This is a genomic window from Ideonella sp., from assembly GCF_036277275.1.
In the GTDB taxonomy this organism is placed as follows: Bacteria; Pseudomonadota; Gammaproteobacteria; order Burkholderiales; family Burkholderiaceae_C; genus Ideonella.
Genome location: NZ_DASUNH010000059.1, coordinates 54,770 through 95,551 on the forward strand (window position 1 = coordinate 54,770; position 40,782 = coordinate 95,551).

A 40,782-nucleotide genomic window follows, 5' to 3' on the forward strand; every position below is an offset into this window, starting at 1 on the left:
GCGCGTTCTACGACGAGGCCTACAACGGCGCCGGCCTGAAGATCGCCGAGGTGATCGAGGGCGGCCCGCTGGTCAACGCCAAGGTCGGGCTGAAGGCCGGCATGGTGATCGAGAAGATCGACGGCGTGGCGATCGCGGCTGGCGCCGAGTTCGACTCGCTGCTGAACCGCAAGGCCGGCAAGCGCATCGAGCTGTCGGTGTTCGATCCGGCAAAGAACCGGCGCTTCGATACGGTGGTCAAGCCGATCCCGATGGGCGAGCAGAACGAGCTGCTCTACCGCCGCTGGGTCAAGACCGAGCGCGAGATGGTCGAGAAGCTGTCGAACGGCCGCGTGGGCTACGTGCACGTGCGAGGCATGGACGACGAGAGCTACCGCGACGTGTTCTCCGAGGTGCTGGGCCGCCACAGCGGCAAGGAGGCGCTGATCGTCGACACCCGCTTCAACGGCGGCGGCAATCTGCACGATGAGCTGGCGACCTTCCTGTCCGGCAAGCAGTACCTCGAGTTCCTTCCGCGCGGCCAGTCGCTCGGCTGGGAGCCGACCGGCAAGTGGGTCAAGCCGTCGATCGTGCTGATGAGCGAGAGCAACTACTCCGATGCCCACCTGTTCCCGTGGACTTATCGCAAGCTGGGCATCGGCAAGCTGCTGGGCATGCCGGTGGCAGGCACCGGCACGGCGGTCTGGTGGGAAACGCTGCAGGACAGCACGCTGTACTTCGGCATCCCCGAGGTCGGCTTCCGCGATGCCAAGGGCGAGTTCATGGAGAAAGCGCTGGTCGAGCCCGACATCAAGGTCGCGCATGACCCGGCCCTGCTGGCCGCCGGCCGCGACCTGCAGACCGAAGCCGCGGTCAACGAGTTGCTGAAGAAGCGCTGAGGCGCCTCACCGCGAAACAAAGGGCGCCCTCGCGGGCGCCCTTTTTCGTTCGCCGGGGGGCGACTCAGGCGGCGAGCTTGAACACCGCCACGATCTCGGTCAACCGGCCCGCCTGGTGCTTCAGGCTCTCGGCAGCCGCGGCGCTTTCTTCCACCAGCGCGGCGTTCTGCTGCGTCACCTGATCGAGCTCGGTCACTGCCAGGCCGATCTGGCTGATGCCGCCGCTTTGCTCCAGGCTGGAGTGGCTGATCTCGCCGATCAGATCACTCACATGCTTGACCTGGCTGACGAGGTTGTCCATGGTCTGGCCGGCGTCGGCCACCAGGCGGGTGCCGTTCTGAACCTTTTCGACGCTTTCGTTGATCAGGCTCTTGATTTCCTTGGCGGCGCTCGCGCTGCGCTGCGCCAGCGATCGCACCTCACCCGCCACCACCGCGAAGCCGCGGCCCTGTTCACCCGCGCGAGCCGCCTCGACCGCTGCATTCAGCGCCAGGATGTTGGTCTGGAATGCGATGCCGTCGATCACGCCGATGATGTCGGAGATCTTCTTGGAGCTGGTGCTGATGTCGTCCATCGTCTGCACCACGTGGTCGACCATCGTCCCGCCTTCGAGCGCCACCGCCGAGGCACTGGCGGCCAGCTGGGTGGCCTGGCGCGCGGTGTCGGCGTTGTGCTTGACGGTCGCCGTCAACTCTTCCATCGACGCCGCCGTCTGCTGCAGGTTGCTGGCCTGCTCTTCGGTGCGCTGGCTCAGGTTGGCGTTGCCGTGAGCGATTTCGCTCGAACCTGTGGCGATCGAGTCGCTCGCATTGCGCACCTGGCTGACGATGTCGACCAGGTTGCCGTTCATGCGCTGCAGCGCCGCCAGCAGGCGGCCGGGCTCGTCGCGGTAGCGTGCCTCGATGCTCGAGCTCAGGTTGCCGGCCGCGACAGTCTCGGCGGCCTTGACCGCCTGGTCCAGCGGGCGGGTGATGGTGCGAGTGACCAGCCAGCAACTGAGCGCCGCGAGCAGCATGCCCACCGCCGCCAGCCCGATCTGGATGCTCGCGCTGCGGGCGCGCACCGAGTCGACGCGGGCGACGACCGAAGCGGCGCGCTGCATCGCGCGTTCATTGATTGCGTCGACGGTCTTCTCCATGCCGTGCACCGATTCCTTGAACTTGCCGATGGCGGCATTGGCCTCCTGCGTCGAAGCGAGTTGGCCGCCCTCGATGGCCGCCATCGTGCTGGCAAAGCCGTCGGCATAAGCCTTGTAGCTGGCGCCGATCTGCGTCAGGTCGGCCTTGTCCTGCTCGGGCAGGCTCAGCGCCTTGGCCTTGTCGAGCGTGGCCTGCAACCTGGCGCCGGCGTCCTGCCACTTCTTCACGTAGCCGTTGCGCTTGTCGGCATCGGCCAGGTTGATGAACGCGTCTTTTTCGAAGCGGCGCTCCTGCAGCACCAGGATCTGCAGGTCGGCCGCATGCTGGGCCAGCGCAACGTCCTGCTCCATCGCATCGCGGGTCATGCCGTGAAGTGCGTTCAGCCCCCAGATCCCCGTGCCGACCAGCGCGGCCATCATCAGCAGCACGCCGCCGACCATCAGGCCCAGCCGCATGCCGATTCTCATATTCAGAAACGTACTCACCACTGCCTCCGTGAAGCTTCAAGTGCAGACAGGGCGGCGCCCCGGGAGAACCCGCACTGTCGGATTTATCGGCGATCGGCGTTGGCCTTGAGAGGCGAAAAAGCGTGCGCAATCACACGCAATCTCCATCGAAGCCCGGCTGGCTCGCCGCCGCTGGCGATGGTTTCATGCACCAGTCGACAGCGGCAGCGATCGCTGCGGCCGGAGGTGTCAGGCCGGGGTGCGCAGGGCCTCGTCGAGCCATGTCAGTGCCAGCGCGAGGTCCTGCGGGCTGGCGTTCAGCGCCGGCATCAGGCGCAGGCGTTCGGGCCGCACCGCGTTCAGCAGCAGGCCCTGGCCGGGCCGTTCGCGCAGCGTGTCGGCCAACTGCTGCGCGCGGCCGGGCTGGGGTAACTCCAGCGCCAGCAACAGGCCCTGGCCGCTGCAGGGCGGGCCACCTTCGCGCAGTGCCAGTGCATCCAACCCATCGCGGAACTGCGCTGCACGCTCGTTCATCGCCGGCAGGAAACCCGGCGCCGTGACCACCCGCAGCACCGCCAGCGCGGCCGCGCAGACCAGCGGGTTGCCGGTGTAGGTGCCGCCCTGGTCGCCGGGCTCGAAGCAACTGACCTCGTCCTTGGCCAGCAGCGCCGCAATCGGCACGCCGCCGCCCAGGCCTTTGCCGAGCGTCATCACGTCGGGTGTGATGCCGGCGCGCTGGTGCGCGAACAGCGTGCCCGTGCGGCCGATGCCGGTCTGTACCTCGTCGACGATCAGCAGCAGACCCAGTTCGCTGCACAAGCGCCGCAGGTCGCGCAGGAAGCCGGACGTTGCCTCGATCACGCCAGCCTCGCCCTGGATCGGCTCCAGCATCACTGCCACCGTGCCAGGGCCGATCAACGCACTGACCGAGCCGATGTCGTTCAGCGTCGCTTTCGGGAAGCCCGGCACCTGCGGCGCGAACATCGTGTCGAAACCGGGCTTGCCGCTGGCGCTCATCGTTGCCAGCGTGCGGCCATGGAAGGCATTGCGGAAGGTGATGATCTCGTGCGCACCGCCGCGCCTCTTGCGGCCGAACTTGCGCGCCAGCTTGATCGCGCCTTCGTTGGCCTCGGCCCCGCTGCTGGCGAGAAAGCAGCGTTCGAGCCCGCTCAGTGCGGTCAGCCGATCGGCCAGCTCGATCGCCGGCGCGTTGTGCAAGCCGGGGCCGACATGCAGCAGGCGGCCGGCCTGGTCGGCGAGCGTACGGGCGATCTCGGGTGGCGCGTGACCCAGCGTGTTGACGGCCCAGCCTTGCACCAGATCGAGGTAGCGGCGGCCTTGCGAGTCCTGCAGCCAACTGCCGAGCCCTTCGGTGAAGACCACCGGCGGGCGCTGCGTGAAGGGCATCAGCGCTTGCACCGGGAAGTCGGCGAAGGCTTGGTACGGGGCGTGCGGCATGTTGTTAGCGGCGAGTGTGGACGGTTGCGACATGGGGGTGTTTTGGGGTTCTTGGCGGAGTGGCATGGTCATGCGTGCCCCTGTTGTTCGTGGCACAGCAGTGCGATGCCCATCGATGCGAACGTGACGCCGCTGAGGCGGTTGGCCAGACGCTGGGCAGGGGCCGAGCGCAGCCGCGACAGGCTTTCGCGCAGACGCAGCACGCCCAGCATCAAGGCCAGGTCCCAGGTCAGCTGCAGCGCGACAAAGCTGACGCCGAGAACCAGAAGCTGGCGCTGGGTGTCGCCGAGTTGCCGGTCGACGAACTGCGGCATCAGCGACGCATAGAAGAGGATCGCTTTCGGATTGGCTGTCTCGACCAGAAAGCCTTGCAGCCAGGCGCCACCTGCGCCGACCGTCCGAACCGGTGGCTCGGCGGCGCGAAGGTCGCGCACGGGCGCAAAGAAGGTCCGGATTCCCAGCCCGATCAGGTAGATGCAACCCAGAACACGCAGCGCCGCGTCGGCGAGCGGGGACGCGGCCAGCAGTTCGCCGGCGCCAAAGGCCAGTGCCCCCGCGATCACCAAGCCGCCTGCAGCCATGCCCAACGCGTTGAGCAAGATCGCGCGGCGCGACGCCCGCGCGCCCACTGCAACCGCATAGGCGAACGAAGGGCCGGGCAGGGCCAGGATGACGAGGCTGGCTGCTACGAACGACCCATAGAGCGTCGTGTTCATGGCGCCACCCCCGCGAGGGCCGCTATTCGGCCCCGGGTTGGCCGCGTGGCGGGAAGAGGTCCGGTGGCAGGACGGGCCGGCCACCGCAGAGTGCTTGGCATGGTTGGGTGTTCCTTCATGGCGAGAGGCTGAGGGAACCACCAGACACCTGCGTAGCCGCCGCAACCGGCCCGGGCGATGCACTGCATCGAGGGCCGGAAACGACAAAGGCCACGAGGGGTCTCGTGGCCTTGGGGGTGAACGCCGGTCTGCTAAAGGGCGACGTTCAGGCTGGACGAGTCCGCTCGACGATCAGTCGTCGGGCGTTTCGTCGCAGCGAGAGCGGGCTGTGCAGGCGCGTGTTCACGGGATCAAGCATAACAGCGTCGCGGCACGTCATGCCGAGGGCTGTGGCACCGGCTCGTCGAGATGGCGCGACAGCAGTGCGATGGCAGCCGCCAGCAGCGCGAGCAACAACAGCGCGCTGCGCAGACTCGTCATATGAGCCACCCAGCCGATGACCGGCGGGCCCAACAGAAAGCCACCGTAGCCGAGCGTGGCCATTGCCGCGATGCCGTGGCCGGGGCTGTGGCGCGAGCGCCGGGCCGCCGCGCCGAAGACCAGCGGTGCGACCACCGCGACGCCCAGCCCGACCAGCACGAAGGCGACCATCGTCAGCACCGGATGCTGGGTGGCGATGGCCAGCGCCAGCACCACTGCAGCGGCCGCATTGCCCGCACGCAGCAGGTGGGCAGCACGCCAGCGGGCGACGAGGTGGTCGCCCGCCAGGCGCAGCCCCATCATCGCGAACGAGAACGCGGCGTAGCCGAGCGCGGCCTTGGCGGCGGTGGTGCCGAGCGTGTCTTTCAGGTAGATCGCGCTCCAGTCGGCCATAGCCCCTTCGATCAGGAACGCGCAGCAGACGATGGCGCCGAGCCCCAGCATCTCGCGTTCGGGCAGTGCGAAGCGCGGGCTCTCCTCGGGCGGCTTGGCCGGCAACTCGGGCAACCATTGGCGCGCCACCAGCAGTGCGGCGGCCAGTGCAACGGCCACGCCGATGATGTGGGCCTGCGGGGTGACGCCGTGCTGCGCCATCAACCCGCCCAGGCTTGCGCCGCACAGGCCGCCGGCGCTCCACAGCCCGTGCAGGCCCGACATGATGGGCTTTTGCTGCCGCGCCTCGACCTCGACCGCCAGCGCGTTCATCGCCACGTCCATCGCGCCGCTGGCGGCGCCCACGAGGAACAGCGTCAGCGCCAGCACCGGCAACGACCCCACCATCACCGGGTGCGGCAGCGCATAGCAGTAGAAAAAGCCGGTGGCCAGCGTCAGTGTTCGCGCACTCATGTAGCCCAGGCCGCGGCCGGCGAGCTGGAACGAACACAGGGCACCGACGCCCATCGCCAGCAGCGCCATGCCGAGCTGGCCCTCGCTGAGCTGCAAGGTGTCGCGCACGGCCGGGATGCGCGAGACCCAGCTCGCAAAGCCGAAGCCGTTGATGAAGAAGACGACCGCGGTGGCCCAGTGTTCGGCGCGGCGGGCGGGGGAAGGCGATGCGGTCAAACGCGGCTCCTGCTCATCAGTGATCGAGCAAATGTATTCAAATTCGAGCATATTAGAGCATGCGAGTTCGCCGCCGCCAACTACAATCACCGAATGACCCGACAGCCGAAGTTGCCTCCCCGGTTCAGCGAAGAGCGCCACGCCCGCATCCTGAAGCAGTTGCAGGACAAAGGACGCGTGGAAGTGCTCGGTCTTGCTCGAATGTTTGGCGTTTCCGAGCACACGATCCGCCGCGACCTGCTCGATCTGCAGGCCCAGGGCGCGTTGCACAAGACACATGGTGGTGCGGTATCGCTGGACACGGCCCGGCTGAACTTTGCCGAGCGCTCGAGCGTGTTGGCCGATGTCAAGCGCGCGATCGGCCGCGCCGGCGCCGCGCTGTTCGAGCCCGGACAAACGGTGATCATCGACGCAGGGTCGACGTCACTGGGCCTGGCGCGTGCGTTGGCGGTGCGGCCGGTGACGGTGATCACCAACTCGCTCGACGTCGCGGCGCTGTTCGACCAGGACCCTGGCGTTCAACTGGTACTGACCGGCGGCACCTGGCACGCGCAATCGCGTGCGCTGTGGGGGCCGGCCGCGCGCGAGATGCTGCTGAACTGTCGCGCCGACTGGGCGGTGCCCGGTGCCTGCTCGGTCGACCTGGCGATGGGCGTGACGGTCACCGACGAGGCGGACGCCGCCACCAAGCGCGCGATGATCGCCGCCGCGTCACGCACGCTGGTGCTGGCCGATCACTCGAAGCAGAACAACGTGTCGCCGTTCGGCGTGGCGCGCTGGTCGGATGTGCACACGCTCGTCAGCGACAGGCCGTGGCCCGAGGTCGAGGCGCTGGGGGTCAAAGTGGTGGTCGCATCGGATTGAGCGCGTTGCGGCGAGACCCCGATGCTGCGTTCGGCTGATCAGCGTTGCGAAGGCTCTGGAGGCAGGCGAAGACGTGGAGCGTCAGTCAGGCGCTCTTGACGGGTTGCCGAAGAATCGTCTTCAGCCTTGCCGGTGCGGTTCTGCGAGGATCGCTGAGGTAGATTTCATGATGAGGGCCGCCGAAGGTGAGCCCCTGCGCGGGCATCACCTCCGCATGGAGCTTGGCGAGGACCGGCCCTTCATCGTCGTAGCTACCGACATGAAGCGTCTGCAAGCTGCGCCCCTCGTCGAGCGCTTCAAACCGGAGTGATCGAGGAGGTTGGTCCATTTTCTGGCACACCTTTGCAAGAGCAACCTCGTACGAAGGCCTGTCGATGACGTCAGGCACCATGATCATCATGGTCCAGTGCCATCGGTCTTTGCGACGGTCGATGAAGTCGCTCGGGTTGTCGGCCCACCACAACCCCTCCAGCGGCGGCACCACATAGTCTTTCCCCTCCCGCGCCTTGTGGCCGAACTTCAAGGCATAGCTCAGCGAAAAGAGCCACTCGACCGCCTGCTGATAGCTCGGCTCGATGTTCGGATCGCCGTAACCATCGACCTTGAGAAACTGCAAGACAGGCACATCGACGATCGCGAAAACGCCAAGCTTCGCGCCATAGAGCGAAGAAAGCTTCTTCTTGTAGTCGATCTTCGTCATCGTCTTCTTGAGAGAGTCTTCGGGTTCCAGCCCGTGGATCGTGGGCCTACGACGCGGCTTGCGAGTGCCGCCGCGGCAGCGGCAACACGTCGCACCAGCCGAGGAGATTGTGCTGCCTGACAGTCAAGACGTGCGCGTGTTCGCCGGACACGATGCTGCCATGCGTCGCAGCTCGTGGCCGGATCGCCCTATTGCGGCTTACTGGTCGGTGGTGAGTGCCCCATGCAGGATGGCGTTCTGCGGCCAGTGCTCGAGCCAACGTGGCTTGCAGTGCTCTCGCTGCCAATAGAAGTTGCTGCACTTGCGGCAGAGCAAGCGGCAACGGCCCCGCCACAACGGTAGCGGGTAGAGCGCCAGGCGGGGCAGTTCTCTGGCGTGGGGGGCTGCAGTATCCGACGCCGGGGAAGCTGACAGTCAACGCGAAAGCTTAGTGGGCAGTCGCATGTGGCGGCGGTTCCATTGAAGCGCAACGTAGAGCACATTCCTACGTCTCAATGCGTGATTGGCTCGTTCTACTACTTCATGTTGGCAAGGCTGGCAAGGAGCAGGTGGCGCGCTCCCCGCCGCAGGCTTGCCACCCGGCCTGCCGGGCGAATTCCCATTGAGACAGCTCAATTCACGGTCCGAACGTCCGGCGCAAGGTACCGGTGACCGTGTCGTGCGGTGGCTTGCGGCCTCCCGTTCCGGCCGGTCCGACGCACGGGGTACGCCGCCGGGGAGGACTCGCCCGTTCGTCGTGCCCAACATCCTGCCAATCAACGAGAAAAGGATCCAACATGACTTGCATCGCTCGCACCCTGCTCGTCGCAGCGTTCGCCACTGGCGCGCTGTGCAACACCTTCGACGCCTCGGCAGCACTGCCGCTCAGGTCCGTCGGTGTCACCGCACGCGTCCCCAACACCGAGACTGCTCGCGTCGGAGGGGTCTTCTACACGGCTCGGTTCCGGATTGGCTACTACGGCGGCCCGCTGCTGCTCAGCAACTCCGAGGACGGCAGCGGCCCGACCATCGTCGACGATTTCGTGACGATCTCGGTCACGCATCCCGATGGCGGCGTCGCCGTGTTCACGCACGACTACAGCAACGGCTGCACCTTCATGGCCCCGCTGCCATCCCAGGACATCTCGAGCTACTTCCAGCCGGGCACCAATCGCGTCGTAGTGACCTTGAGCGACGCGTGCGGGGGTTGGATCGGCTCAGACGCAATCTGGCTCGTCACATCCAACTGAGGCGTCGCGGCGATGCGCCATCTTCGAGAACCGTGATCGGAGTGATCGGCGTCGGGCCAAGTCTAGGCTTTGCCACGGCTTGGGGGGATCGAAACTCGAGACTTGGCCCCGGCCTGATGATCTCCGCACCAAGCTTCGTGTTGACATGGGGTCGGCCAGATAGATCAGGATCGCGGCGCTGTCGGTCATGATCTCGCGTCCATTTTCGACGCTTCTGTTGGCGGCCCGTCAGCTTCAGCTATGGGCACATTGCCGCCCCACGAATGCAGGGTCCGAGCGAATGCACCCAGTCTTAGGCCGCCGCAGCTGGACGACATAGCCTCGCATCTGTTCAACGTGGCTGCGAACGACCCTGCGGGGCGCTTGCCACGTACTTCAGTCACAAGCAGCGTCGGGATGTCGAATGACAGGTTCGTGCGGCCGCTGTACCTCTCTCACTGGCTCCTGAAGGCTATGCCGGTCAAACGCTGGCTGTCCGGTCACCCCAGCAGTTCCTGAGGGCGATGGGCACTACGAGAACGCGTTGGTATCACCGTCCTGATAGTGCCAAAGACGAATTTCAGCAGCAGTCGAAGACATGGGTTCTTAGGGGTCCGCACTCGCGTGCGACGTCAATAGCATGCGGCCCTTGCAAACAATCGTTGGAGACCCCTTTCATGAAGCACATGACTTCCCAGATCGCCAAGACCGCGCACTGGGCCGCCTTCCTGAGCTTGGCGCTTTCGTGCGCCCACGCCCACGCAAGCGGCACCGCCCGCTACACCCTCGAGACCGTTGGGCCTGCAGGGAAATGGGTCAAGCCCGAGGGCATCAGTCCCGGTGGACGAATCACGGGCTCTTACGACAACCAGAAGACACTGGAAGATTCGGCGTTTACCTATGTCAACGGTCGGTATCGAAGATTCCCTTCCGTCGAGCCGGCCTCGGGCGTGGCCATCAACGATGCTGGCGTCATCGTCGGCTGGTCGCCGGGCCCGGAAAGCCGCAGCGATTTCTACGAGGACGAGACCGGCCGCCACACGATCAAGGCAGGCGGATTCACCGCAGAAGACGTCAACGACTCTGGCCTGGTCGTCGGCGCCCACTACGACGTAAGTGGGCGCCGTACGGGGGCCGTGTATTCGATTGCGACCGCCACCTTCGAGTTCATTCCAGGCGTGGGCAGAAACCACTCCCGCCCCAAAGCCATCAACAATGCCGGCACGGTGGCGGGCTATATCCATGAGGGGCCTTGCTTCACCTACAAGGACAAGGTCATGACGGACATCGGCACGCTCGGTGGATCGACGTGCTACGCCAACGACATCAACGAGCACGGCGAGGTCGTGGGCGAGTCGAAGAACTCGAGGGGCCGTCCGCGCGCCTTCCTGTGGAAGAACGGTCTGATGATCGACCTGGTGCCGACCCAGGGCACCAGTTGGGCCACCGGCATCAACAACCAACACCAGATTGTCGGAGCGTGGAGCGCTTCCGATGGCTCTGACTTCTTCCTTTGGGAGAACGGAAGCGCCGTGGACGTGATGAGCCTGCTTGGTCCCGCAGACAAGGAACGCCTCCAAGACATCTATCGCCTGACCGGAATCAACGATTCCGGCGAGATCATCGGGTGGGGCACGATCGAAGGCGAAATGCGAACCTTCATCATGAAGCCCATTGCGCCGTGATGCGTTGGTCCATGGCGGGCAAGGGGTCGACCTTCGGCAACAACGTAGAAGGGCTTCGTCTTGTCGGAGACTCGACGCAGCCTGATCATTGACTTGGCCGATGCGTCTTCGCGGTTCATGGCTTCGGAATTCGCCAGGGCGGCCGGGCTCCGACCTCTTGAAGCGCGGGCGTGTCGGCGTGCTTTTGAGCATGCCGGCCCGCCCCCTTTGCCTTCTCAGTGCAGCAAGGCCTGGGAGCGACCTGAAGAACCCTCTTCAAGGGAGGTCTGAACAACTCACGATCCAGCGCGTGGCTGTGTCGGCGGTGAGTCCAGAGCAACGATCCGTTCGGGCGTCCGCAGGTGGTGGTATCCGATGCTCGAAGTTCGAGCGCTCAACTTCCGCACCCAGTCTTCAAGAGACGATCGCCGGGCAACGGTGTAGGACCGCACTTGGCCGGGACTTCCAGTTCGCGGGAGTTGATGAAACCGGCCGCTGACCCGGCACCGCGATCACGACACTTCAGCTGTCAGGCCGAGCTTCAAATTCACAGTCCCGGCCACAAGCAGCCGCTGGCGAGAGTCGGCTGTGGGCCCTGGGATGAGGATCACTGGGATCTAACGAATCCAGTGCGATTCACAGGTGAACGAACAGCAGAAGACATGGCAGGTGCAAAGGGGGCACCTATGAACGCTGGATGCGTTCGGCCACGGTGTTCCCGTGGCCCACTGTCGACCACGCAGCGCGCGAGCCCACGACATACAGCGTCTGCTTGGCCCTTGAGACCATGACGTTGAAAATATTGGGCGTCGACGCTGCCCAGCGCCTAGCTCCCTGCTGCGCGGCCATAGGCGCGCCAAGCACCGCGATGACAGCCTCGGCCTCTTTTCCTTGGAAAGTGTGTATCGTCCCGACCCGATTGCGCAGCCAGTCGTCCGAGTTGACTCCCAGGCGATCAAGCAGGCCTTGCTCAGCCTGGATCCGACGCCGAAGCTCCTGGGCGACGATGCGGAACGGCGTGATGACATAGACATCCGGCTGCTTGACCCCGGCCGCAGCGAGGGTGGAAAGCAGTTGCACGACCGCATCCCCTTCAGCGGGGCACCACTTGCTCTCCGCCGCTGCGTTGACGTCGATCCACCGAGAACCTCCGAGCGCTTTAGCCACGGGACCCGGCTGAAAATTGCCTGCTGCGTGCACCATCTGGCCGTCATAGGCAATGCAGTTCGAAATGCTGAACATCGGCTCCTGACATCGGCGGTGAACCAGCAGCGGAATTCCCACCTCTCGGACGCCTACATCCGCACGGAATTCGGCCTTCAGCTTTGAAGCCCGGTCAGCCAGCGTCTGAACTGACGCTTCGGGGGCCAACCACTCGGCAGGGCTGACACCAAAGAACTTCGCGACTTCGATGATGAGCCGATCGGGAAGCGACACGACTGGCGGAATCTGGAGGGGGTCTCCAACGACGATGGCCTTCTTCGCCCGCATCAACAGGCCGACGGCGGACTGCGGTGTGGCTTGCCCGGCCTCATCCACGAGTACCCAACCAAAGCTTGACGGCGGCAGGTCACCCAACATTCGGTCTACCGAAGCAAATGTCGTCGACACGACCGGGCAAACCAGAAACAGCGTGGACCACAAGTCGCCGAGCAGTGCCTTCTTGGCTTCCTCCTGAAAAGCTCCGGCGTGCATGGCCTGCATCAGGACGCCTAGATTGTGAGACACCTTCTGGGCGGCCACGTCGATGAAGGCCCGGTGTACCTCCAATGCCACCGCGAACAGGTCCTCCCTCTTCCGGTGCAACGCGTCGGGCAACCATGGCGTGGCCAGATTCCACCGTTCATGCCCCTGCCTGAAGAACCCTTCATCGACCAGCCGGGAGCCCAAACGGGGCCGATGGGTCTCCACGGCACGCTCTATCGCCGAAAGTGCCGCCTGCGCTTCCGCCAGCTTCGCCTCAGCGCCTCGTACCGCAGATGCCGCCGCCCGTAGCAATCGATCGGCTTCCTCATGGCTGACAACGGCCGCCTCTGCACAGTGCTCGGCCTCGGACCGTCCAAGAGCAAACGGCCCGTAGATGGCACGCCACTTTTTCATCCGCTGGCTGTTGAGTAGTCGATGAAGCCACCAAGGTCGCTCGGCAAGTGCCTGCTGCTCTAGCTTCGCGGCCTCCTCCAAGGCAGCCGCTGAAGCATGCCGAACACGCGCCACCTCCACGATGGCCGCTTTCCGACCCTCCAAGATCCCCGACGCGTCAACAAGGATGGCGTTTGCCGCTTCGACAGCCGCCCGTGCAGGCGGTAGCCTCAGGCAGGTCTGGCGAATAGATTCCAGGGCACGGAGTTCGGCCTCCACTTCGTCTTGGAGCTTGGAGTACCGCGCACGTACCTTCTGCCAGTTCAACCGGGCCCCCTCGGGAGTTGGCGGCCCCTCCGCCTCAATGATGGCGGGAACCACCCGGTCGATGATGTTCCCTTCACCATCCTTGATCTCGCGAACAGCCGAGTCCCCCTTGGCGGCCTTCAGATACAGCCTAAGACTCCGGTCATCGTCCCACCAGAGCGCCTGCTGAAAAGCTCCCCGGTTCATGGCGTTTCCCAGCACCGCAGCGATCAGGCCCCAGGTAGGCTCGCCATCAGCCAGTTCCCCATCCTCGCCCCGCTTGGCCAGCAATCTGTCCGACACAGTCTTGAAATAGGTCAACTGGCGACCGACCGCCTTGAGCGCGGGTAACTCCTTGCTGACGTTCTCGACCGCCTTGTTATTGCTGGACGCGACCAGCACCTCATGGCCTTTCAGAGCCTCGTCCAGGCTGTACAGGTGGAGGAAAGCACGATCCCCTGCCGCCACCTTTTGCCCGGTCGTCCTGAAGGCTGCTGTCGGATCGTCGAAGCGTGCCAGGGCCGTCGCACGGTCGAGCACACAGCCTGCAACGACATCGCGCAGCAGCGTTGTCTTGCCTGTACCGGGGGGGCCGTTCACCGCCACGATGCCCGCGCCATCACCGCTGAGTTCGGCTCTAGCTGCATTGACCGCCGCCTGCTGCAGCGTCACAAGCGGATGACCGCCTGGGGCTGGCCATCGAGTCGCCGACGTCCTTGCCGGTGCGAGCAGCGCCTCGATTGCTGAGGTGTCCTTCAGAAGGTTCGAGCTCTGTGCGACCTTTTCTGCCCCGAGATACCTGGCCAATACCCGACCTTGTTGTCCGCGACTCACAAGCCGCGATGCGCGCGCTAGATCAGCCAAGTAGAAGGAATTGAGCAGCGCGACTTCCGGTGGGTTCTTTGACCTGAAGTAGTGGAAGACGCGGAGTACGAAGCTCGGTTCCTCATACAGCTCCGCAGGCAGCTTCAACGCAGCGACGAGCCATCGGAAAGCCTTTCGGAGAACCGCGGCATCAAGCGGAAGCCTGTTCCCCTCTCTGTCCGTGCTGACAAGCTGCTTGGTGAGCCCCTCGACAAGGCCCAGCTCTGCCGAAGTCCACGCGCTGAGGCCCGAAAGGTCGCCAGACAGCGCAACGGGAAGTGCCCAGCCAAAGCTCGAAATCCCGACTGAGTTCTCCTCTAGAAGAATGCCGTTGCGGTCCACCAGCACTGCGGCAAGCGCTGCCTTCTCGCGCTCCTTCCGCCCACGCTCCTCATCTTCGCCAAAGGCCTTGATGAGCTCATCTGTCGCGTGGTCTACACGAACGCATCCCAGGATCACTTGATAGTACAGCTGATAGTTGCGGCGAGATTGCTCCTTCCGAAACCACGGCAAATCATTGCCCTCGAAGGGCACCACGCATCTGTCGTCGCCGTTGACCAGGTCTGCAGGTCGGCGATAGGTCTGCGGTGACAGCGCCTCCAAGGCAGTCCAAGCAGAAAGGATGGCAGCGGGCTTGTTTGTGACGGCCGGCGGTTCCGCCAGCCGTGGCTTGGTCCGCTCGGTGACGATTTCGCTGTTAGAGGAGACGGCGCTCGCTTCAGCCTGATTCAGCGCGGCCTGAATGCGCGCCAGCAACGCTGCTGACCGATCGGTGTTCCGGTGCCGCAATTCGTCGACGACTGCCTGACAGATCGCGGCATCTGAACTGGCCTCTTCAAAAATCGATTCCAGGTCGGCAATGCCGAGCTTGAAGTACGGGCGGACAACAGCCATGGTATTGCGCGCTCCTCCCTGAGATGCTGATGGCTTTCAGCAGCCCAATTCTCACCGAGAGCTAGACCCCGCCTGACCAATCGTGCACATGCAGCGGTGACCTACCGGACGCAAGGCTCGCACTTGAGTGTTGTGTGTCTGGGCGCATGGAAGGGGGTCGCCGTCGCACCAGCCTCACCTCGAGTGGTCAGCGACTGCTTTCCGACAGCTACTTCTGCATTGCTCAAGTCCGCAACGGGTCGGGTGCCGACGACCAGTGCCGTCGGATGGAGACACTCGCTCGCCATCCGCTGGCCACAACGGTCGAGTGACCGGTGACGTAGGTGCAGTTGCCATTCGCGGCGCCGGTCGGCGAACGTCAGGTGACCAACCCGGCTGACATTCAGGCCGCCGACAGCGAATGACCGTGGCCAGTCTGAAGCGCCCGCCCAAGATTCCAAGGAATGTTCTTGGCGGAGGCCGCTGGCTGGTTGCCGGTCTCGCTGCTGCGTCGGATCCCTCCCTGCTCGCTAGGGGCCACCGGTGCCCGGCCAACAGCCCTGCCCTTGAAGTCTTCTTGACATCACCCCCCTACGCTGGCGACCTCGCTCGTTAGAGCCTACCCCCGGAGTTGCCAAGATGCCCTCGACGACATGGATCACCGCGGCCTTGCTGTGCCTGGCCGCCAGCGCCCACGCCGCACCCCCCGAACCCAAGGTGCTGCTGGTCGTCAGCAGCGAAGGGCGAGATGCCGGCAAGACGCGCCCCGGCTTCGAGATGGAAGAGTTCGCCAACGCCTACCTCGTGTTGCGCGCCAACGGGCTGCAGGTCGAGGTGGCCAGCCCGGCAGGAGGAGCCGTCGAGGCCGACAAGTTCGAGCCCGACGACGACCTGATCCGCGCGGTGATGGCTGATTCGGCCGCTGCGTCGCTGCTGAAGGCGACGCGCCGCACGCAAGACGTGAAGCCCGGCGAACACCAGGCCATCTTCGTGATCGGCGGCAAGGGGGCGATGTTCGATCTGCCGAAGGATGGTGCCTTGCAGCGCCTGCTCGGTGCGCACTACGAGCGGGGCGGCGTGCTGGCCGCCGTCTGCCATGGCCCCGCGGCGCTCGTCGACGTGAAGCTTGCCGACGGCCGGCTGTTGATCGCCGGTCGCCGCGTCACGGGCTTCACCGACGAAGAGGAAAAGGTCTTCGGCAAGCGCTGGGCGAAGGAGTACCCGTTCTGGCTGGAGACCCGGTCGCGCGAGCAGGGCGCACGATGGGAAGAGGCGGCCCTGATGATGCCCAACTGGGTGGTCGACGGCCGCCTGATCACCGGGCAGAACCCGTTCTCGACCACCCAGGCGGCCGAGGCCGTCGTGCGGGCACTCGGCCGCACGCCGGTGGAGCGGACGGTGTTCAAGGAAGAGGCGAGCATGCGCCTGGTGCAGCGCTGGCTGGCGGGCGAGCAGGGTGAGGTACGCGCGCAGTTGCAGGCCTATGCCGCGCGCTACAAGGTCGATCTGATCGGGATGCTCGGCTACTATCAGTTCGAGTCGGCCCCCGACGATGCCACGCGCCGCCAGGCGCTCTCGATCATGGAACTCGCAGCGCCGCACATGCCGCATCCCCAGCTCAAGCTCGGCATCGCCCGCGCGCATGCCGCGCTGGGCAACCCGAAGCGGGCGCGTGAGGTGCTGACGGCGTTGCTGGCCGAAAAACCGGACCACGCCGAGGCCCGCAAGGCGCTGGACGCGCTGCCGAGCTGAGCCGCGATCGGCGATGACAGGCCCGGGCTTGCACGTGCTGCTGGTGGAAGACCACGCGCCGCTGCGCGAGCAGATCGCCGCACTGCTGCAGCGTCACGGCCACCGGGTCGAAGAAGCGTCCGATGGGCGGCAGGCGCTGCAGATGGCGCTGGACGCGCCGCCGGACGTGCTGCTGCTCGACATCGGCCTGCCGGGCCTGGACGGGGTGCAGCTGTGCAGGCGGCTGCGGGCCCGGTCGGCACGCCACGTGCCGGTGCTGATGCTCACCGCACGCGACGCGCTGACCGACAAGTTGAGCGGCTTCGACGCGGGCACCGACGACTATCTTGTCAAGCCCTTCGCCAACGAGGAGCTGCTGGCCCGGGTGCTGGCGCTGGGGCGGCGCGGCGGTGCAGGGCAGGACTACCTGCTGTCGATCGGCTCGTTGAGCATCGACCGCCGCTCGCGTGAGGCCTGGCGTCGCGGCCAGCGCCTGGCGCTGCCGCCGACGGCGTTCGGCATCCTGCAGTTGCTGGCCGAGGCCTGGCCGCGCGCGCTGACACGCAGCGAGCTGATTCGCCGCCTGTGGGACGACGACCCGCCGGAGTCCGACCCGCTGCGCACGCATCTCTACCAACTGCGGCAGCACCTGGACAAACCGTTCGACATGCCGATGCTGCGCACCGTGCACGGCGTCGGGTTCCGCCTCGAGAGCGACGCGGCCGATTCGGCAGGCGCGGCCGGATGAGATACCGCCTGCACCGGCGCCTGATGCTGGCGCTGGCGACCTTCACGCTCGCAGTGAGCGCGTTGTTTGGCCTGTTCGCGATGGCCTTCGTCTACACCGTCGAAGACCGCTTCTTCGAGCGCCTGCTGGCGAACGAAGCTGCACGGCAGCAGGCTCATTTCGCGGCGCATGGCCGGTGGGCCGATACCGGCTCCGAGTTCATCACGCTGCACACCGGACACGCGTCGTTGCCAGCCGATCTGGCACCGCTGCTGGGGCGCGAGCCGCGGCGGCGCGAAGCCGCCGGCGCGGCGGGCCGCCACTACCACATGCTGCCGCTGCAGCAGGCCGGCCGCCCACCCTGGCTGGTGGCCGAGGTCAGCCAGCAGCTCATCGTGCGGCCGATGCGTCAAGACCTGCTGCAATGGCTGATCGGCTGGGGCCTGGCGATGGTGGCGCTCGCGCTGGGCCTGGCCTGGTGGCTGGCGCGCCGCATCAGCGCACCCCTGGAGCAACTGGCCGATCGCGTGACCGACGCGGTGCCGGAGCATCTGCCGCAGCGCCTGGCGCAAGGCGCCCGCGACGACGAGGTGGGTGCGGTGGCGCGCGGCTTCGACGCGCTGCTGGACCGCGTGCGCGCCTTCATCGCCCGCGAGCAGGCGTTCACCCGCGACGTGAGCCACGAGCTGCGCACGCCGCTGGCGGTGCTGCGCATGGCGATCGAGCGGCTGCAGGCCGACCCGCACGTGCCGCCCGCGGCCAGGCAACACCTCGCGACCATGCAGGCCGCCACGCTGCTGATGGAGCAGACGGTGACCACGCTGCTGCTGCTGGCGCGCGAAGGCGAGGCGGCGCCGGGGCAGCCGGCCGAGCCGGTTGCGTTGCTGCCGTTGGTCGAGCAGTGGGTGGTCGCGCACGCCCAGTGGCTGGACCACCAGCCGCTGACGCTCGATCTTCAGCTGCAGCGGGGCGATGCGCTCGCCTTGCCGGCCCCGGTGCTGCAGCTGGCGATTGCCAGCTTGCTGGGCAACGCGTTTGCGCATGGCGAGGCGGGCGGTCACGTCAGCATGCGGCTCGAAGGTGGTGCCTTGCGCATCAGCAACCCGAGTGCGCAGATGCCGCCGCAAGCCGGTGAGGCCTTCGTGAAAGGGCCGGTCAGCGAAGGCTTCGGTCTCGGCCTGTCCATCGTGCGCCGGTTGCTCGAACAGCACGGCGGGCGGCTGGAGATCGAACACCACGACGGCCGGACCTGCGTGACGGTGGGTTGACGCGCTCGCCGTTCGCCGGGCGCGAACCGGCGTCAGCGCCAACGGATCCAGCGTTTCATGACCACCGCGGCGATCTCGTTGATCCTCGTGCGATCGATGCTCACCCAGCCCAGCCGGCGATAGAGCGACTCGTGATGCGGCGTGAAGAGGTACAGCTCCGGGAAGCCGAGCCGCGCGCACTCGCCCGCCGCCCGCTCGGCCAGCGCCGAGGCCACCCCGAGGCCTCGATGGCCCGGTTCGACATACACGGCCGACAGCCAGGGCCCGAGTTCGGGATGCGTGAGCGTACGGAGGACGAGGCTGGCACAGCCGAGCGCTGTCCCGTCGGCCGCGTGCGCGACCAGGCCGAGCGGCAACGCGTCACGCTGCATCGAGGTCGTCAACGTGTGCACGCGATCCGTCAAGGTCTTGCTCGGGTCGAGATGGCCGAAGGCCGCGTGGTGCCAGGCGGCCACCGTCGCCATTTGATTCGGATGGTCGACCAGGTAGTCGATGCGCATTCACGCCTCCGCAGCGGCAGCGTGGGCCCGCAGCCCGAGGCGGCTGAACAGCCGCTGGTCGTGTCCGGCCTCCGGATTGCCGGCCGTCAGCAGGCGGCTGCCGCAGAAGACCGAGTTCGCGCCGGCCATGAAGCACAGGGCCTGCACTGCATCGTCCATGTTCTCGCGGCCGGCCGACAGCCGTACGCGGGACGTAGGCATCGTGATCCTCGCGACGCCGATGGTGCGAACGAGTTCGAACGGATCGAGCGGTTCGGCCGCTTCGAGCGGTGTGCCCTGAATGGGAATCAGCAGGTTGATCGGCACCGATTCGGGTGCCGGGTCGAGCGAGGCGAGTTGCTCGATCAGCGCCACGCGCTGTGCGCGCGTCTCGCCCATGCCGAGGATGCCGCCACAGCAGACGCGGATGCCGGCGCGACGGACCCGCGCGAGGGTCTCCAGCCGATCCTCGTGGCGATGCGTGCTGACGATGCGCGGGTAGAAGTCCGCCGATGTGTCGAGGTTGTGGTTGTAGAAATCCAGGCCGGCCTGCTGCAGCGCCTGGGCCTGTGCCTCGCTCAGCATGCCCAGCGTGATGCACGTCTCCATGCCCAGTGCGCGCACCTCGCGCACCATCTCGGCCAGCCGCGGCATGTCGCGGTCCTTCGGGCTGCGCCACGCGGCGCCCATGCAGAAGCGCGTGGCGCCGCGGGCCTTTGCAGACTGCGCCGCTTCGATGACCTCGGCGACCGCCATCAGCTTGGTCGCCTTGATGGGGGTGGCGTGGTGGGCGGACTGGGAGCAGTAGCCGCAATCCTCGGCGCAGCCACCGGTCTTGATCGACAGCAGCGCGGCGACCTGGATGTCGTTCGCGTCGAAATGCCGGCGATGCACCTGCTGCGCCTGGTACAGCAGATCCATCAACGGCAGCTCGTACAGCGCGCCGATCCGGGCGGCGCTCCATCGGTCGGGGGCGGCAGCGCGCGGCGCCGGGCGGTTCGTGGGCATCGAGTCGATCTCCTGAAGTTCGCCGTGCCGCCTTCCGAAGGATGCGGCAAAACTATAGATAACTCAGCGCGCCCTGTGGCGACGCTGACGGTGCGATCGAGTCTATGCTCCTGATCAATGAAGTTAGACGTTCGATCGAACGAGATAATCTACAAATGAGTGCCGTGAGGATGCCGCGGGCCAGCACCGCCGAACACATCGCGCGGGTCCTGCGAGACCGGATCATTTGCGGCGAGATCCCGGCCGACCGCGCCTTGCGGCAGGACCAGGTCGCCCAGGAGTTCGACTCCAGCCACGTGCCGGTGCGCGAGGCCTTTCAGCGGCTGCAGTCCCAGGGCCTGGTCGTGACGTTGCCTCGGCGCGGTGTGCGGGTGGCGCCGCTCGACCTCGCCTCGATTCGCGAGGCCGTGGAGATCCGCGCGGCCCTCGAGGGCCTGGCGCTGCGAAGCGCCGCGCCGCAGATGACCGAGCGCGACGTCGCGGCACTGGAGGCCGCACAACGCCAGTGCAACAGCGCCGAATCGCTCGAGGCCTGGGATGCGGCCAACCGCGCGTTCCACTTCGCGCTCGTGGCGCCATGCGGCATGCCGCGCCTGCTGTCGATGCTCGACAGCCTGCAGCTCGCGAACTCGCGCGTCGTCTTCGCGGCCGGCCGGACGACCGGCTGGAGGCCGCGCTCGAACCACGATCACCAGTTGATCATCGATGCACTGAAGGCCGGCGATACCGTACGGGCCACCAGCCTGCTGAACCGCCACATCGGCACGATGGAGCGGGTCGGCTTCCCGACGGTCGAGAAACTCGGTGACGCCGCCGCGCGGCCGTGAACAGCGTCAGCCGACGCGCGCGCGCACCGCAGCGTCGACGACGTCGACATCGTGGCCCGGCTTGCCGGGCCCGGTGAAGCGGGCGAACTGGGCGATGGCGCGGACCTCAGTCATCGTTCTGTCACGCGACCGCCGCTACAGTTCGGCTCAGATGAAGAACAACAACGAGAACATCAGCGAGGGAGGGCCGAAGGGGTGAGCGGCCAGGGATCGCGCCAAGGCAGTGCCGTTGGACGATCCCTTGAAGCAACTTTCTCACCCCAGCGCCAAGGCCTCGCCGAGCAACTGGATCCGGTTGCCGCAATGGCGTGGCGCACGACACCGCGAGAGCCCGGGAGGGCCACCCGCAGTGACCGCGAAGTTCCGCACCCGCCTACTGCCCGTCTCGCCGCCGCTGCCCCGCGCATCGCGCGGGTGATCTGGGCATCGTCAAAGCGAAGCGCCACCGCCGCCAGCCCAGCCCCACGCAAGGGCCTGGCCGGCACCGCCACCAAGCAGCCGGATATCGGCCCCGTGAAGAGGGCCGCCGTCCGCGTTGTCGCGACCTGCACCGACGCGACGAACGTGCTGACCGAGGTGCGTACGACTTTTCAACAACACATCTTCGGAGGAGAACCAAAGTGATGAATCACGAGGGAAAGAACACCCACCCGGCAGCGCAGCTCCTGGAGCCTGCCACTCGCGCGATGGGCGTGCGGATCGCAGCGGCGGTCGCCGCCGTCCTCGCGCTCGGACTGCTGGGCAACATCATCTGGAGCGCTGCGGTGGCCGGCGCCGGGCTGCTGGGGCTGGGAGGCATCTGCATCGTCGGCATCGGCTTGCTGCAGGCGCTGCCCCTGCTCGGGCAGAAGTGGGAGAACAAGCTGCTGGCGCTGCGCAAGCAGGAGGCGCGACTCAACCCGATCGAACAACTGCAGAACTTCATGGCGCAGAAGGCGCAAAGGGTCCAGCAGTTCAGGGCCTCCGTGATTGCGACCGGCACGCAGATCAAGTCGCTCGAGCAGATGGTCGCAGACCGCAAGAAGCAACGGCGCGACTACGACGCCGCGAAGCAGGAACGGCAGATCGAGGCGATGAAGGTGGCGCACACGCGCCTGATCGACAAGCTGCAACGGGCTGAGATCGCGCTGCAACTGCTCGCAGAGAAGGTCGAGGACAAGAAGTTCGAGTGGAAGTTCAGCCAGGCAGGCCAGGCCGCGCTGAAGAGCCTGAACACCTCGGGCGGGCAGGAGCTGGTCGAGGAGATGCTGGCCGACGAGGCCTTCGACAGCGTCCGCGACAACTTCAATCAGGTCTTCGCCGAGCTGGAGCTCGAGTCGGCCCACCTGAGCCTCGGCACGCCGATCGATCAACTGGACGGCGAAGCCTGGGAGCTGCCGGCGGTCAGGCTCCCGGCGCAGCAGCAACTGGTGCCGCGCCGGCAAAACGTGATCAAGAGCTGAGAAAGGAGGGGAGAGATGTTCTGGACCACATTGAAATGGGGCGCCACCGCGGTGCTGCTGGTCGTCTTCGGCCTCGCGATGTTGCGGGCCGCGGCTTCAGGCAGCGAGACGCCCGACGGCGGACCGGCCACCAGCGCCAACCCGCCCGCACCGCAGGACGACCCGCCACCCAAGAAGTTCAACTTCTGAACAAACCCGACACAGATCAATCAGGAGATTCAAAACACATGAACCAACAACGCATCCAACACATCACGGGCCTGGTGGCCCCCATGCTGATCCTCTACGGCACGACCAGCGGCGCGCTGGCCGCGCGCGACCCCGACGCCCCCACGGCAGCCTGTACGGGCCTGAAGGTGGCCACCGGCGCACCGGGCAAGGGCTACTCCAAGCTGTTCGCCGACATGAGGGCGGTCTGCGGTGCGGCCGTGCCGCTGTGCGAGGTCAACACCGAAGGCGGCTTGGACAACCTCAACGCGCTGTCGACCAAGGAGGCCGATATCGGGATGGCGCAGGTGGACACGTGGGCGACGATGAAGCTGGGTGACGAGAACATCAACGGCCTGCAAGGCGTGCTCGCCCTGAACTTCAACTACCTCCATGTCGTGACGGCGTCTCGCGGATTCCGCATCACGGGGGCGGCGAAGTGGGGCGGCCTGTCGAAGGAGGACGACCAGGTCGTCACGATCCAGCGCTTCTCGGAGCTGCGCGGCCGCCGGGTCGCCCTGGTCGGCTCGGCCCAGTTGCTGGGTCGCCAGCTGGACCGGGCGCTGCAATACAAGATGGAGATGGTCGACGTCGAGACCGACGGCAAGGCCTTCGACATGGTCCGCAACGGCAGCGTGGCGGCGGCCTTCTCGGTGAGTGGCTGGCCGAGCGGCACGCTCAGGAATCTCAAGCAGGACTCGGGGCTGAGCCTGGTGCCCTTCGACGTGCAGACGCCGAGCCCGCAGATGAACGTCCGCACGCTCAACTACCGAGGCCTGGGTGTGTACAACAACAACGCCCTGGCCATCCCGAACGTGCTCTTCACGCGGCCTTTCAAGGGCGACAAGGCGGGCGAGGTCGCGAAGTTGAAGGCCTGCCTGGTGGGCAAGCTGGGTGAACTCCAGGAGGGCTCGTTCGAACCGGGGTGGAACGAGATCAAGGACACCAACAACACCTACGACGTCCCGCGGTACGAGACGGCATCGCCGCAGCGGCCGGTGGCCGAAGGCAGCGGGGCGAAGAAGAAGAGCTGACGGGCGGGCCGGCCGGCTGCCGGGCCCTGGAGGGCGGCGAGGACGGTGCGGACGGTCGGCCGACAGGCCGGTCCGCCCGTACTCGACCAGGGAAATCGCGCGATTGGCGGCGCTCACCCTGACAGCCGTTTGCGCCGACGCCGGGTTTGCCCTCACTCGCCATTGTCGAATCCGCACGGGCCGGATCGTTGTGATCCCGAGGAACGTCCTCGGCAACCCAGTGGAGCAACCCATGCCTGCACTCAAGCGACTTCAGTGGTCGGTGGACATCGCCGCACCGGCATCCGTGGTCTATGACACGTTGATCGGCCCCGAGAGCTACAAGCAGTGGACGTCGGCCTTCGGAGACGGTTTGTATTTCGAAGGCTCATGGCAGCGGGGCCGGCGGATTCGCTTCCTGACGCCGGGCGGGGAGGGCGTGGTCTCGGAGATCGCCGAGAACAGGCCCCCCGAGTTCCTCTCGATCCGGCATCTCGGCTACATCGTCGACGGCGTGGACGACACGAGCAGCGAAGCCATCCGTGCCTGGGCGCCGGCCTACGAGAACTACACCTTCACCCCCACGCCGCAGGGCACCAAGCTCACGGTAGAGCAGGACATGACGGACGAGTTCGAGGGCATGGTGAAAACGTGGCCGAAGGCGCTGTCCCTGTTGAAGGCGCTGTGCGAGCGCCCGGCTCGGTGACAAGGGACACGGCCATGCGGAAACTGGTGTCTCACCCGTTCTGCAAAGCCTGCGCGAGCCGTTCGAGGCACGCCTGCCGGAGCGTTGGGCCCGCCTGGACGCGGAACTGGCCGATGAACCGGATCCACGGCACCGCGCCGAGGCAGACGCTCGTGAACCTGACGAACAACCGGTGGGTGTAGGCCTTGCCAGGTAAGCGCCGCGTCCCCGGCGGCGGGGCCTAAAGTGACCGGCGTGCCGGGAACGCGACAAGGGGCCGGCGCGCCGGCCCGGCGGCTCAGGGACAGCCGGTGCCGTAGCCTTCGCCGCCAAAGTAGAAGTAGGTCTTCCACGTGCCGGTGCTCGTGCCGACGTCGATGTCGTAGCAGGCCGACTTGGTGCGCGATTCGGCCAGGCTCGGCGTGGTGTACACGTTGCCGGTGCTGACATAGCGGATCGTGCGCTGGTAGGCCGCGTAGCCCGAACCGGATGTCGGCTTGTAGCCGCTGCCCATGTCGGTCCGGGTGTGGCGGCCGCTCGGCGAGCTGTTGATGATCTCCCCGCCGAAGTCGACCTTGGCCGCCTGGTTGCGGATGCCTGAGGTGTCGTACAGCGTGCGCGGGTAGTAGCCCGCATAGACCCCGCCGACAGCGATCCACCAGTGGCCGAGCGTGCCGTCCTTCTGGATCAGGATCTTGGTGGCGTACTGCGTGCCGTTGACCTGGCTGTGGTTGGTGAAGTAGCCGCCGATGGCCACGTCGCTGTTGGTTTGCACGAAGTCGTCGCAGGTCAAGTCATAGCAGCCGGTGTCGTCGTACCCATCCTGCGTCGAGTAGATGAACAGGTGCGCGTCGTGCTCGTGCGAGGACTGCCGATTCGGGTAGACCTGCCAGCCGGCCTCGATGGTTTCGACCGGGCTGCCGCCGGTGACCCAGATCTGCGACAGTGAGAACTCCGAGTCCAGTTCGGTGTACGACTTCCAGATGTTCAGCGTCGACTCGGCCCCCCAGTTGGTGACGTAGTCATAGGCGTGGGCGTACTCGTGCACGCTGGCCTGCGTCTGCATGTCGCCGCCTTGCTGGCCAGGCAGGCCGCCGGTGCCGGGCCGGCCGCGCTTGTGGCGGAAGTGCTCAAGCGTTTCGAAGGCGGCCAGGCGCGGCAGCGTCAGGCGCTTCATCGGGATCGTGCCCTTGGCGCAGCTCTTGGCCCGGCCTTCGGCATCGACCTCGGCGCGCGCCGGCGACAGGAAGATGCCGGGGTCGCGTCGGTGGCGCTCTTGCGCGCTGCGCGCCTGGTCGGCGTCGCTCGCTTCGGCCATCGGTTCGGTCGGCAGCATGCTGGGCTTGTTGACCCAGTTGGCTGCGGTCAGGCCGTGGCGGCGCGCGCCGGGTTGCGTCAATGCATCGACGCAGTCGAACACCTCGCCGGGCGACAGCTCGAAGTGGTGCTTTGCCACCACGCCCGCGTAGTGCGTGCGCAGGTAGTTCTTCATCCGCTCGAACTGGGCCGCATCGCGCACGCGTGCGCCCGGCCGGCCGATGAAGTTGGCGATCTGCTCGGTGTCCATGTCGGCCAGCGAATCGGCCAGTGTTGGGGTGGCGGCCTGGGCCACCATCGGCAACGCGGCGGCGATCAGGCCGGCCAGCAGCAGACGACGCGGCAGCGCGGGGGAATACGAGGTGTTCATGTGAGAGGCTCCCTGAATGAATGTGAGGCGTCGAGGGCTGCCGACGTGCAATCAGCAGCCTCACTCACAAATACGGAGCCACGCGCCCATACCGGACACGGCCGCACCACCCGGATGAGGGGGATCGGCGCCTTGAGTTAGGGGCAAGGCGCCGGTCGCTGCGACCGCTGGTGGTGGATCACTGTCGATTCGCGTTGGGGAAGAACGCCTGCTCACCGCCGACCTGGTAGGCCGCGATCGAGGCCTGGCCGGCCGCGCCGGTGAGCCAGTCGGCAAAGCGTTGGGCCAGCGCTTGTTTCACATGCGGGTGCCTGGCGGGGTTGACCACCATCACACCGTACTGGTTGAACATGGCCTTGTCGCCCTCGACCAGGATGGCCAGGTCGCCGCGGTTCTTGAACGCGAGCCAGGTGCCGCGATCGGACAGCACGTAGGCGTGGCTGCTGGCGGCCATGTTCAACGCCGGGCCCATGCCGCAGCCGCATTCGCGGTAGCCCGCCGGCTTGGCGGCGGCGATGCCGACGCCGGCTTGCTTCCACAGCCGCAGCTCGGCCGCGTGGGTGCCGCTCTTGTCGCCGCGCGAGATGAACACGGCGCCCGGTCGTGCGGCCAGCCGGGCCAGCGCCGCAGCGATGTCACGGCCCTTGGCGCCCGCGGGGTCGGTACGGGGGCCGACCAGCACGAAATCGTTGTACATGACCGGCCGACGCCCGAGCGAAAAACCTTCGGCGACGAACTTCTCTTCGGCCGCGGTGTCATGTACCAGCACCGCATCGGCGTCGCCCCGGCGCGCCGTGTCCAGCGCCTGGCCGGTGCCGAGGGCGACCACGCGCACGTCGATGCCGCTGGCCTGCTTGAAGGCGGGCAGCAGGTGGCCAAACAGGCCCGATTGCTCGGTCGACGTGGTCGAGGCCAGCACGATGAACGGGTCTTGCGCCGCGGCGCTGGTCCACAGCGCACCGGCCAGCCAGGCGACCGCGGCCCGGCGTCCCAGCCGGACCCATGCAGTGGTTGTGCTCAGGCCCACACCAGCTCTCCCTTGAGGAACTGCTGTGCTTCCAGCGGCAGCGTCCCGCTGTGGTTGAAGAATTCGTTCACCGGCCGTTCGGCGACCAGCCGCCCGCCTTCAAGGTAGGCCACGCGCGTGGCCAGCCGCTTGGCCTGGCCCAGGTTGTGGGTGGCCAGCACGACGGTCATGCCTTCGCCGGCGAAGTCCTCGATCAGTTGCTCGACTTCGCGCTTGGCGCTCGGGTCCAGGCTCGCGGTGGGTTCGTCGAGGAACAGGATGTCGGGTCGCAGCGCCCACGCGCGCGCCAAAGCCAGACGCTGCTGCTGCCCGCCGGACAGTTCACGCGCCGGCCGCGCCGCCAGTGCCGCGAGGCCGACGCGCTGCAGCGCGCGTTCGGTGACCGCGGCCCGCTCGGCACGCGGCAAACCACGCAGCCACAGCCCCAGTGAGACATTGCGCCGTGCGGACAGGCGCAGCAGGAACGGCCGCTGGAACAGCATCGCGCCGGTGGCGGGCCGCCCTTCGGGCTGCAGCGCGTGCCGTTCGCACTGGCCTTCGCTTCGTGGCACCAGCCCGTGCAGCAGGCGCAGCAGCGTGGTCTTGCCCGAGCCGTTCGCACCGACCAGCGCCAGGCGGTCGCCGCGGTGCAGCGTCAGGTCGATCTCACGCAGGGCCGTCACGGCGCCGAAGCGCACACCAGCGCGCTGCAGGCTGACCAGCGGTTGCACGGCCTGAGGCATTGCGGCAGGTGGCATGCGTGTCATGCCATCCCGGCTTCGCGCCGCTGGCCGGCAGCCTGTGCGGCGCCGTGCAGCGCGGCCACGGCCAGGTTCAGCACCGCCACCACGCCGAGCAGCACCGCCCCCAGCGCCAGCGCCAGCGCGAGGTCGCCCTTGCTGGTTTCGAGCGCGATCGCGGTGGTCATCACCCGTGTGACGCCGTCGATGTTGCCGCCGACGATCATCACCGCACCGACCTCGGACACCGCGCGGCCAAAGGCGGTGAGGCCGATCGTCAGCACCGCGCGTCGTTCGTGCAGCAGCATCAGCAGCGCCGCTGCATAGGGGCCGGCGCCCAGCGAGCGCAACTGGTCTCCGCCTTCGGCCAGCGCGTCCTGCACCAGGCGCCGTGTCAACGCGGCGATCAGCGGCAACACCAGCACCGCCTGCGCGAAAACCATCGCGGTCGGCGTGAACAGCAAGCCATAGGCGCCCAGGGGACCGGCCCGCGACAGCAGCAGGTAGACCAGCAGCCCCACGACGACCGAGGGCAGCGCGAGCAAGGTGTTGAGCACCCAGATCACGCCACGCCAGCCCGGGAAGCGCGCCACCGCGAGCCAGGCTCCGAGTGCCAGGCCCAGCACGGCGCCGAGTGCACAGGCCATGAGGCTGACACGCACCGACAGGCCCACGATGCGCCACAGCTCGGCGTCGCCTTGCCAGACAAGCTGGGCGGCCAGTTGGGCGCTGTCGGTGACGGTGGACATCAACCTGCATTCTGGGCTGACGGCACCAGGGCTGGCGATATGCAAGCCGGTGCATACAACGTGGCCAACACCGCTTGGTTGCGGCGCACAATCCTGGCCATCCCACCACAGCTTGAACGCACGCCGCATGGTCACGACCCCAGAACTCGGCCCGTCGCCGCTGGCCCGCGGTGACGCACAGATCAGCGTGGCCGACGCCCGTGCCCGCATCGCAGCCCGCCTGAAGCCGATCAGCGGTGTCGAGCACCTCGCGCTGTCGGATGCGCTGGGCCGTGTCTTGGCCGATGACGTCGTCTCGCCGATCGACGTGCCGGCGCACGACAACTCGGCGATGGACGGTTTCGCCTTTCGGGGCGCCGAACTGCAGGCCGATGGCGACAGCCGCTTTCGTGTGGCTGGTGTGGTGATGGCCGGTGATGCCACGCCGGTGGTCACTGCCCCGGGCGACTGCGTGCGCATCATGACCGGCGCGGTGATGCCCGCGGGCCTGGACACGGTGGTGCCGCTGGAGCTGTGCCGCGAAGAGGCCGGTGTGGTCCATATCGCCGCCGGTGTCATCCAAACGGGCGAGAACCGTCGCCGCCGCGGTGAAGACCTGGCGCAGGGCAAGCCGGCGCTGCGGCGTGGCCGGGTGCTGCGACCGGCCGATCTGGGACTGGCCGCCTCGCTTGGCTTGACCCAAGTGCCGGTGAGGCGGCGGCTGCGTGTCGCGCTGTTCTCGACCGGCAACGAGTTGCGTGAGCCCGGCCAGCCGCTGGACCCGGGGTGCATCTACGACAGCAACCGGCACAGCCTGGCGGCGGCGCTGCGCCGCATGGGTGTCGACGTGGTCGACCTCGGCCTCGTTGCCGACGACCCGGCGGCGCTGGAGGCCACGTTGGCCCGCGCGCTGAGAGAGGCCGATGTCGTGCTGACCAGCGGCGGCGTCAGCATGGGCGACGCCGACTACACCCGCGACCTGCTGGCCCGCATGGGCGAAGTCGCGTTCTGGAAGGTCGCGATGCGCCCCGGCCGGCCGTTCGCGTTCGGCCCGTTGCGACGGCCCGATGGCGCCGACCCGGCGTGGTTGTTCGCGCTGCCTGGCAACCCGGTGGCCGCACTGGTCACCTTCTATGCGTTTGCGCAGGAGGCGTTGTGGACGCTGGCCGGCGCGATCCAGCCGCCGATGCCCAGGCTGAACGCCCGCTGCACCACGCCGATCCGCAAGCGGCCGGGGCGCACCGAGTTCCAGCGCGCGGTGGTCGAGGCCGCGCCCGAGGGCGGCTGGCAGGTGCGGCTGACCGGCTCGCAAGGCGCCGGCATCCTGCGCAGCATGAGCGAGGCCAATGCATTGCTGGTGCTTGGCCACGAGCAGGGCTCGGTAGCGGCCGGTGAGTGGGTCGAGGTCTGGTTGTTCGACGGGCTGGTCTGACCGGGCGGCCACCCGCCGGTGATCGGCGGGGTGTTGAATTTGCCACTAAATATCGGCGTTAGGGGTGTCAAATCGACGGGGTCGTCCCTAGAGTTCGGCTCGCCGTCTTATGCCGGCACACAAGCGGGTTAGGTACCGATTCGTGGTGCCGGCCCCATGACACCTACAAGGAGAGATGAATGAACAACAGGAAGATCCGTGCCGGTGCCTTCACGGCGCTGGCCACTCTGCTGGCGCTGTCGGCGGGCAGTGCACAGGCGGTGACCTTCAGCTGCAAGGCGCTGATGGACAGCTCCGAGCAGGCGGCGGATTCGCAGATGTACGCGTCGGCGATCAACAACCGACAGCAGGCGGTCGGGTTTGCCTTCGCGCCGCATGAGGGCGTGACCGAGTTCGGCTCGGCCATGTGGGGCAAGGACCGCCAAGCGGTGCGCCTGAATGACGAGGGTGACTTTTTCGCGGTTTATTCGAGCGCCAGCGACATCAACGATGCGGGCGTGGCGGTAGGCGTGGTCTGGGATCGTGCCAGCAAGATGCGCGCGCTGACGTGGACCGATGGTGTGTTGAAAGAATTGCCCGGTCTGCCGGGCGGCGACGGCGCCGCCATGGCGGCGTCCATCAACAACCGCGGCAAGATCGCCGGCTACAGTCGCAAGATGCTGTCCACCGGCGAAGTCGTGGAGCGGGCGACGCTGTGGGTGAAAGGCAAGCCCAAGGATCTCGGTGCCCTGAAGAAGACGGGCGAAAGCTTCGCCACCGCCATCAATGACGAAGGGATGGTCGTCGGCTACAGCAGCATTGCCGGCGCCAAGGCATGGGTCCCGGCGCGCTGGATCGGCGGCAAGGTCGCCGCGTTGCCGGTGCCCGATGGCGCGGGCGGCCGGGCTGAAGCCGTCAACCAGACCGGCGCCGTCGTCGGCATGGTCTCCCTGCCGAGCGAGCAGGGCTGGCGCGCTTACGCCTGGCAAGACGATGCAGGTGCCGCGATGGGTTCGTGGCCGGAGTTCACGAGTTCTTCGGCCCGCGCGATCAACGACGGCGGCGCGGCGGTTGGGTCCGCGCTTGTCGCGGGTTCCGACGCCGCCTTGGCAATGTACTGGCCGACCGTCAGCGCTCAGCCGGTGGATCTGAACACGCTGGTCGACCAGGCCGGTTGCGTCGACGCGTTCGGCGTGAGACGCACGCTAACCTCGGGCGTCGACATCAACGACAAGGGCGTCATCGTCGCCAATGCGTACGAAGCGGTCGACGGTGGTGTCCGCTCGTTCTCGTTCCGCTTGACGCCGCGTTGAACGTGCGCTGAAGCTGCTCGAAGCGTTGAAGCGATCAGACCGCGGGCGCGTCGTCGGACGGCCCGCGGCCTTCTTCATGGCTGGTTCAAGGGTAGTGAGTCACCGTCGACGGCACGGTGCCTTGCCCCTGGGCCGGCTCGCCGGTGTTGTTGATCACCCGGTCGATCGTGCCGACGCCGCCGAGCGAGACCGTCGACAGGCTGTGCAGCTTCACGCCCGGCACATCCGGCACCTCGAAGCCGCGATCGGCGTGGATGTCGGGGTTGACGTTGAAGTAGCAGTAGCTGCCCAGACCCCAGGCCTCGTGGGACGTGACCTTGTCATTGACCTTGTAGGCCGCATAGCCGTTGGCACCGCTGCGCCAGGCGGCCTGCGTCGGCGGGTCGTACGGCATCTCGTTCTGGAAGAAGTAGGTCCGGCCGCCGTTGCCGTTCCAGCGCACCTGGTACTTTTGGTAGTGCTCGACGAACAGGCCATAGGCCGTCACGTTCTTGCCATTGACGACGACGCCGGTGGCCGCGGTGTTGAGGTTCCAGCCCACGCCGGCGCCATGGTCGGCACGCCAGGCCCAGACATGGTCGATCAGCACGTCGTTGCTGTTGACCTCGAGGCTGGTCACCGCCTTGCCGACGGCCGCGCCGCCGATGCGGAAGAACACGTCCTGCAGCGAGGTCGGGTTGCCGGCGTGCGAGCCGGAAGAGGTCTTCGGCCCCAGCTGCAGCAGCAACGGCGACTTGACCGGGCCCGCGTCGAACAGGATGCTGGCGATCTTGACGCCGTCGACGTCGGCGACCTTCATCGCGACCACGCCGTTGTCGGGGATCAACGTCGCGTAGCCCATGCCCATCACGATCGTGTTGGCCCGCTTGACCAGCAACGTCTCTTCCAGGTGGTAGATGCCCGGCGTGAACAGCAGGTGCATGCCGGCCTTCAGCTGCGCGTTCAGCTGCGCTGCGGTGACCCCCGGTTTTGCGACGTAGAACTTTGTCAGCGGCACCGACTGTCCCGGGGTTTGCCCGGTCGGCGACCAGGTGGTGCCGGCCGAGTTGGTGCGCAAGGACGGCACGAACACCTGGTACTCGCCGGCGCCGTCGATGTACAGGTACGGCTTCTCGCGCGTGATCGGGCTCTTCTCGATCGTCGTGTAGACCGGGTTCGGGAAGCTGTTGGCCGGCGCGCCGATGACGCCGGTGAACACCATGTTCCAGACACCGTTGAGCCAGCTGCCGACCTGGCTGTCACGGGTGAACCACTGCTGCTGCGAGTAGGGCTGCACCTGGGCGTCGATGAGCGAGTCGGCGATGTAGCCGCCGCTGGCCCAGCCGTAGTTGGTCGGCGACAGGTTCAGGTTGCCCTTGACCCAGACCCGCCGCATCGGCGCGGCCTGTGCCACCGCCCAGCGGGTGCCGCCGTCGATCGGCGTGACGGTCACGTTCTCGACCGAGCGCCAGAAGTTTTGCGTTGCGTTGCCGCCGAACCAGCCGGCGTCGACCGTGACCGCGTCGATCGCCACGTCCTTCGGATGCTGACCGGCGCCCATCACCGAGGTGTAGAAGCCGACGTTGGCGTTGACCTGGTAGTGGCCGGGCTTGAACAGCAGCGCATAACGGTTTGAGCCGAATTGGTTGCTCTCTTGCTGGGCAAAGATCTGGTCCAGCTTGGCCTGCACGGCGGCGGTGCTCATCGTGCTGTCGAAGATCACCACGTTCGGCCCCAGGTCGACGGCCGCTTGGGCCGGCACCGAGAGCGCGGCCAACGCCGCTGCCCAGATCCAGTTCAGGCTGCCCACCCGGGGCTGCAAGGTTCGTCGAAAGTTCATTGGCACTCCTCATTGGTCGGGCGACAGCGTCGCCCTTGTCTCGCCCACACAAAAGCCTCGGCTTTCTTGATGACTGCCCACTCTCCGCGGTGGTCTCGGCCATTCTCATTGAAACCGCTTTCAGATGCGGTGACTGTTTGGTAACCAGGTTTCTCGGCGAAGGCAGGGTTTGTGCGGGGCCGTGCGGGCGCGGGCGGTGGCGGCGGGGGGCGCAAATCCGTACAGACTGCAAGCCGTTGGCGAGGCGGTTACCGTGCGCGGCCGGTGTCGGTTGAAGACACGGACCTGGAGATCACTGCATGAGCGATTCGCCCGCCTACACGCCGCCGAGTGTCTGGACCTGGAACAAGGAGAACGGGGGACGCTTTGCGAGCATCAATCGCCCGACCGCCGGCCCGACGCACGACAAGGCCCTGCCGGTCGGACGCCACCCGCTGCAGCTGTATTCACTGGCCACACCGAACGGCGTCAAGGTCACGGTGGTGCTGGAGGAATTGCTGGCCCTCGGTCATCGCGGCGCGGAGTACGACGCGTGGCTGATCCGCATCAACGATGGTGAGCAGTTCGGCAGCGGCTTCGTCGAGGCAAACCCGAATTCGAAGATCCCGGCACTCGTCGACCACAGTGGCACGGCGCCTGTCCGGGTGTTCGAGTCCGGCGCGATTCTGCTGTACCTGGCCGAGAAGTTCGGCGCCTTCTTGCCGAGTGACAGCGCCGAACGCGCCGAGTGCCTGTCCTGGCTGTTCTGGCAGATGGGCAGCGCGCCGTTCCTGGGCGGTGGGTTCGGTCATTTCTACGCCTACGCGCCGACCAGGATCGAATACGCGATCGATCGCTATGCGATGGAGGTCAAGCGACAGCTCGATGTGCTCGACCGGCACCTGGCCGGGAAGCCGTATCTGGCAGGCGGCGACTACTCGATCGCCGACATGGCCGTGTGGCCCTGGTATGGCACGCTCGTCAAGGGCCAGCTCTACGAGGCCGGTGAGTTCCTGCAGGTCGAGCAATACACCCACGTGCTGCGATGGACCAACCAGATCGCCCAGCGGCCGGCCGTCAAACGCGGTCGCATGGTCAACCGCACCTGGGGTCAACCCTCGAGCCAGCTGCACGAGCGCCATGACGCCAGTGATTTCGAGACGCGGACCCAGGACAAACTGGCCGTGCAAGGCTGAAGCCCCCTCTCCCGCGAAGGCCCCGACGATGATCATCCTGTACGACTGCGCCACTGCGCCGAGCCCGCGCCGTGCGCGCATCCTGCTCGCCGAGAAGGGCGTGGCCCATGAGACGGTCGAGGTGGACCTGAGGCATGGCGAGCAGCTGAGCGAAGCCTACCGTCAGGTGAACCCGCAATGCACCGTGCCGGCGCTGCGCACCGAAGAGGGCGTGCTGCTGACCGACAACGCGGCGATCGCCGCCTACCTGGAGGCGCGCTTCCCGGCGCCGCCCTTGCTGGGCCGCACACCGTTGGAAAAGGCCGAGATCGCGAGTTGGCATTGGCGTGCCGAGTTCGAAGGGTTGATGGCCGTTGCCGAGGCGCTGCGCAACAGTTCTCCGGCCATGGCCAACCGCGCTCTGCCCGGCCCGGTGGACTACCCACAGATCCCTGAGCTGGCCCGGCGCGGCCTGGCCAGGGTGCAGCAGTTCTTCGCCACGCTCGACGACCGCCTGGCCGAGCGCGATTTCATCGCTGCCGGCCAGTTCAGCATCGCCGACATCACCGCGGTGGTGGCGGTCGACTTCGCGCGCGTGGTGAAGGTCAAGCCGGGTGAGCAGCACCCGAACCTGCAGCGTTGGCGGGCGGCGATGGCGCAGCGGGCATCGATGTCGATCTAGCCAGACATCATGGTCGCTCGCCGGCTGCGGCGAGGGCTCGTCTCCAGTATCGTGGGTTGCGCACCGAGGTGTGCAGAGCCACATGCGGCTGGGCGGGCCAGCCGCAGCGTTAAGGAGACGAGCCATGGACGAGCGTATCAAGTTCTTCGTCGGTCTGGACGCCCACAAGGACACGATTGCGGTGGCGGCTTGCGAAGCTGGACGTGAACCGGCTCGCTTTGCCGGCACGCTGGGGCCGGATGTGCGGGCACTGCTGAAGGTGCTGGGCAAGGCTGGAGATCCTGCTGCCGTGAGTGTGGTGTACGAAGCAGGCCCAACGGGCTATGGGCTGTACCGCGAGCTGAGCCAGCGCGGCTACCACTGCGAGATCATCGCGCCCACGCTGATCCCCCGGCGAGTCGGCGAGCGAATCAAGACCGATCGGCGCGATTGCCTGCGGCTGGCGGAGCTGTCGCGCTCAGGAGAGCTCAAGCCGATCTGGGTGCCCGACGAAGCGCATGAGGCCATGCGCAACCTGTGGCGTGCGCGCGAGGATGCCGTGGGTATGCGACTGAAGGCGCGCCAGCAGTTGAAGGCGTTCTTGCTGCGTCACGCCCGCCGCTGCGTGGCATCGACACGGTCAGCGCCATTGGGCTGGTGGCCGAGATCGGTGACTTCCGGCGCTTCGGCACGGCGCACCAGTTCATGGGTTACCTCGGACTGGTGCCGTCGGAGCACTCCAGCGGCAACAGCATTCGTCGCGGCTCGATCACCAAGACCGGCAACGCCAACGCCAGGCGCCTGCTGACCGAGGCAGCTTGGAACTACCGGTTCCCAGCGCGCCTTAGCCAAGCGCTGCGCGAACGCAGCAGTTCCCTGCCCGACGCGGTGCGCCAACATGCCTGGAAGGCCCAATTGCGCCTGTGCGGACGGTTTGCCCGGCTGTCTTCGCGGGGCGGGCAGATTACTGTAACTGCCATTGCAGCCAGCGGGGACAGGACGCTGGCTGACCTGCCCGGCGAGAGCCTCCTTGCTGTGGCCAACGAGGCGTGGCGCCGGATGTGTCAACAAGACTGCTGGTCCACCACGCGCCTGACCTGGTCCAACGCCTCGCGCAAGGTATCGAGATCGACGGTTCCGAGCGCCAGGCGAATCGCGTGCGGCACATGGGCGGTGGCCGTGAAGGGCTCGGCCGTCGACACCGCGATGCGCCGCATCATCAGCGCCTTCGCCACCTGGTCGGCGCGGGCCGCCTCTGCCAGGGGAAGCCAGACGAAGTACGACGCCGGATGGCGCACGCATGGCAACCCGGCGAGGGCCCGGCCGGCGACCACCTGCCGTGCGGTGGCGTCTTGGCGCTTCTCCGACTCGAGGCGAGCGACCGTGCCGTCGTCGATCCAGCCACAAGCGATCGCCGTCATCACGGCGGGGGTGTTCCAGGTGGTGGCCCGGATCGCTCGTTCGATCTTCGGCATCCATCCGGTTGGCGCCGCGACGAAGCCGACACGCAGCCCGGTCGCAACGCTCTTGGACAGCCCCGAGATGTAGACGGTTGCCTCAGGCGCCAGCGCCGCCAGTGGCTCTGGCGCGGCCTGCGCGAGGAAGGCGTAGGCCGCGTCCTCGATGACGAGCAGCCTGTGCCGGCGGGCGATCGAGACCAGTTGCCGGCGCCGGGCTGCACTCATCACCCACCCCAGTGGGTTGTGCAGCGTCGGCATGGCATACACGGCACGCACCCGCCGGCGCTGGCACAACGCTTCCAGTGCGTCCAGATCGGGGCCCGATCCGGACGCCGGGATCGGCGCCAGCTCCAGGCGATGAGCTTCGGCGAGGACCTTGAACCCAGGGTAGGTCAGCGCGTCGGTCGCTACCACGTCGCCGGGTTGCAGCAGCGCCATGACCGTCACCGCCAGCCCATGCTGCGCGCCACCCACGATCGCCACCTCTTCCGACGTCACTGCCAGACCGCGGCTTGCGAGGTGGCGGGCGACGGACGCGCGTTCATGCTGCCGCCCGCCATGCGGCTGGTAGCGCAAGAGGGCCTCCAGGTCACCGGAGGAAGCGAGCTGTCGCAGCGCGGCGCGAAGCAGCTCCGTCTGGCCGGGCAGCGACGGGTAGTTGAAGCTCAGGTCCACCATGCCCGTGGCCACGGCGTGCTGGTCGACGCCCAGCCCCGGCGTCAGGGAGGTCTCTCTGACGAAGGTGCCGCGGCCCGTCTCACCGCTGACCAGTCCCATGGCTTCGAGTTCCGCATAGACCCGGGTCGCGGTCACCAGGGCCAGGCCCTCCTTGGCCGCCAGCCGCCGGTGGGTGAGCAGCCGGGTGCCGGGCGGCAGCCGGCCGGCGCGGATGTCAGCGGCGAGGGCGTCGACCAGCTGCTTGTACCGGGCATGAGCCATCGGGCGGTGTATCCATGACAATTATTTGATTGTATTTCGTGTTCTGCCTACGATGCGCCTCGCCACCGGCCCTCGCCAGGAAGACGACACCATGCACATCGCGATCCTCACCTTCGAAGGTTTCAACGAGCTCGATTCGCTGATCGCGCTTGGCATCCTCAACCGCGTGAAAAGGCCGGACTGGCGGGTATCGGTCGCCAGCCCCGGCGCGCGCGTCCGGTCGATGAATGGCCTGGTGCTCGAATCGCAGGTGTCGCTCGGCGAGGCGGGCGCCGCCGATGCGGTGATCGTCGGCAGCGGCGCGCTGACGCGCGAGGTGGTCGCCGACGCAGCCCTGATGGCCCGGTTGCAGCTCGATCCGTCGCGGCAACTGCTCGGCGCCCAGTGTTCGGGCACGCTGGTGCTGGCCAGGCTGGGGCTGCTCGATGGCGTTCCGGCGTGTACCGACCTGACGACCAAGCCCTGGGTCGAGGAAGCTGGTGTCGCCGTGTTGAACCAGCCGTTCGTTGCCCGCGGCAACGTCGCCACGGCAGGAGGGTGCCTCGCGTCGCAGTACCTGGCCGCCTGGGTGATCGCCCGGCTGGAGGGCATCGAGGCAGCCGAGCGTGCGATTCACTATGTTGCGCCCGTCGGAGAAAAGGACGACTACGTCGCGCGTGCGATGCGAAACATTTCGCCCTTTCTCGAAGGCACCGGCGCCGCTTGGCAGGAAAGGCCGTGCATTTGTGCCGCTGTTTGTGCCGATTCGTGAACGGTAGGGCAGGCCCCGCCGGGGTGGGTGGGTATAATACAAACCTCTGATGCGCTTGAACCGGCCGCACGATAGGGCGGATCCAAGGGAACCCGTCACCCAGCGCACGAGACCGTCGTGATCCAAGGGTCACGTCCGGAAGATCGAAGCCCGCTGCCAGCGACTTGGTTGCGGGCTTTTTCTTTCAATCTGGCTCGCAGTCTCCATATGACTGTGGGTGGCTTCGTATTGAGACGCTGTTTCTGGGCAAGGGCGCGTTGCAATTCACCCACCCGATTCAACGAAGGCCGGTGATGCCCACCGCCTTCTGCTCCGAGGGATCCAATGTCCAAGAAGTCGACTGCCGTCCGCGCGGCGCCTGCCAAAACCACCGCTGCCGCAGCGCCGGCCAAGCGTGCGACCAAGCGCGCACCGGCTGCCGCGGCACCAGTGAAATCGAAGGGCAAGGCCGCTCCCGTCTCGTTGGAAGATGATTTCGACGACGCCGAGATCGACGACCTGACGGTCGCCGATGAGGGCGCCGAGGTTGTCGCCACTGCCGACGCGGCAGGGGCGAGCGCCAAGGTCAAGCCCCTGCGGATGAAGGTCCCGAAGTCCAAGGAACGTGCGCTGATCCGCGAGTTCGGCCTGGACGTCACGACGCTGACCGAGGAAGAAGCCGACAAGCGCCGCAGTGACCTGAAGGCGCTGGTCAAGCTGGGCAAGACGCGGGGTTTCCTGATCCAGCAGGAAATCAACGATCACCTGCCTGAGAAGCTCGTCGACTCCGAGGTGATCGAGGCGACGATCAAGATGCTCAACGACATGGGCATCGCCGTCTACGAGCAGGCGCCCGACACCGCCACCTTGCTGGTGGCCGGCGGGGCCGGCACGGCGACGTCGGACGAAGAAGCCGAAGAAGCCGCCGAAGCGGCGCTGTCGACGGTCGACTCCGAATTCGGCCGCACCACCGATCCGGTGCGCATGTACATGCGCGACATGGGTCTGTTCGAGCTGCTGACCCGTGAAGGCGAGATCGAGATCGCCAAGCGGATCGAAGGCGGCATGCAGGCCATGATGCTGGCGGTCTCGTCCTCGCCGCTGGTGGTGGCCGAGATCCTGGGCTACGCAGACAAGATCGCCACCGGCGAGCTGGCGATCTCCGAGGTCGTCGACGGCTTCGTCGTGGCCGGCGAAGCCGACGACTACGTCGCCGAAGAAGACACCGACTCGTTCGATGACAGCGAGGACGATGACGACGGCAATGGCGGCAGCCGCGCGATGACGCGTCGCCTCGAAGAAATGAAGGCCCAGGCGCTCGACCGGTTCGCCGCGATGCGAACCAGCTTCGGCAAGCTGCGCCTGGCGTTCGAGAAGCACGGCCATGGCTCGGTGCCGTACGGCACCGCCCAGCGCGAGCTCAGCGACCAGCTGATGACGATCCGCTTCACGGTCAAGACGATCGACAAGCTGTGCGGCCTGTTGCGCGCGCAAGTCGATGGCGTTCGCCGGTACGAGCGCGAGATCCGCCGCATCGCCGTTGACCGCTGCGGCATGCCGCAGGAACACTTCATCGAGCACTTTCCGCCCAATGTGCTGAACCTCGACTGGGTGTTGGGCGAAGCGGCCGCGGGCCGGCCCTACAGCGCTGCCATCGGCCGTCATGTGGCGGCCCTGCAGGAGTTGCAGACCAAGCTTGTCGACCTGCAGACCAAGGCGGTGATCCCGCTCAGCGAGTTGAAGGCGATCAATCAGAAGATGAACGAGGGCGAGCGTGCCTCGCTCAACGCGAAGAAGGAGATGATCGAGGCCAACTTGCGCCTCGTGATCTCGATCGCGAAGAAGTACGTCAACCGCGGCATGCAATTCCTCGACCTCATCCAAGAGGGCAACGTCGGGTTGATGAAGGCCGTGGACAAGTTCGAGTACCGCCGCGGCTTCAAGTTCTCGACCTACGCGACCTGGTGGATCCGCCAGGCGATCACCCGCGCGCTGGCCGACCAGTCGCGGCCGATCCGGATCCCCGTCCACATGGTGGAGCGGATGAACCGCGTGGCGCGCGCGAAGCGGGCGCTGATCCAAAAGCACAACCGCGAGCCGACGCCCGAGGAGATCGGCGAGCTCGTGGAGATGCCGGCGAAGAAGGTCGAGGAGATCCTGAAGCTCGGCCAGGAGCCGGTCTCGCTCGAGGCTCCGGTCGGCGGGGAGGAGGGCGACGCCTCGCTCGGAGACTTCATCGAGGACTCGGCGCACGACCGTCCGCTCGAGATCGTCGCGAACCGGATCCGCGACGCCGACCTCCTGAAGGTGCTCGACTCGCTGCCCTGGCGCGAGCGCCGCGTGATCGAGCTGCGCTACGGCCTGGGCGACAAGGGCCCGATGACCCTGGAGGACATCGGCCACGAAGTGGGCGTCACGAGAGAAAGAGTCCGCCAGATCGAATCGAAGACACTGGCGATGCTGAAGAGCTCAGGCGGAGCCGACCGCCTCGCCGGAACAGCCGACGAGGCCTGAGCTATCCTCGTCAAGCCGTTCCCCGGTGATGTAACGGCAACATGACTGACTGTTAATCAGTTCTTGGTGGTTCGAATCCACCCCGGGGAGCCTCCAACGCGCGAACGCCCGCCTCGACCTCCGCCTGGCAGTTAGCGCACACCAGGACGCACTTCTGCGCTTCCTGGCGTGCGGCTTCGAGACTCCGTGTCGCACCCTCGTGCGAGAGCGCGAACTGCTTGTCGCACGGATCGACGTGATGGAACTGAAGCGCGGCGCAGCAGCGGTCGTACCCGCATCCGATGCACCGGCCGCCGGCCTCCTCGACGAGAGTCCGCTTGATTTGCCGTCGCCGTTCTGCGACACGCTCTTGCCGACGGAGCCTGCACCTGTAGTAGCCGCGGCCTTCCAGGCGGTAGACGGTTCGACCGTGCCGCGTGCAGACCCGCATGACCTCGCGCGGCGGGGTAGCCGGGTCCACGCGCGTGAGGCGTGCGTCGGCGCGCGGGATCTCCCA

Annotated in this window: 34 protein-coding genes, 1 tRNA gene and 1 pseudogene (1 of these 36 running past the window's edge); 21 read left to right on the plus strand and 15 right to left on the minus strand. The window is 66.8% G+C overall.

The window, feature by feature from the left end:
• On the plus strand, positions 1–878 hold the final stretch of the coding sequence (locus VFY73_RS11040) for a S41 family peptidase (RefSeq protein ID WP_329718593.1). It extends 2,488 nt beyond the left edge of the window; the window shows 878 of its 3,366 coding nt (coding positions 2,489–3,366); the start codon falls outside the window, past its left edge; its stop codon occupies positions 876–878.
• 64 nt (positions 879–942) lie between these two features.
• Here VFY73_RS11040 and VFY73_RS11045 read toward each other — a convergent pair whose 3' ends face one another.
• The 4 genes from VFY73_RS11045 to VFY73_RS11060 form a co-directional block, all read right to left on the minus strand.
• Positions 943–2,484 (minus strand): methyl-accepting chemotaxis protein, encoded by a 1,542-nt coding sequence (locus tag VFY73_RS11045; protein WP_329718595.1) that lies wholly within the window; start codon positions 2,482–2,484, stop codon positions 943–945.
• 228 nt (positions 2,485–2,712) lie between these two features.
• A complete protein-coding gene (locus VFY73_RS11050; protein WP_414654444.1) occupies positions 2,713–3,954 on the minus strand; it encodes an aminotransferase class III-fold pyridoxal phosphate-dependent enzyme in 1,242 nt (413 codons plus the stop codon).
• 35 nt (positions 3,955–3,989) lie between these two features.
• Positions 3,990–4,637 (minus strand): LysE family translocator, encoded by a 648-nt coding sequence (locus VFY73_RS11055; RefSeq protein ID WP_329718597.1) that lies wholly within the window; start codon positions 4,635–4,637, stop codon positions 3,990–3,992.
• Positions 4,638–5,012: 375 nt separating this feature from the next.
• Entirely contained in the window at positions 5,013–6,179 is a 1,167-nt protein-coding gene (locus VFY73_RS11060; protein ID WP_329718599.1) for an MFS transporter, read from the minus strand.
• A gap of 93 nt (positions 6,180–6,272) precedes the next feature.
• Here VFY73_RS11060 and VFY73_RS11065 point away from each other — a divergent pair, with 93 nt between their 5' ends.
• Entirely contained in the window at positions 6,273–7,043 is a 771-nt protein-coding gene (locus VFY73_RS11065) for a DeoR/GlpR family DNA-binding transcription regulator (RefSeq protein ID WP_329718601.1), read from the plus strand.
• Between the two features lie 85 nt (positions 7,044–7,128).
• Here VFY73_RS11065 and VFY73_RS11070 read toward each other — a convergent pair whose 3' ends face one another.
• Positions 7,129–7,743, minus strand: a complete 615-nt coding sequence (locus VFY73_RS11070) for a GyrI-like domain-containing protein (RefSeq protein ID WP_329718603.1) — start codon at positions 7,741–7,743, stop codon at positions 7,129–7,131.
• A gap of 198 nt (positions 7,744–7,941) precedes the next feature.
• Positions 7,942–8,157 (minus strand): hypothetical protein, encoded by a 216-nt coding sequence (locus VFY73_RS30435; protein WP_414654446.1) that lies wholly within the window; start codon positions 8,155–8,157, stop codon positions 7,942–7,944.
• A gap of 362 nt (positions 8,158–8,519) precedes the next feature.
• On the opposite strand from VFY73_RS30435, the gene VFY73_RS11075 reads away from it, so the two are divergent.
• Positions 8,520–8,972 (plus strand): hypothetical protein, encoded by a 453-nt coding sequence (locus tag VFY73_RS11075; protein ID WP_329718605.1) that lies wholly within the window; start codon positions 8,520–8,522, stop codon positions 8,970–8,972.
• A 656-nt stretch (positions 8,973–9,628) separates the two neighbouring features.
• A complete protein-coding gene (locus VFY73_RS11080) occupies positions 9,629–10,636 on the plus strand; it encodes a hypothetical protein (protein ID WP_329718607.1) in 1,008 nt (335 codons plus the stop codon).
• A gap of 663 nt (positions 10,637–11,299) precedes the next feature.
• Here the strand turns inward: VFY73_RS11080 and VFY73_RS11085 are convergent.
• Positions 11,300–14,758: a DEAD/DEAH box helicase gene (locus VFY73_RS11085; protein WP_329718609.1), complete on the minus strand. Its 3,459-nt coding sequence runs from the start codon at positions 14,756–14,758 to the stop codon at positions 11,300–11,302.
• Between the two features lie 618 nt (positions 14,759–15,376).
• Between VFY73_RS11085 and VFY73_RS11090 the strand changes: the two genes are divergently transcribed.
• The 3 genes from VFY73_RS11090 to VFY73_RS11100 are packed head-to-tail and all read left to right on the plus strand — an operon-like array spanning position 15,377 to position 18,463.
• Positions 15,377–16,489 (plus strand): DJ-1/PfpI family protein, encoded by a 1,113-nt coding sequence (locus VFY73_RS11090; protein WP_329718611.1) that lies wholly within the window; start codon positions 15,377–15,379, stop codon positions 16,487–16,489.
• 13 nt (positions 16,490–16,502) lie between these two features.
• Positions 16,503–17,216, plus strand: a complete 714-nt coding sequence (locus VFY73_RS11095; protein WP_329718613.1) for a response regulator transcription factor — start codon at positions 16,503–16,505, stop codon at positions 17,214–17,216.
• A complete protein-coding gene (locus VFY73_RS11100) occupies positions 17,213–18,463 on the plus strand; it encodes a HAMP domain-containing sensor histidine kinase (RefSeq protein WP_329718615.1) in 1,251 nt (416 codons plus the stop codon). The genes VFY73_RS11095 and VFY73_RS11100 overlap by 4 nt, the downstream gene beginning before the upstream one ends.
• Before the next feature lie 32 nt (positions 18,464–18,495).
• Here VFY73_RS11100 and VFY73_RS11105 read toward each other — a convergent pair whose 3' ends face one another.
• Positions 18,496–18,963, minus strand: a complete 468-nt coding sequence (locus VFY73_RS11105) for a GNAT family N-acetyltransferase (protein ID WP_329718618.1) — start codon at positions 18,961–18,963, stop codon at positions 18,496–18,498.
• Positions 18,964–19,950: a biotin synthase BioB gene (gene bioB, locus VFY73_RS11110; RefSeq protein WP_329718620.1), complete on the minus strand. Its 987-nt coding sequence runs from the start codon at positions 19,948–19,950 to the stop codon at positions 18,964–18,966.
• 155 nt (positions 19,951–20,105) lie between these two features.
• Between bioB and VFY73_RS11115 the strand changes: the two genes are divergently transcribed.
• The 5 genes from VFY73_RS11115 (at position 20,106) to VFY73_RS11135 (ending at position 24,145) form a co-directional block, all read left to right on the plus strand.
• Positions 20,106–20,777, plus strand: coding sequence for a GntR family transcriptional regulator (locus tag VFY73_RS11115; RefSeq protein ID WP_329718622.1), 672 nt, complete (start codon positions 20,106–20,108; stop codon positions 20,775–20,777).
• 623 nt (positions 20,778–21,400) lie between these two features.
• The gene (locus VFY73_RS11120; RefSeq protein ID WP_329718624.1) at positions 21,401–22,219 is read left to right on the plus strand and encodes a hypothetical protein; all 819 of its coding nucleotides are present in this window, start codon (positions 21,401–21,403) and stop codon (positions 22,217–22,219) included.
• 15 nt (positions 22,220–22,234) lie between these two features.
• Positions 22,235–22,408: a hypothetical protein gene (locus tag VFY73_RS11125; RefSeq protein ID WP_329718626.1), complete on the plus strand. Its 174-nt coding sequence runs from the start codon at positions 22,235–22,237 to the stop codon at positions 22,406–22,408.
• 38 nt (positions 22,409–22,446) lie between these two features.
• A complete protein-coding gene (locus VFY73_RS11130) occupies positions 22,447–23,460 on the plus strand; it encodes a hypothetical protein (protein WP_329718628.1) in 1,014 nt (337 codons plus the stop codon).
• Between the two features lie 232 nt (positions 23,461–23,692).
• Positions 23,693–24,145, plus strand: a complete 453-nt coding sequence (locus tag VFY73_RS11135) for an SRPBCC domain-containing protein (RefSeq protein ID WP_329718630.1) — start codon at positions 23,693–23,695, stop codon at positions 24,143–24,145.
• A gap of 277 nt (positions 24,146–24,422) precedes the next feature.
• On the opposite strand, the gene VFY73_RS11140 is transcribed toward VFY73_RS11135, so the two are convergent.
• The 4 genes from VFY73_RS11140 to VFY73_RS11155 all read right to left on the minus strand — a co-directional run bounded on the left by VFY73_RS11140 (position 24,423) and on the right by VFY73_RS11155 (position 28,306).
• Positions 24,423–25,811, minus strand: a complete 1,389-nt coding sequence (locus tag VFY73_RS11140) for a neprosin family prolyl endopeptidase (protein WP_329718632.1) — start codon at positions 25,809–25,811, stop codon at positions 24,423–24,425.
• Positions 25,812–25,989: 178 nt separating this feature from the next.
• A complete protein-coding gene (locus VFY73_RS11145; RefSeq protein WP_414654445.1) occupies positions 25,990–26,838 on the minus strand; it encodes a substrate-binding domain-containing protein in 849 nt (282 codons plus the stop codon).
• A complete protein-coding gene (locus tag VFY73_RS11150; RefSeq protein WP_329718634.1) occupies positions 26,829–27,575 on the minus strand; it encodes an ATP-binding cassette domain-containing protein in 747 nt (248 codons plus the stop codon). The genes VFY73_RS11145 and VFY73_RS11150 overlap by 10 nt, the downstream gene beginning before the upstream one ends.
• A gap of 5 nt (positions 27,576–27,580) precedes the next feature.
• Positions 27,581–28,306: an ABC transporter permease gene (locus tag VFY73_RS11155; RefSeq protein WP_329718636.1), complete on the minus strand. Its 726-nt coding sequence runs from the start codon at positions 28,304–28,306 to the stop codon at positions 27,581–27,583.
• Positions 28,307–28,433: 127 nt separating this feature from the next.
• On the opposite strand from VFY73_RS11155, the gene glp reads away from it, so the two are divergent.
• Both glp and VFY73_RS11165 read left to right on the plus strand, forming a co-directional pair.
• Positions 28,434–29,717, plus strand: a complete 1,284-nt coding sequence (gene glp / locus VFY73_RS11160) for a gephyrin-like molybdotransferase Glp (RefSeq protein WP_329718638.1) — start codon at positions 28,434–28,436, stop codon at positions 29,715–29,717.
• A 179-nt stretch (positions 29,718–29,896) separates the two neighbouring features.
• Entirely contained in the window at positions 29,897–31,009 is a 1,113-nt protein-coding gene (locus VFY73_RS11165) for a hypothetical protein (RefSeq protein WP_329718639.1), read from the plus strand.
• 85 nt (positions 31,010–31,094) lie between these two features.
• Here VFY73_RS11165 and VFY73_RS11170 read toward each other — a convergent pair whose 3' ends face one another.
• Positions 31,095–32,828, minus strand: a complete 1,734-nt coding sequence (locus VFY73_RS11170; RefSeq protein ID WP_329718641.1) for a hypothetical protein — start codon at positions 32,826–32,828, stop codon at positions 31,095–31,097.
• Between the two features lie 299 nt (positions 32,829–33,127).
• On the opposite strand from VFY73_RS11170, the gene yghU reads away from it, so the two are divergent.
• The 3 genes and pseudogenes from yghU to VFY73_RS11185 all read left to right on the plus strand — a co-directional run.
• Positions 33,128–34,003: a glutathione-dependent disulfide-bond oxidoreductase gene (gene yghU / locus VFY73_RS11175; RefSeq protein ID WP_329718643.1), complete on the plus strand. Its 876-nt coding sequence runs from the start codon at positions 33,128–33,130 to the stop codon at positions 34,001–34,003.
• A gap of 28 nt (positions 34,004–34,031) precedes the next feature.
• Complete coding sequence (locus VFY73_RS11180; RefSeq protein WP_329718645.1) at positions 34,032–34,664, plus strand: glutathione S-transferase; 633 nt, start codon at positions 34,032–34,034, stop codon at positions 34,662–34,664.
• 124 nt (positions 34,665–34,788) lie between these two features.
• Positions 34,789–35,627, plus strand: a pseudogene (locus VFY73_RS11185) (IS110 family transposase); the annotation flags it as partial.
• Positions 35,628–35,707: 80 nt separating this feature from the next.
• Here VFY73_RS11185 and VFY73_RS11190 read toward each other — a convergent pair.
• Complete coding sequence (locus VFY73_RS11190; protein WP_329718647.1) at positions 35,708–37,042, minus strand: PLP-dependent aminotransferase family protein; 1,335 nt, start codon at positions 37,040–37,042, stop codon at positions 35,708–35,710.
• Between the two features lie 91 nt (positions 37,043–37,133).
• Here VFY73_RS11190 and VFY73_RS11195 point away from each other — a divergent pair, with 91 nt between their 5' ends.
• The 4 genes from VFY73_RS11195 to VFY73_RS11210 all read left to right on the plus strand — a co-directional run.
• Positions 37,134–37,793, plus strand: a complete 660-nt coding sequence (locus tag VFY73_RS11195; protein WP_329718657.1) for a DJ-1/PfpI family protein — start codon at positions 37,134–37,136, stop codon at positions 37,791–37,793.
• Between the two features lie 324 nt (positions 37,794–38,117).
• Complete coding sequence (rpoD, locus tag VFY73_RS11200; RefSeq protein WP_329718649.1) at positions 38,118–40,286, plus strand: RNA polymerase sigma factor RpoD; 2,169 nt, start codon at positions 38,118–38,120, stop codon at positions 40,284–40,286.
• 19 nt (positions 40,287–40,305) lie between these two features.
• Positions 40,306–40,376: transfer RNA gene (locus tag VFY73_RS11205), tRNA-Asn, on the plus strand.
• 148 nt (positions 40,377–40,524) lie between these two features.
• The coding region (locus tag VFY73_RS11210) for a hypothetical protein (RefSeq protein ID WP_329718651.1) at positions 40,525–40,782 on the plus strand (258 nt) is incomplete at its 3' end.

Bases quoted from the DNA above. Each gene is read 5' to 3' on its own strand.
- VFY73_RS11045 (WP_329718595.1), bottom strand. From the start codon at position 2,484: ATGAGAATCGGCATGCGGCTGGGCCTGATGGTCGGCGGCGTGCTGCTG.
- VFY73_RS11050 (WP_414654444.1), bottom strand. From the start codon at position 3,954: ATGTCGCAACCGTCCACACTCGCCGCTAACAACATGCCGCACGCCCCG.
- VFY73_RS11055 (WP_329718597.1), bottom strand. From the start codon at position 4,637: ATGAACACGACGCTCTATGGGTCGTTCGTAGCAGCCAGCCTCGTCATC.
- VFY73_RS11065 (WP_329718601.1), top strand. From the start codon at position 6,273: ATGACCCGACAGCCGAAGTTGCCTCCCCGGTTCAGCGAAGAGCGCCAC.
- VFY73_RS11070 (WP_329718603.1), bottom strand. From the start codon at position 7,743: ATGACGAAGATCGACTACAAGAAGAAGCTTTCTTCGCTCTATGGCGCG.
- VFY73_RS11075 (WP_329718605.1), top strand. From the start codon at position 8,520: ATGACTTGCATCGCTCGCACCCTGCTCGTCGCAGCGTTCGCCACTGGC.
- VFY73_RS11080 (WP_329718607.1), top strand. From the start codon at position 9,629: ATGAAGCACATGACTTCCCAGATCGCCAAGACCGCGCACTGGGCCGCC.
- VFY73_RS11085 (WP_329718609.1), bottom strand. From the start codon at position 14,758: ATGGCTGTTGTCCGCCCGTACTTCAAGCTCGGCATTGCCGACCTGGAA.
- VFY73_RS11090 (WP_329718611.1), top strand. From the start codon at position 15,377: ATGCCCTCGACGACATGGATCACCGCGGCCTTGCTGTGCCTGGCCGCC.
- VFY73_RS11095 (WP_329718613.1), top strand. From the start codon at position 16,503: ATGACAGGCCCGGGCTTGCACGTGCTGCTGGTGGAAGACCACGCGCCG.
- VFY73_RS11100 (WP_329718615.1), top strand. From the start codon at position 17,213: ATGAGATACCGCCTGCACCGGCGCCTGATGCTGGCGCTGGCGACCTTC.
- VFY73_RS11105 (WP_329718618.1), bottom strand. From the start codon at position 18,963: ATGCGCATCGACTACCTGGTCGACCATCCGAATCAAATGGCGACGGTG.
- bioB (WP_329718620.1), bottom strand. From the start codon at position 19,950: ATGCCCACGAACCGCCCGGCGCCGCGCGCTGCCGCCCCCGACCGATGG.
- VFY73_RS11115 (WP_329718622.1), top strand. From the start codon at position 20,106: ATGAGTGCCGTGAGGATGCCGCGGGCCAGCACCGCCGAACACATCGCG.
- VFY73_RS11120 (WP_329718624.1), top strand. From the start codon at position 21,401: ATGAATCACGAGGGAAAGAACACCCACCCGGCAGCGCAGCTCCTGGAG.
- VFY73_RS11125 (WP_329718626.1), top strand. From the start codon at position 22,235: ATGTTCTGGACCACATTGAAATGGGGCGCCACCGCGGTGCTGCTGGTC.
- VFY73_RS11130 (WP_329718628.1), top strand. From the start codon at position 22,447: ATGAACCAACAACGCATCCAACACATCACGGGCCTGGTGGCCCCCATG.
- VFY73_RS11135 (WP_329718630.1), top strand. From the start codon at position 23,693: ATGCCTGCACTCAAGCGACTTCAGTGGTCGGTGGACATCGCCGCACCG.
- VFY73_RS11140 (WP_329718632.1), bottom strand. From the start codon at position 25,811: ATGAACACCTCGTATTCCCCCGCGCTGCCGCGTCGTCTGCTGCTGGCC.
- VFY73_RS11150 (WP_329718634.1), bottom strand. From the start codon at position 27,575: ATGCCACCTGCCGCAATGCCTCAGGCCGTGCAACCGCTGGTCAGCCTG.
- VFY73_RS11155 (WP_329718636.1), bottom strand. From the start codon at position 28,306: ATGTCCACCGTCACCGACAGCGCCCAACTGGCCGCCCAGCTTGTCTGG.
- glp (WP_329718638.1), top strand. From the start codon at position 28,434: ATGGTCACGACCCCAGAACTCGGCCCGTCGCCGCTGGCCCGCGGTGAC.
- VFY73_RS11165 (WP_329718639.1), top strand. From the start codon at position 29,897: ATGAACAACAGGAAGATCCGTGCCGGTGCCTTCACGGCGCTGGCCACT.
- VFY73_RS11170 (WP_329718641.1), bottom strand. From the start codon at position 32,828: ATGAACTTTCGACGAACCTTGCAGCCCCGGGTGGGCAGCCTGAACTGG.
- yghU (WP_329718643.1), top strand. From the start codon at position 33,128: ATGAGCGATTCGCCCGCCTACACGCCGCCGAGTGTCTGGACCTGGAAC.
- VFY73_RS11180 (WP_329718645.1), top strand. From the start codon at position 34,032: ATGATCATCCTGTACGACTGCGCCACTGCGCCGAGCCCGCGCCGTGCG.
- VFY73_RS11190 (WP_329718647.1), bottom strand. From the start codon at position 37,042: ATGGCTCATGCCCGGTACAAGCAGCTGGTCGACGCCCTCGCCGCTGAC.
- VFY73_RS11195 (WP_329718657.1), top strand. From the start codon at position 37,134: ATGCACATCGCGATCCTCACCTTCGAAGGTTTCAACGAGCTCGATTCG.
- rpoD (WP_329718649.1), top strand. From the start codon at position 38,118: ATGTCCAAGAAGTCGACTGCCGTCCGCGCGGCGCCTGCCAAAACCACC.